Raw genomic sequence first — 55,610 nt, forward strand, 5'->3', positions numbered from 1 at the left:
TTCCGGGCGACGCCGCACAGTCGGTGCGGGCGCTGATGCACCCCGGTGAGGCCGCGGATCTCCTGGCGCAGCTGGCTCCCCGACACGGGGTGCTGCTGCCGCTGCGGGCGCGGGGACGCACAGTGGGGCTGCTGTCGATGTACAGCGGGCCCCATGGCCGGCCCTTCAGTGCCGAGGACCTGGCCACTGCACAGGAGATCGCCGCCCGCGCCGGACTGACCCTGGACAACGGCCGGCTCTTCGGTCAGCAGCGCGACCTCGCCGAGACCCTCCAGCGTTCCCTGCTGACCGCACCGCCGGAGCCCGACCACCTGCAGGTCGTGGTGCGCTACACCCCGGCGGCACGCGCAACGCAGATCGGCGGCGACTGGTACGACGCGTTCCTGCAGCCCGGCGGGGCCACCGTGCTGGTCATCGGTGACGTCGCCGGGCACGACATCGCCGCGGCCGCCCAGATGGGCCAGGTCCGCACCATCGTGCGCACTCTGGGGGCGCAGACCAACCGACGCCCCGCCGCCCTGCTCCGCCAGGCCGACCAGGTGATCCAGACCCTGCAGGTCGACACCCTCGCCACCGCGCTGGTCGCCCGGCTGGAGCAGACCCCCGCCGAACTCCGCCGCGGGGTCACCCGGCTGCGCTGGTCCAACGCCGGACACCCCCCGCCGATGGTGTTGCATCCCGACGGTCGCGTCGCCGTGCTCACCGGCCAGGGCCACGACCTGCTGCTCGGCGTCCAACCAGACACCCCACGGCGCGAAGCCCAGATCACCCTCGAGCGGGAGGTGATCGTGCTCCTCTACACCGACGGCCTGATCGAACGCCGCGACCAATCCCTCGACGAGGGCCTGCAGAGACTTCAGCACACACTCACCGAACTCGCCGGCCGCGAACTCGACGATCTGTGTGATGACCTATTGGCCAGCATGCTGCCCGACCGGCCCCAGGACGACGTCGCCCTCGTCGCCGTCCGCCTCCACCCCCAGGACTCCCCCCGCCCAGCCGAGGCCGGACCCACCCGCATCCCACCCAACGTTCCTGCCCACCCGGCAAGCTGAACGCCGCGGCGGGCACCCGACCCCGCTGAATCCGTCACACCTTCAGGCGCCAGACTCCACGGGGCCGTGGACCAGGACCGGGAGCCGTTCCGGACTTGCCAACCCAGCAGTCCGTTCGATCAGTTCCTGTGGACGAACGGGCCCTGCGCACAGGCCCCGGCGGTCGGAAGCTGCTCGTATTGCCTCAACCATGCTACTCCGTCAGGAACCGCTCCGGACCTGGCGACGGGAAGCCGACCGCGCCCTTGGCACAGAGGGTCACCCGCCCGGATCGGACTGCCTCTCCCCCAACGGGAGCCTCCCGTCCGACCTGTCGAGCGCGGCAACGCCACGGCTCGCCCAGTCCGCACCGAGTCCGCAGAAAGTCCGCAAGACGTCCGTCTCGGCTCGTCGACGACCAACCACGCCAGTCGCCGTTCCTGCAGGTCAGGAGCTGGTCAGCGGCTTTCCGCGCAGGTCAGGCCGTCAGTCCAAATCATGTCGGGGATCACCACGTGCAGCCGGGAGCCGTCGGGCATCGTCGCGTCGACGAACGGCGTGCTCATGTCGATCCGCCGTCCCGACGTCCGGAGCATCCGCTCGACCAGGTCGGCCAGCTCCCCCGGCGCGAGGATCGTCGTCGTCAGCTCACTGCGGCCGCGCTTGGCGACGAACACCCGGCCCGGCTCGTTGACCCAGATCTCCTCGATCTCCGGGTCGTCGAGGTAACGCTGCAGCGGCCCGAAGCCAGCCACCCGGTCCAGCACGTCGCGGACGACGGACTCCGGGTCACCGATCGGCGGCAGCGCCGAGTTCAGCGACCGCTCGGAGTACTCGGCGACGACGTCGCGCACCAGTACCCGCACGGGCGCGGGGTCGGTGAACGGGTCGAGCCCGCGGCGGCGGATGAGCTCACGCACCTCGCCGTCCACGACATCCAGAGCGGTCGGCACGGCACCCCCGTCAAGCCCGGTCGATCAGTCGACAAACAGGCCCGGACTGTAAGGGAACGGATCAGTCCGAAGGGCGCCGATCAGGGGTTCTGTGGACAACGCAACCCTCCGTGACCGCCCTGTCCACCCGACCGGGTGACCACGACCGTCACCTCAGGCCGTCACGTCGACCGCCTCGCCGAGGGGCAGCCAGCGGAGGGTGCGCCGCAACTCCGCCGGCGCACCGGCGAACTCCCGTTCGATCGCCTCCCGCCCCTGCCGGAAGTGGGTCCAGCCCTCGTAGTGCACAGGGATGACCGTCCGCGGGCCGATCAGGCCGCACAGCTCCACGGCCTCGCTCGCCGTCATCGAGTAGCGCAGGGGGCCGGTCACCGAGAACCGGACGCTGCCCAGGTGGATCAGGGCGGTGTCGACCCGGATGCGGTCGGCCACCCCCCGGACTCCGTCGAAGAGCACGGTGTCCCCCGAGATCCAGAGGGCACCGTCCTGCCCGTGCCAGCGCAGGGCGAAGCCGATGACGTCGCCGGCGATGGGCCGGCTCAGCGGCGGACCGTGGCGGGCGGGGGTGGCGGTGACCTCGATCGTCGTCCGTCCCGGTGCCGACAGCTCCGTCGTCCCCCAGGGCCGCAGCCCCCGGGCGCCGCCGCCCAGTCGCGCCGCACCGGAGACCGTGGTGACGACGGTCCCGACCGACGGCAGCAGCGCACGGCCGGCGTCGTCGAGGTTGTCGCCGTGCTGGTCGTGGCTGAGGAGCACGGCGTCGATCGGTCCCAGGTCGGGGACGGTCACCGCCGGGCCGGTCATCTTGTGCGAGCCCGAGCCCCAGCCGAAGGAGTAGTGGCGCCCCGGGGGGTCGAATGTGGGATCGGTCAGCAGCCGCCACCCACCGACCTCGATGAGGACCGTGGGCCCGCCGATGTGGGTCAGCCGCATGCCGTCGGGCTCACTGGGCGCCGCCGACCTCGGCCTTCGCTCCGGTCGCGTGGCTCAGTGCCCAGGACAGGGCGTAGTCGGCGATCTCCTCCCATCCGGGCGCGGACGGCAGCAGGTGCGGGTAGCCCTCGTACACCTTCACCTCGGTCACCGTGGCCGACTTGTAGTGCTTGGCGTTGGAGCGCTGGACGCTCGGCGGCATCAGGTGGTCCTCGCTCCCGGAGATGAACAGCAGCGGAGCGCGGTGGTCGTTGTGGTAGTCGACCGCGGTCTCCTGCGGCCCGGGCTTCACGTTGGCCAGGATGTTGTCCCAGAAGATGCCGCCGGCGGCGGGGATCGCGTAGCGCTCGTAGAGGGCGCGCGACTCCTCCTCGCTGAACGTGTTGGTGAAGGCGTAGTGCCACTGCTCGGCGGTGAACCCGACGGCCTTGTGCCGGTTGGCGGGGTTGCGCAGCACCGCCCAGGTCGACCGGACCTGGGACAGCGGCACGACCGGCACCCCCTCGGTGGGCGCGGAGTTGATGGCCACCCCGACCGCGCCGAAGCCCCGGTCGAGCAGGAGCTGGACGAAGACGCCGCCCGCCGAGTGGCCGATCAGGATCGGGGGCCGGTCGAGCTTCGCGATCACCGATTCCAGGTGCTCGAGGATGGCCGGCACGGTGAGCGCCGCGATGGGTGATGGGTCGGCGTTGAGCGCCTCCACCTCGACCTCGAAGCCCGGGTAGCCGGGCGCGAGGACGCGGAAGCCCTTGGCCTCGTAGTGCTCGATCCATGTCTCCCAGCTGCGCGGGGTCACCCAGAAGCCGTGAATCAGGACGATCGTGTCGGGCTGCGTGCTCATCGGCCGGTCCTTCCGCTGCGGTCGTCGTGGCGTCCACCGTTGCGGTTCCCCGGGTTGCGCGATCGGCCCTGACTGCACGACTCCGGTCCCTGGCCGCACGCCGATGCATTCCGGGAGCCGATCCGCTCTGCGAGAGTGACCGAGAACGGGGAGCGCACCGCCCGGCCGCAGACGGCGGCCCGGCCCGGCTCGGCGGGGAGTCCGATGCTCCTGCTCGACACCGCCGCGGTCCCGTCCGCGGATCACGTGGACGCGTTCCGCGCCGCGATGGGCCAGGCGTCCGTGCCCTGCCGGATCGACCACCTGGAGCCCGACGGCATCCGCGCCCGCATGCACCTGTGGGCCTTCGGGCGCTCCGACCTCTTCACCGCCGACGTCTCCGGATTCCGGCTGACCCGCACACCCCGGCACGTGCGGATGGAGGCCCCGCCCGTCGTGGCCCTCGCCGTCCAGGCGCACGGTCAGGGGCGGTTCACCCAGTTCGGCCGCGACCAGCTCGTCGGGCGCAGCGACCTGATGCTCAGTGACCTCACCGCCCCGTACTCCTTCTCCTGGACCGGCGGCGGCGGTTCGCGCGCCTTCCAGACCACCTACGACCAGCTCGGGCTTCCGGTCGACATCGTGCGCAAGGCGAGCGGGCGGCTGGCCGCCAGCCCGCTTCACGACCTCGTGCAGGGTCACCTGCAACGGCTGTCCCGGACAGCCGGACGGCTCGCCACCGACCCGGGGGCGGCCGCCCTCGGGACGGCGACGACGGAGCTCGTGCGCGCGTTGCTGGCCTCCGCCGCCCAGGACGAGCGGTTCAGCCGCCCTGTCCTGGCCGACACCCTCCTGACCCGGGTCATGGTGCACGTGCGCGAACACCTCTCCGACCCGTCGCTGGGCCCGCAGAGCATCGCCCGCGCGCACAACGTCTCGGTGCGGCAGCTGTACAAGGTGTGCGCCGCCGCAGACCTGAGCCTGGAGCAATGGATCATCGATCAGCGGCTGGAGGTGGCCCGCGCCGCGCTGATCTCATCGGCAGGCCTGCGCCGGTCGATCGCGGCGACGGCGCGCGCCGCCGGTTTCCGGGACGCCAGTCACTTCTCCCGCCGGTTCCGGACGGCCTTCGGGAGGACCCCGCGGGACTGGCAGCAGGACCGCCGCGACTGATCGGTGCGTGCGGGCGCTCAGCAGCCGGCGACGTCGTAGCCCCGCAACGCCGGCCACGCCGAGGGCGGCGTGGTCGGCCAGTCCCAGATCGAGACCCCGATGGCCTGTCGCTCGGTCGCGGCCCGCGCCATCGCCGCGTAGTCCTCGGCGGTCTCCTGGACGTCGTAGCCGCCGATGACCGAGACGGCCGCGCACGGGTCGCCGAGGTGCCGGCGCACCCGTGCGACGTTCTCGCTCACGTACCAGTGCGGGTCGGTGAACCCCTCCTCCGACCGGTTCGACCAATAGGCCATGGGCAGCCAGACGTCGTACAGGTCCGCCAGGTCCCGCCACGGGAACTCCGGCCAGTACGCGGTGTTCAACACGTCGGTGACCACCGGCGGCAGCACGATCGCGCCGAGTTCGACGTCCGGGAGCGCGGCCCGTAGCTGCTCCGACAGTTCGACCAACGCCGCGTTCCGGGGTGCGAGCTCGACCGCATCGGTGAACTCGATGTCGACCGCGATCGCGTCGAACCCCTGCCCGTCGACGCGGAAGGCCGCGATCGCCTGCAGCCGTCGCAGGTCGGCGGCGATGTCGCCGAAGCGCGGCAGGTACCAGGCGACCACCTGCAGGTCGTGCGCATGCGCCCGCACGAGGAACTCGCCGAGCAGATCGGTGGTCAGCAGACCCGGGTACCGGGCGTCGTCCGCGGCCGGCTGCAGGTAGATCGTGCGGATGCCCGCGGCTGCCATCGCATCGACGTCCTCCGGCGTCACCGCCGGTGCGGCACCGCCGAACTCACGGGTGATCCGGTACCGCGAGAGCCACGTCCCGACGCCGGCGTACGGCGAGGTCCGGGCGACCGGCTGCTCCGCCGTCGACGGTTCCGACGGGGCAGCCGTCGAGCGGGCGGCGGGGAGCTCCCGCGCCGAGTCGCCGGCCGGGTGCTGCTCCTGCACGACCACGCTGAGGACGACGACCAGCAGGAGGCCGAGCAGCAGGCCACTTCCGCGATGGTTGGGCCGCTGTCGGTGCGCGCCCCTGACCCGGCCCACCGCCGCATCGTCCCACTGCTGCCCTTGCGCTCCCAGCCGGAGACGACTCCCTCGGGCGGCCGCTCGGGCGTAGCGTCTCGACATCGGTTCGCCCCCCGACGAGGGAGGTCGCCATGGGCGACAAGTCCCCGCACGACGCCCACCACTCCACGAAGTCGGCCAAGTCGATCAAGGAGAGGCGGGCCGAGCGCAAGGCCAAGGAGCAGATGACGCCGTCGCAGATGGCGCGACTGACCACGGAGAAGAAGCACGGCAGCTGACCCGGCGGCTGCGCTTGTCGGCCACTCGCGGCTGCCGTTACGGTCCGCGGCGTGACCGACCCCCAGGACGGCTGGCACCAGCCCCTCCGCCATCTGCGCGCCGCCGACCTCACCGCCGACACCGGCCAGACGCCCGGCATGCGGCGGCTCGAAGCGGTCTCCGCCCGCACGGTCGGGTCGCAGCGCGTCTGGATGGGTCAGACGCAGGTCGGCCCACGGACGGCGTCCGGTGACCACCACCACGGCGACTCCGAGACGGCGATCTACGTCGTCTCCGGTCACCCCGTGTTCGTCTTCGCCGAGGACGGCGAGGAGGTGCGGCTGGAGACCGCGCCGGGGGACTACGTGTTCGTTCCGCCGTTCACCCCGCACCGCGAGGAGAACCCCACCGACGAGGACGCCGTCGTCGTCCTGGCCCGCAGCAGCCAGGAGGCCATCGTCGTCAACCTGCCCGGGCTGGTGAGCCCCGTCGAACCGGCCGGCTGACCCGCGTCACGCCGAGGCGAACTCCGCGATCTGCTCGGCGAACTCCGGGTGCCGGCGCTGCAACAGCGAGGCGTCCCCGCGCTCGAACTCGCCGTCGGCGACCCCGGGCCACGACGTGGTGCCCAGCAGCGCGCACGCCCCGCCGTCCTCCAGCCGGGCGACGTGGAACGTCCCGGCGGGGATGAACAGCTGCGGACGCATGCCGTTGTCGAGCTCGCACCCGACGACGACCGTCCTGGCCGGACCGTCGTCGGGCAGCAGCAGCACCTCCAGAGCGTCGCCCGCGTAGTGGTGATAGATCTGGTCGGACCGGATGCGGTGCAGCTCGACCCCGGCGTCGGGGGTGATCAGGAAGTACAGCGCCTGGCCGATGGTCCGCGGAGCGGCCGAGTCGGGTGCCACCTGCAGTGGGCTGAGGTAGGTCGAGGCCATGTAGCCGCAGGTGCCGCGCGCGAGGTGGAGTTCCTCGATGAGCTGCTCGGGTGTCATCCGGTTCCCCCGGTCGCCGATGGATCCCCGTCCGGCACAGAGTCTGACCAAGACTGTCCGGTCCGAGAAGGTCGAGCGGCATCCCGCGTCATCGTCGGTCAGGACACACGCGCTCTCACACGTCGCCCGCGCAGGGTTCTCCTCGCCGGCCGGAAGTGTCCGGCCCGCGACCGAGGAGGTTGACATGCCGTTCGTGTCGGTGAAGGTGATCGAAGGAGTGTTCGACGAGGCGCGCAAGCGGGAGATCGTCGAGCAGGTGACCGAGGCGATGGTCCGCGTGGAGGGGGAGGCGATGCGTCCCGTGACGTGGGTAGTCGTCGAGGAGGTCCGCAGTGGCGACTGGGGCATGGGCGGCCGCACCCTGACCACGCAGGACGTGCTGGCCCTCGCGGGCTCGGCGCCGGTGGGGTGAACGCGTCGGGGCCGACCTGCGTGCGGCTGTTGGGCCGGCCGCGGCTCGAACGCGCCGGTCAGCCCCTGCCGCCACCGCAGGGGCGCAAGGCATGGGCGCTCCTGGCCCTCCTGGTCCTGTCCCCGGGCGCGCCGAGCCGTCGCCAGGTCGCCGAGCTGCTGTTCGCGGAGGCGCAGGATCCGCTCGCCGCGCTGCGCTGGAGCACGGCGGCTCTGCGCCGTGCCCTGATCGGCGCAGGGTCCGTCGGCGGTGATCCGTTGATGCTCACCTGGGAGGACGGCGTCGAGGTCGACGCCGTCCTCCTTGGCAACGGCACCTGGTGGCCGGGGTTCGACGGCGAGCTCCTCGAGGGGGTCACCCCGGCCGACTGCCCCGGGTTCGAGACGTGGCTGCTCGTCGAGCGTCGGCGACTGTCCGCGGCCGCCGACGCGCAGCTCCGCCAGAGCGCGGTCGCGGCGCTCGCCGACGGCCGGGCCGGTGAGGCCGCAACCCTGGCCGGCAGGCTCGCCGTCCGGGCGCCCTACGAGGAAGAGGCGCAGGCGCTCCTGGCCCGTAGCCTCGTGGCGGCGGGGGACGTCGCCTCCGCGCGCGCACACGTCGCAGCGACCACCGCGCGCTTCCGGCGGGAACTCGGCCGTGCGCCGTCGCCGTCCCTGCTCGCCGCCTCCGAGCTGCCCTCAGGCCATGCACTCCCCCGGCCCGCCCCTGGAGCCGCCGGCGTGCGCGCACTGCTCGAGGCCGGCCGCGCGGCGACCGGCGCGGGCGCCATCGAGGCCGGTCTGGACTGCCTGCGCCGCGCCGGGGAGGACGCCGAGCGGCTGGGCGACAGCGCCCTCCGCGCTGCTGCGTCCCTCGCGCTCGGATCTGCCCTCGTCCACGCGCTCCGGGGCCGGGACGAGGAGGGCTCGGTCGCTCTGCACGCGGCGGTACGGGAGGCCGAGCGGTGCGGGGACGGCGCCATCGCCGCGACCGCCTGCCGCGAGCTCGGCTTCGTCGACGTGCAGGCCGGCCGCCGCGAGACCGCCGCCCACTGGCTCGGCCGCGCCACCGCTCTGGCCGAGGGCGACGACCGTGAGCTGGCGGCGGTGCTCGGCGTCCGCGGCATGGACCTGTCCGACCAGGGCCGCACCGCCGAGGCGCTGCGGGTCCTCGCCGAGTCGGTGGAACTGGCACGCCGTACCGGTCAGCTCCGGCAGGCGGCCTGGTCGCTGTCCATCGCCGGACGCGCGCACCTGCTGCGCGACGAGGACGACGACGCGGAGGTGCTGCTGGACGAGAGCCTCGCGCTGGTCCACGAGGAACGCTGGATGGCGTTCATGCCCTGGCCCCAGACGCTGCGGGCCGAGCTGGACCTCGCGCGTGGCCGGATGGACGCGGCGGCCAGCGGCCTGGAGTCCTCCTTCCAGCTCGCCTGCCAGGTCGGCGACCCCTGTTGGGAGGGCATGGCGGCCCGCGGCCTCGGCGTTCTGGCCGCGAAGGCAGGTGACCGCAGACGGGCCGCGAGCTGGCTCGACGACGCCACCCGCCGGTGCACTCGCTGGCCGGACCGCTATGTCTGGGTGCAAGCACATGTCCTGGACGCTGTCTGCGCGACAGGTCTGCCGGGAGCGCGCACCGCGGTCGCCGAGCTCCTGGACCTCGCCGGCCGGACCGGCCTGCGCGGCTTCCTCGACCGCGCCCACCAGCACGCCGCCCGACTCGGGGTCCCGGGTGCGGCCCAGGCGGGGCGCTACCGGGCCGGCATGCGACTTCCCTGAGAAACGAGGCGCCGGGTCTTCGGCCTTACGCGACTGGCCCTGCCGCGGGGACACGCCGCAACCGGCTCGCCCGGGCGTAGCGTCCGGCCCACGGAGCCGTCCGGGTTCCCGAAGAGGGAGCACACCATGGGTGACAAGTCCCCGAACAAGTCGACGAGCAAAAAGCCCGCGGGCAAGTCGATCAAGGAGAAGCGGCTCGACAAGAAGGCGAAGAACGACCACACGTCACAGATGGAGACCGTGGTCCACGCCAAGAAGCACTGACCACTGATGCGCGGTTCCGGCGCCACCGGAACCGCGCATCGTCACTACCCGGCCAGCACCGCGTCGATCAGGTGCGGCCCGGGCTCGGCCAGTGCGCGCCGCAGCTGATCGGCCAGTTCCTCCGCCGTCGTCGCCCGGGTCGCCGGCACGCCCATGCCGTTGGCGAGCGCGACGAAGTCCAGGCCCGGCCCACCGAGGTCGAGCAGCTGCCCCGCGCGCTTGCCGTCGCTCGCCGCCCCGACCCGCGACAGCTCGTGCTGGAGGATCGCGTACGAGCCGTTGTCGCAGATGATCGTCGTGATGTCCGCCTGCTCCCGCGCGTAGGACCACAGCGCCGAGATCGTGTACATCGCACTGCCGTCGGCCTGGATCCCGATGACGGGCCGGCCGGGGCAGGCGATCGCTGCCCCCAGCGCCATCGGCAGCCCGTCGCCGATCGCGCCGCCGGTGAGGCACAGCCAGTCGTGCCTGGGAGCGCCCGACGTCAGCTCGGTCAGCCCCACCCCCGAGGTGAGCGCCTCGTCCACCAGGATCGCGTCCTCCGGCAGCAGCGCGCCGACGACCGCCGCCATCGCCCGTGGGGTCAGCTCCCCCGTCGGCAGCTCCGGCCGGGATGCCTCGAGCACGTCCGGGGTGGCATCCGGAGCGGCGGCCTGCGCCAGCGCCCGGAGCGCGGCGACGCCGTCCTCCCCCGGAGCGCTGAGCACGTGCACCGCGCAGTCCTCGGGCACCGGGTGCCCGGGCACGTCCGGATAGCCGAAGAAGTGCACCGGCGACGTCGCGCCCGCGAGCACGAGATGCTTCGTGCCGGCGAGCGAGGCGATCGCCATCTCCGGCGGGTAGGGCAGCCGCGGGACGTCGGGGAGGCCGGCGCCGCGCGTCGTCCGGGCGGGGAAGGTCTCCGACATCAGCCGAGCACCGGTGCCCGCGGCCACCTGGGCGGCGGCGAGCTGACCGTCGGCGTCCATCACGTCGCCGCCGAGGAACAGCACGGTCGGTTCCCCGAGGGCGAGCACCGCGGCGACCTCCTCGACCACGGACGGCGCCACGCGCGGGGCGGGCCGCACCGGCAGCGGGCCGGCGACCTCCGCCCCGTCCTCCCACGAGACGTCGGCCGGGAGGATCAGCGTCGAGATGGAGCCGGGCGCCGAGGAGGCCGCGGCGACGGCCTCGACCGCGTCCCCGGCGACGTCCTCGGGCGCCAGCGAGCGCCGCACCCAGCCGGAGAAGGTGCCCGCGACGGAGTCGATGTCGGACTCCAGCGGCGCGTCCAGCCGCTTGTGCGAGCGGGCGTGGTCGCCGACGACGTTGACCATCGGCGTGCGGCCGCGGCGGGCGTTGTGCAGGTTGGCCAGCCCGTTGCCCATGCCCGGGCCGAGGTGCAGCAGCGTCGCAGCGGGGCGGCCGGCCATCCGCGCGTAGCCGTCGGCCGCGCCGGTCGCCACGCCCTCGAAGAGGGTCAGCACCGCGCGCATGTCGGGGACGTCGTCGAGGGCGGCGACGAAGTGCATCTCGGAGGTGCCGGGGTTGGCGAAGCAGACGTCGACGCCGGCGTCGACGAGGGTCCGGATCAGTGCCTGTGCGCCGTTCAACGCCGTCAGCTCGCCTGCTGGACGTCGAAGTGCACGAACGTCACGCCACCGGTGGCGAAGTTGCGGATGTCCTTGCCGGCCGCCCGGCCTTCCGGTGAGGCCATCGACGTGCCCATCGCCTCCTCGGAGTCGAAGTCCAGCTCCGCCACGAGGTAGGGGCCGGGCTGGGCGGGATCCAGGGACTGGGCGTGCCCGAAGGTGAGCCGCACGAGGCCCGGCTGCTGCAGCGCCAGCGGGGTGTGGGTCTCCCGGTAGTAGGCGTCGAAGGCCGACGGATCCGTGGGCTGTCCGTAGCTGACGACGAGCCTGTGCACCATTTCGCTACCTCCGACACGCACGGGCTCCACTGCCCACGACCGTTCCCTGCACCCAACCAGTTGTCCGCCACCGGCCGCGACTTCAGAAGGTCAGCACCAGCCGCCCGCGGACCCCGCCGCCCTCGAGCAGCCGGTGGGCCTCGGCGGCCTCCGACGCCGGGAAGGTCTGCGCCACCCGCAGGGTCAGAACGCCGTCCTCGGCCTGTTGCCGCAGCCGGTCCAGCGCGGCGCGGTCCTGCGCTGCCCGGCGCACCCGCGTGGAGAACACCCGGAGGTCGCGGGAGCCGTCGCCGCGGTACCCCCGGACGGTGGCCACCGCGCCGCCGTCCCTCACCGCGGGCAGCACGAGCGCGTCCTGCACGGAGCCGTCGGCCAGCCCGTCGACGCCCTGGGCGAAGTGCTTGCGGATCCGGTCGGCGACGTCGTCTCCCCGACGGACGACGACGTCGGCGCCGAGGTCGCGCACCAGCGCCTCGTCGGACTCCGATGCATCGGCGACAACGGTCAGCCCGTCGGCCTTCGCCAGCTGGACGACGTAGCCGCCGAACGCGCCGGCGGCGCCGGTGACCGCCAGCACCTGTCCCGGCTGGAGCGCCAGGTGGTCGAGGGCGAGGCGGGCGGTGAGACCGTTCATCGGCAGGGTCGACGCAGCGACGGCGTCGGTGCCCGCGGGCGCAAGGACCACCGAGTCGCCCGGCAGGACGAGGTCCTCCCGGTAGCCGCCGTGGGCACCCGACGGGATGACGATGCCCATCACGGAGTCCCCCGGCGCGACGTGGTCGACGCCCTCGCCCACCTCGACGACGGTGCCTGCGACGTCCATGCCCGGCACCCACGGCGGCTGTTTGACCGGATCGTGCTCGGCGTAGGCGCCGGACCGGGCGTTGGTGTCGGTCGGGTTCACCGTCGCCGCGGCCACCCGCAGCCGGACCTCGCCGGCACCCAACGGCTCGTCCGGGACGTCGACGAGGTGCAGGACCTCGGGCCCACCGAACTCGGTCACTCCGGCTGCGCGCACGTCCCTTGGTAGCACGGCCCCTGCTTACACGTCGTCGCCCGGCCCGGTACTCACAGGCGACACCCAGCCCCTTCCGGGCGGCAGCCCAGCAACGCACCCGATGTTGATCTCCATGTCCGCCCTCCTGTCCGGCGCGCCCGGCCGTGCCGACGCAGCAGGCCCGCGGCTCCCCGTCCTCGACGTCGTCGTCCCCGTGCACAACGAGGAGACCGACCTCGAGCCGTGCCTCCGCCGCCTGCACGCCCACCTCACCGAGCTGCCCTATCCGTTCCGCATCACCGTCGCCGAGAACGCGAGCACAGACGCGACGGTGGAGGTCGCCGCCCGGGTCGCGGCCGAGCTGCCCGGCATCGACGTGCTCGTCCTGCCCGAGCCGGGTCGCGGACGGGCCCTGCGGACGGCGTGGCTGCGCTCCCAGGCCCCCGTCCTCGTCTACATGGACGTCGACCTCTCCACCGACCTCGCCGCCCTCCTGCCGCTGGTCGCCCCGCTCATCAGCGGCCACTCCGACCTGGCGATCGGCACGCGGCTGTCCCGCTCGTCGCGGGTGGTCCGCGGCCTGAAGCGGGAGGTCATCTCGCGCAGCTACAACCTGCTGCTGCGCCGCACGCTGGCCACGTCGCTGTCGGACGCCCAGTGCGGCTTCAAGGCCATCCGGGGGGACGTCGCCCGACGGCTGCTGCCTCTGGTGGAGGACACGGGGTGGTTCTTCGACACCGAACTGCTGGTGCTCGCCGAGCGCGCCGGACTGCGGATCCACGAGGTGCCGGTCGACTGGGTCGACGACCCCGACAGCCGCGTCGACATCGTCTCCACCGCCCGCGCCGACCTGGCCGGGATCGCCCGGATGCTGCGCGCCCTCACGACCGGCCGGCTGCCCGTCGCCGAGCTCCGCGCCCAGATCGGCCGCCAGCCGCTACCCGACCCCGTGCCGGGTGTGCCCGCGGGCCTGCTGACCCAGCTCGTCCGCTTCGCCGTCGTCGGCGTGCTGTCCACGCTCGCCTACCTGGCGATCTTCGTGCTGCTGCGCGGCACGGTCGGCGCGCAGCCGGCCAACCTGGCGGCGCTGCTGCTGACCGCCTTGGCGAACACCGCGACCAACCGGCGGCTGACCTTCGGCATCCGCGGCAGCGCCGGGGCCGTACGGGCCCAGTTCCAGGGGCTCGTCGTGTTCGGCCTCGGGCTGGCGCTGACCAGCGGCGCGCTCTGGGGCCTGCACGCGGTCACCACGCCGTCTCGCACCGCCGAGGTGGCCCTGCTGCTGGGCGCCAACGCCGTGGCCACGCTGCTGCGTTTCGTGCTGTTCCGCGGCTGGGTCTTCCGCCCCCGCACCCCCTCGACGACCACCGACGGGCTGCCCGCCGTCCTGGAGATGGAGACCGCCCGATGTTGAAGGACCTCCCTGCCCCCCACCGCTCGCAAGCTCGCGGCGGGTCCCTGCAGGAAGGCCGGCGGTTGGTCTGCGGCCGCGCGGCCGATGCCTTCTGGGTGCGCCCGGCCCTGCTGGCGCTGCTGGCCGGCACCGGTGTGCTCTACGTGTGGGACCTGGCCGCTTCCGGCTGGGCCAACGCCTTCTACTCGGCGGCGGCGCAGGCCGGCTCGGCGAACTGGGAGGCGTTCTTCTACGGCGCCTCGGACGCCGGCAACTCGATCACCGTCGACAAGCCGCCCGCGTCGCTGTGGGTGATGGCGATGTCGGTGCGGCTCTTCGGGCTGTCGTCGTGGTCGATCCTCGTGCCCCAGGCGCTGATGGGCGTGGCCACCGTCGGCGTGCTCTACCTCGCCGTCCGCCGCGTCGCCGGGCCCGGCGCCGGCCTGCTCGCCGGGCTCGCGATGGCCCTGACGCCGGTCGCCGTCCTGATGTTCCGGTTCAACAACCCCGACGCGCTGCTGGTCCTGCTCCTGACGCTGGCCGCGTACGCCCTCACCCGCGCGGTCGAGAAGGCCGGCTGGCGGTGGCTGGCGCTGGTCGGCGTCCTCGTCGGGTTCGCGTTCCTGACGAAGATGCTGCAGGCGCTGCTCGTCGTCCCGGCGTTCGCGCTCGTGTACCTCGTCGCCGCACCTACGACCCTGCGCCGTCGGCTGCTGCACGTGCTCGGCGCGGGGCTCGCCCTGCTGGTGTCCGGCGGCTGGTGGGTGGCCGTCGTCGAACTCGTGCCCGACTCGTGGCGGCCCTACATCGGGGGCTCGCAGACCGACTCCGTCTGGGAACTGATCTGGGGCTACAACGGGCTGGGCCGGATCACCGGGAACGAGACCGGCAGCGTGGGCGGCGGTGCCGGCGGCGGCTGGGGCGAGACCGGCCTCGGCCGGCTCTTCAGCGCCGACATCGGCGGCCAGGTGGCCTGGCTGCTGCCCGCGGCCCTGGCGCTCGGCGTCGGGGGGCTGGTGGCGGTGGGTCGTGCCCCGCGCACCGATCGACGCCGCGCGGCTCTGCTCCTGTGGGGCGGCTGGCTGGTGGTCACCGCTGCGGTGTTCAGCCTGATGGCCGGCATCTTCCACGCGTACTACACGGTGGCCCTCGCCCCGGCGATCGCGGCGCTGGTGGGCATCGGCGGTGGGTTGCTGTGGCAGCGCCGGGCCTCCGGGTGGGCCCGGATCGTGCTGGCCGCGACGCTGGCCGGCACCGCGCTGTGGGCCTGGGTCCTGCTCGGCCGCTCCAGCGACTACCTCCCGTGGCTGAAGTGGCTGCTGCTGGTCGCCGGTCTCGTGGCGGCCGTCGGACTGCTCGTCGCCGACCGGGTCGGCCGCGCGGTGGCGGCGACGCTGCTCGCGGTCGGTCTCCTGGCCGCGCTCGGCGGGCCGGCCGCCTACGCCCTGGAGACCGCCGGGACGGCGCACAGCGGCTCGATCCCGAGTGCCGGGCCGGGCGTGACCGCGGCCGGGTTCGGCCGCGGCGGGCTGCCCCCGCTCACGATGGTCAACCGCGGCCTGCCGGGCACGACCGGCGGATTCCCCGGTGGGCCGAACGGCGTCGCGGGAGGCGCGCTGCCCGGGATCCCCAGCGGTCGGGCCGGAACGGGCGGCACGGTCGGGGGCGGCGGGACGGGCGGACTGCTCGACGCGGCCGAGGTGAGCGACGACGTCGCCGCCGCACTGGCCGAGGACGCGTCCTCCTACACCTGGGCCGCGGCGGCGGTCGGCTCCAACCGGGCGGCCGGCTACCAGCTTGCGACCGAACTGCCCGTGATGCCGATCGGTGGCTTCAACGGCAGCGACCCCTTCCCCACGCTCGAGCAGTTCCAGCAGTACGTGAGCGACGGTCGGGTGCACTGGTTCATCGGCGGCGGGATCGGCATGCGCAGCGGCACCGGCAGCGACTCCGCCCAGGAGATCGCCGCCTGGGTGGAGGAGAACTTCCAGGCCCAGACCGTCGACGGGGTGACGCTGTACGACCTGAGCGCCGGCGTCGGCTGACCTCGGCGGACTGTCCGCGCCGAAAGTTCTGAGGCTTCTCGGAAGCCTTTCGGCACCCTGCCTTCCGGAGGCGGGGTCTCGGGTGAGACCGTCACCGGACAGCCCCCGTTCCAGCGGCGTGGGCCCGCGCAGACGGAGGCCTCGTGGGCGTCTCGACCTCACCCCGCACCCATGGGCGGGCGATGGTGCCGGTCCTGGCCGGGCTCACCGCGATCGGCCCGGCGACGTCGGACATCTATCTGCCCGCGTTCCCGGAGATGGCCCGCGACCTCGCGGCCAGCGCCAGCGAGATCCAGCTGACGCTGACCGCGAGCTTCGTGGGCCTGGGCGTGGGGCAGCTGCTCGTCGGTCCGCTCAGCGACCGGTACGGGCGCAAGCTGCCGCTGGTCATCGGCATGACCCTGTTCTGCCTGTCCTCGCTGTTGTGCGCGGTCGCTCCGTCCGCGGAGGTACTGCTGGTCTTCCGGGTGATCCAGGGTCTGGCCGGGTCCGCCGGAGTGGTCATCTCGCGGGCCGTCGTGCGCGACCTCTACTCGGGGGTCGCCTTCACCCGGTTCTTCGCCCGGCTCATGCTCGTCTTCGGTGTCGCCCCGATCGTGGCCCCGCTGGTCGGGACGGGGCTGCTCCGGCTGGGCGACTGGCGGATCATCTTCGTCGGGCTCGCCGTCTTCGGCGCACTGCTCCTCCTCTCCGTGCTGTTCTTCTTCCGCGAGACCCTGCCAGCCGAGCGACGCATCCGTGGTGGCCTCGCAGTCACCGGACGGACGATGGGCGCGCTGGTGCGGCAGCGGGACTTCATGGCCTACACCGTCGGCAGCGCGCTGGCCTTCGCGGCGATGTTCAGCTACATCGGCGGCTTCTCGTTCGTGGCCCAGGAGGTGCACGGGACGTCGAGCACCACCTTCGCGATCCTGTTCGGCGTCAACGCCGCCGGTTTCATCGGGGGGAGCCAGCTCGCCGCCCGGCTGGCCGAGCGGATGCCCCAGCGGCGCATCGTCCTGTTCGCCGCGGGCCTGCAGGCGGTCGGCGGTGTGCTCCTGGCCGCCATCGTGCTGCTGGACCCGCCCGGGGGCGCCGGTCTCGGTCTGGCCGGCGTCGAGGTCGCACTCTTCCTCGTGGTCGCCGCGCTCGGCCTGATCGCCCCGTCTGCGACGGCACTCGCACTGGCCGAGCAGCACGCGGTCGCCGGCACTGCCGCCGCCGTCATGGGGACCATCCAGCTGGTCGTCGGCGGCCTCGCCGCACCGCTGGTCGGGCTCGGGGGCAGCGACACCGCCGTCCCCCTCGGCATCGTCATCGCCGTCGTGACCGTCGGTGGGCTGCTGGTGCTGAGCCGGAGCTCGAACGTGGAGGTCGCGACGACACCGGAGGACGAGGTCGTCGTCCCGCCCGCGTGATGGTCGTGGTCCGCGACGGCGCGATGACGTCATATTGCCGTCACTGACACTTGTGTTGACGTCATAGGAGTGCCATGCTGACGTCATGGACCTCTCCCCCTATGTCGACCAGCTGCGGCGGGAGCTCGTGGCCACCGCCGATGTCGGCGGCGACGAGGCACGCGCCCTCGCGGAACGGCTGACCGCGCCGCTCGAGGCATCGCTGCGACTCGCCCTCCTGAGCGCCCTCTCCACGGCCGCCGAGGAGATCACCAGCCAGCTGGCGCCCGGCGCGGTCGACGTCCGCCTGCGCGGCGGTGACATCGGCTTCGTCGTCACCGGCCCGAGGCACGACCTCATCGATGACGACCGGGGCCCGGCCGACGCGCCCGCCCCGGCCACCGGATCCGAGCCCCCGCCCGCTCCCCCGTCGTCCGCACCCGGTCCGGACCCCGACGAGGGCGCCACCGCGCGGATCACCCTGCGCATCCCGGAGCAGCTCAAGTCCCGGGTCGAGGACGCCGCGGCCCGTGAGGGCTTCTCCGTGAACACCTGGCTGACGCGGGCGGTCACCCGAGGACTCGAGCCGGGCGACGCCGGCGGCTCAACCGATCGACGCCGGGGCAAGTGGTCGGGCCAGCACTACTCCGGCTGGGTCCGCTAGCGACTCCGCCCACGTCCCCGGCGACCCGCCCAGGACGCCCTCCACCCGCAGAGGTCCGATCCCATGCCGACGTTCGACACCCCCTTCCCCGTCCAGATCCGCACCGACGTCTCCGGCGGCTCCCTCCGGGTCCGCGCCGCCGACCGCTCCGACACCGTCGTCACGGTGCGCCCCAGCAACGAACGCAGCTCCGCCGACGCCCAGGCCGCCGACCAGACCCGGGTCGAGTACGCCGACGGGAAGCTGGTGGTGACCTCGCCCCGGCGTCCGCGGCTGCTCTTCTTCGGCAACATGCCGTCGGTCGACATCGAGGTCCTCGTCCCCGAGGCGTCGAGCCTCGAAGCGGTGCTGTCCGCCGGCGACGTCGACTGCGAGGGACGGCTCGGCGACGTGCGGATCGACAACCGTTACGGCGACATCCGCATCGACCGCGCCGCGACGCTGCACGCCCGCACGTCGGCCGGCGACATCACCGTGGTGCAGGTCGACGGGGACGGCGAGGCGAGCACCTCCTACGGCGAGATCCGGGTCCGGACCGCCGGCGGAGACCTGCGACTGGACAGTGCCTGTGGCGACATCACCGTCGAGCGTGCACTGGCCTCGGTGGGTGCGACCACCAAGTACGGCCAGGTGAGCGTCCACCAGGCCGCTGCGGGATCCCTGGACCTCGCCACCGCCTACGGCAAGGTCGAGGCCGGCATCACCGAGGGCACCCCCGCGTGGCTGGACCTGGAGTCCTCGTCCGGGAAGGTCCGCAACCAGCTGACGCCCTCCGACGCCCCGAGCGAGTCCGACGAGCCCCTCCGGATCCGGGCCCGCACCTCCTACGGCGACATCGTGGTCCGGCGGGCCTGACCCGCTTCCGCAGTCCTCCCCTCCCTCCGACAGAGAGCTGAGCCATGTCCATGTCCAGTCCCCCGGCGATCTCGATCACCGGGCTCCAGAAGGCCTTCGGTGACCACGTCGTCCTCGACGGCCTCGACCTGACCGTCGCCGAGGGCACCGTCTTCGCACTCCTCGGCCCCAACGGGTCGGGCAAGACGACCACCGTCGACATCCTCTCCACCCTCATCTCCGCCGACGCCGGAACCGTCCGTGTGGGCGGCGCCGACGTGTCCCGCGAGCCGGATGCGGTGCGCGCCGCGATTGCCGTGACCGGCCAGTTCACCGCGGTCGACAACCTGCTCACGGGTGTGGAGAACCTGCGGCTCATGGCCGACCTGCACCACCTGGGACGGCGTGAGGGTCAGCGCCGGGCCGCCGACCTGCTCGAGCGCTTCGACCTGGTCGAGGCGGCCACGACCACGCCCGCCACCTACTCCGGGGGCATGCGGCGCAAGCTCGACCTCGCGATGGGCCTCATGGGCGACCCGCAGATCGTCTTCCTCGACGAGCCGACCACCGGGCTCGACCCGCGCAGCCGCCGGGCGGTGTGGGACGTCGTCCGCGGCCTGGTCGCCGACGGCGTCACGGTCCTGCTCACCACGCAGTACCTGGAGGAGGCCGACCAGCTGGCCGACCGGATCGGCGTCCTGAACGGCGGCCGACTGGTCGCCGAGGGGACCGCCGAGGAGCTCAAGCGGCTGGTCCCCGGCGGGCACGTCCGCCTGCAGTTCGACGGCGCCGATGCCCTCGACCGTGCCGCCCGCGCGCTCGGGGTCGAGACCACCGATCCCGCCGCACTGGACCTGGAAGTGCCCAACGACGGCAGCGTGCAGGCGCTCAAGGCCCTGTTCGCCCGGCTCGACGAGGCCGCGGTCGAGGTGTCCGGGCTGACCGTGCACACCCCTGACCTGGACGACGTCTTCCTGGCCCTCACCGGCCGCCCGACCACCGACGAGAAGGTGCCCGCGCCATGACCACGCTCTCCTACACGCTCACCGACAGCGCGACGATGCTGCGCCGCAACCTCAAGCACGCGGTGCGGTACCCGGTCCTCACGCTGATGGTCGCCGGCATCCCCGTCGTCCTCCTGCTGCTGTTCGTCTTCGTGTTCGGCGGCACCCTCGGGGCGGGACTCGGCGGGGTGTCCGGCGGCCGCGCCGAGTACGCCGACTTCCTCACGCCCGGGATCCTCGTGCTGGCGATCGCCAGCGCCGCCCAGGGAACGGCGATCTCGGTCGCCATGGACATGAACGAGGGCATCATCGCCCGCTTCCGGACGATGTCGATCGCCCGCGCGTCCGTGCTCACCGGGCACGTCGTGGGGGCCGTGGTCCAGACGCTGATCGGCCTCGCGTTCGTCGTGGTGGTCGCCCTGCTGATCGGGTTCCGGCCCGACGCGAACGTCGTGGAGTGGCTCGCCGCGACCGGTCTGCTCGTGCTGGTCAGCTTCGCGCTGTCCTGGCTGTCGGTCGCGATGGGCCTCGCCGCCAAGAGCGTCGAGGGCGCCAGCAACCTGCCGATGCCCCTGATCCTGCTGCCGTTCTTCGGCAGCGGCTTCGTCCCGACCGAGACGATGCCCGCCGGGCTCCGGTGGTTCGCCGAGTACCAGCCCTTCACGCCGATCATCGACACCCTGCGGGGGCTGCTGACCGGCACGGCGATCGGCTCGAGCGCGGCCCTGGCCGTCGGCTGGTGCGTCGCCCTCGCCCTGGTGGGCTACCTCTGGGCGCGCTCCAGCTACGACCGCCGTCCCGCCCGGTAGGCCCGGACATGGAGCGGCCCCTGTCCCTCGCGAGGGACAGGGGCCGTTCCAGTGCCGCTAGCGCTTGAGCGCGTAGGTCTTCAGCAGGCCGCGGCTGATGATCGTCTTCTGGATCTCGCTGGTGCCCTCACCGATGAGCAGGAACGGCGCCTCACGCATGAGCCGCTCGATCTCGTACTCCTTGGAGTAGCCGTAGCCACCGTGGATCCGGAAGGACTGCGTGGTCACCTCGGCGCAGTACTCGCTGGCGATCAGCTTGGCCATGCCGGCCTCGACGTCGTTGCGCGAGCCCGCGTCCTTCAGCCGGGCGGCCCGCACCATCATGGTGTGCGAGGCCTCCACCTTGGTCGCCATCTCGGCGAGCTGGAAGGCGATCGCCTGGTGCTGCGCGATCGGCTTGCCGAAGGTCTCGCGCTGCTGGGCGTACTGGATGGCCAGTTCGAAGGCCCGGATGGAGATGCCGCAGGCGCGGGCGGCCACGTTCACCCGGCCCACCTCGACGCCGTCCATCATCTGGGAGAAGCCGCGGCCCGGCGCCCCGCCGAGGATGTCGTCGGCCTTGGCCGCGAAGCCGTCGAACACCAGCTCGGTGGTGTCGACGCCCTTGTAGCCCATCTTGTCGATCTTGCCGGGGATCGTGAGCCCCGGGAGCACCTCGCCGAAGCCGGCGGGCTTCTCGATGAGGAAGGTCGTGAGGTTCTGGTGGGGCTTCTCGGCGCCCTCGTCGGTGCGCACCAGCGCCGCGACCAGCGTGGAGCTGCCGCCGTTGGTCAGCCACATCTTCTGGCCGTCGATGACGTAGTCGCCGTCGTCGGTCTTCGTGGCCTTGGTGCGGATGCCGGCGACGTCGGACCCCAGACCCGGCTCCGACATCGAGAACGCACCGCGGACCTCACCGGTGGCCATGCGCGGGAGGAAGCGCTCCTTCTGCTCCTGCGTGCCGTGCTGCAGGACCATGTAGGCGACGATGAAGTGGGTGTTGATGACACCCGAGACGCTCATCCAGCCGCGCGCGATCTCCTCGACCACCAGCGCGTAGGTCAGCAGCGACTCCCCCAGACCGCCGAACTCCTCCGGGATCATGAGGCCGAAGATCCCGAGCTCCTTGAGGCCGTCGACGATCTCCTGCGGGTAGATGTCGCCGTGCTCGAGCTCCTGGGCGTTCGGGATGATCTCCCGGTCGACGAAGGTCCTGACCGTGGACAGGATCTCCTGCTGGATGTCGGTCAGGTCCGCGGTCTGCGCGAGGCGGGTCATGGATCTCCTCCGGGACTCCGGTGTCCGTAGTTACTCGTCAGTATGGGGTACCGCGGGTCGGCGTCCCGGGTGTGCCTGCTCACGCCCGGTCGGGGGATCCCCGCGCGCCGGACGCCGTGCCGTCCCCGAGATCGTGGTGGAGTACGCCCTGATCGGCGACCGCTGGACGGGGAGGAACCCATGAGCACGAGCGACGAGAACCTCTACCGCGGCGACCCCCCACCGCCGCCGTCCGTCCCGCCCGCCTACGGCCCGCCACCCGGCCAGCCCCCGGCACCCGGGTACGGCCCGCCCCCCGGCTACGGGCAGCAGCCCTACGGAGCCCCGCCCGGGTACGGCCCGCCGCCGGGCTACCCGATGCCGTACGGGCGGCCGACGAACACGATGGCGATCCTCGCGCTGGTGCTGGCGTTCGTCTTCGCCCCGGCCGGCCTGATCCTCGGCATCGTGGCGCGCAAGCAGATCCGCGAGACCGGTGAGGACGGCGACGGGTTGGCGCTGGCCGGCATGATCGTCGGCGGCATCTTCACCGCGATCTTCGTGCTGGTCATCGTCTTCTGGATCGTCGCGCTCGCCTCGATCGGCAGCGGGTCCTTCGGCCCCTGAAAGGAACCCGACCCACTCACCCTCGCACGCTCGGGGCGAGCCTCCGGACGGGGCCTTCCAGCCCCTGTCCGGGGGCACACCTCAGCCTTCGGGTGGGGTGAAGGACGAGGTGCGGTCCATGCCCGCGGCGCGACCCTTGCCCGCGATGACCAGGGCCATCTTGCGGCTGGCCTCGTCGATCATCTCGTCGCCCAGCATCGCCGAGCCCTTCTTGCCACCGGCCTCCGACGTCGCCCAGTCGTAGGCGTCGAGGATCAGCTCGGCGTGGTCGTAGTCCTCCTGGGACGGCGCGTAGATCTCGTTGGCCGCGTCGATCTGCCCGGGGTGCAGCACCCACTTGCCGTCGAAGCCGAGCATCGCCGACCGCTTGGCGACCTCCTCGAAGGCGGGCACGTCGCGGACCTGCAGGAAGGGGCCGTCGATGGCCTGCACGCCGCGGGCACGGGCGGCCATGAGGATCTGCATGAGGATGTAGTGGAACGGGTCGCCCGGGTAGTCCGGGTGCAGGGCGCCGACCACCAGCGACTTCATGTTGATGCTGGCCATGAAGTCGGCCGGCCCGAAGATGATCGTCTCGATCCGGTCGCTGGCGAACGCGATGTCGTTGACGTTGATCAGGCCCTGGGCCGTCTCGATCTGCGCCTCGATGCCGATGCGGCCGACCTCGAGGCCGTTGGCCTTCTCGATCTGGGTGAGCAGCAGATCCAGCGCCTTGACCTGGGCGGCGTCCTGGACCTTGGGCAGCATGATCGCGTCGAGCTCGGCGCCGGCGCCGCCGACGACCTCGAGCACGTCCTGGAAGGTCCACTCCGTCGTCCAGTCGTTGACCCGGACGGTGCGGATCTTGTCGCCCCAGCCGCCCTCGTTCAGCGCCGCGACGATGTTCTTGCGGGCACCGGGCTTGGCCAGCGGCGCGCAGGCGTCCTCGAGGTCGAGGAACACCTGGTCGGCCGGGAGGCCCTTCGCCTTCTCGAGGAAGCGCGGGTTGCTGCCGGGGACGGCCAGGTTGGAACGACGGGATCGGAGCTCGGCCACGGTGCCTCCGCTGATCGATGGGGTCGGATAGTCGGTTACCGGAGAGTAGCGACGGCGGAATCGCGTCGCGCTCCGGCCGATACCCGCCCCCGCCCGCCGACGGCGCGGTTGTGGTCGATGACACGCACCGACTCGCCGGATCGGGCGACGTCACCTGCACGGTCGGACCTCAGGTGGCGGCTTCCACCAGGGTCGTCGGGCGGCTGGCCCGTACCACCAGCGTCACCCCGACGACCACGGCCACCATGCCGGGCAGCGCCAGCAGTGGCGGTGCCTGGTCCAGCAGCACCAGCGCGACGATCAGCGACCCCGGCACCTCGAGCAGGATCGCGAGGCTGACGATCGTGGGACCGACCGTGGACACGACCAGGTTGAACACCGTGTGGCCGAGCAGCTGGGCGACGAAGGTGATCGCGGCGATCAGCCACCAGTCACGGGCACTGAACCCGGCGAGGGGGACGTCCGCGATCACCGCCGCGACGGCGAGGACGAGCGCGCAGGTCGAGTAGCAGACGACCGCGTAGGCCGACGTCGCCAGCCGTTCCCGCGCCCGGGCACCGGCCAGCACGTATCCCCCGGCGAAGATCGCCCCGAGCAGGGCCAGCCCGTCCCCGGCCACCGCCTCCAGGCTCACCGTGACGTCCACGCCGGCGATCAGTGCGGCGCCCACGACCGCCAGCAGCAGGCCCCACCACACGGCTCTGGGCAGGTGCACGCCGGAGAGGCGGGCGGCCAGCGCCGTCCAGATGGGGGTGGTGGTCACCAGTGCGATCGAGGCCGCGACGGTCGTCATCGACAGGCTCGGCAGCCAGGCGGCGAAGTGCGCGGCGAGGAACAGGCCGGCGATCCCGGAGCTCCGCAGGTCGCGCCACCCCAGGCCCGTCAGCGTCGATCGTTCGCGGGTGATCAGCACCGGCAGCATCGCGACGGCGCCCGCGGCGTTGCGCCAGAACGCGATCGCGAGCACCGGGGCTACGACCAGCGCGGTCAGCGGTCCGGACAGCGAGATGCCGACGACCGCGACGGCCATGAGGGCGATGTCCCGTCCGCCGGGACGGTGCAGCGCCCAGGCGGTGGACGCGGTGCTCTGGGTCGTCACGGAACCCGGATGCGCCCCGCCGCGATCGGCACGACGGTGCCCTGCACGGTCGCCGACCGGGCCTGCCCGCCGGCCGCGGTCACGGTGCAGGTCAGCACGGACGGGCGGCCCAGCTTCTCGCCCTGCCGGATGACGTAGGACGACGTCCCGTCGGCGCCGAGCAGCCCCGTCGCGACCAGCCAGACGCCGGTGCCGAGGGCCGCGGAGCCGGTGGCCGGGTCCTCGTCCCAGTGCAGGTCGCCGGCGAACACGCGCGCGTACGCGGTGGCGGTCGCCGCGTCCCAGGAGAGCACCGAGACGCCCTCGCCGACACCGAGGCCGTCGAGTGCGGCCGTGTCCGGCACTGCCCGGTCGACCGCCCCCGGCGTGACCGCCAGGTAGGTGAACGGCAGCCCGCAACCAGCCATGTGGGCGGGGACACCGGCGACGTCGTCGGCCGACAGCCCCATCGCCGAGGCGAGTGCCTCGGGTGCCCGGGCCTGGCCGAGCATCGGGGTACCGCCGGTGAGCGTGGCGCCGTCGTCGTCGACGTCCAGGTCGAGGACACCGACGCCGCACTCCTGGCGGAGTGTTCCGGCGGACAGTCGGCCGGTGCGCACCAGCGTGTGGGCCGCGCCGACGCTCGGGTGCCCGGCGAAGGGAAGTTCGGTCGACGGGGTGAAGATCCGCACCCGGTAGTCGGCGCCGAGCTCGGTGGGCGCGCAGATGAAGGACGTCTCCGAGAGATGGAACTCGTTGGCCAGCGCCTGGCACTGCTCCGTGGTCAGGTCGTCCGCGTCGAACACCACGGCCAGCGGATTGCCCGCGAAGGCTCGCGGCGCGAACACGTCGACGACCTCGTACTCCAGAGTTTCCTGGCCCGCCACGGGCCCGACGGTAGCCTTCGCGTTCGTGACGACGGTGACCCGGGCTTATGTCTCCAGATTGGCCGGACTGACCGTCTTCGACCCCAACGGCGACCGCGTCGGCAAGGTCCGCGACGTCGTCGTCGCGCTGCGGGTCGACACCGCCGCACCGCGGGTCCTCGGCCTGGTGGTCGAGGTCGTCGCGCGGCGCCGGATCTTCGTGCCCATGGGCCGGGTGACCGCGATCGAGTCGGGGGCGGTGATGCTCGCGTCGGGCACCCTCAACCTCAAGCGCTTCGAGCAGCGGGCCGGGGAGACGCTGGTGCTCGGCGAGCTGCTGGACCGCACGGTGCACATCAAGGAGTCCGACCGCCCGGCGCACGTCGTCGACGCCGGCATGGAGCAGATCCGCACCGGCGACTGGGTGCTCTCTCGGCTCGCCGTCCAGGAGCCGGGCCGGCTGGGCCGGCGCGGACAGCTGCACCAGCTGAGCTGGGACGAGGTCGACGGCCTGGCCCTGCCGCAGTCGGGGCAGGGCACCGAGACGCTGCTCGCCACCTACCGGGAGCTCAACGCCGCCGACCTGGCGCACGCGCTGCAGGAGCTGCCGGCCAAACGCCGGCACGAGGTCGCCGAGGCGCTGGACGACGAGCGGCTGGCCGACGTCCTGGGCGAGCTGCCCGAGGCCGACCAGGTCGTCATCCTCGCCACGCTGGAGGAACGGCGGGCCGCCGACGTCCTCGAGGCGATGGATCCCGACGACGCCGCCGACGTGCTCGCCGAGTTCTCCAACGTCGACCGGAACCGGCTGCTGGAGCTCATGGAGCCCGACGAGGCCGAGCCGGTGCGGCAGCTGCTCAAGTACTCCGAGGACACCGCCGGCGGGATGATGACCAGCGAGCCGGTGATCCTCTCCCCCGACGCCACGGTCGCCGAGGCGCTGGCGCGGGTGCGCGAGCCGGAGCTGACGCCGTCGCTGGCCAGCCAGGTGTACGTGTGCCGGCCGCCGTCGGCCACGCCCACCGGCCGCTACCTCGGCCTGGCGCACATCCAGCGACTGCTCCGCGAGCCACCGTCGAGCCTGGTGAGCGGCATCCTCGACGACCTCGAGCCGCTCCGGCCCGAGGCCCCGCTCGCCGAGGTCACCCGCTACTTCGCCACGTACAACCTGGTCGCCGCCCCCGTCGTCGACGACAAGGGCCGGCTGGTGGGCGCCGTGAGTGTCGACGACGTCCTCGACCACCTGCTGCCCGACGACTGGCGTGAGCGGGCGCGTCGTGGCTGACAGCCAGCGGCTCGACGTCCCCCGGGGCCGGACGCGCAGCCTCGGCAGCTTCCTCCGGCTCAACCCCGACGCCGTCGGCAACTTCGCGGAGGGGATCGCCCGTTTCCTGGGCACCGGCCGCTTTCTCGCCGTCCAGACGATCCTCGTCGTCGTCTGGATCACGCTGAACGTCTTCGCCGTCCGGCTGCGCTGGGACCCCTACCCGTTCATCCTGCTCAACCTGGCCTTCTCCACGCAGGCCGCCTATGCCGCCCCGCTGATCCTGCTGGCCCAGAACCGCCAGGCCGACCGCGACCGCGTGCAGGCCGAGGAGGACCGCGCCCGCGCGGCCTCGATCCGCGCCGACACCGAGTACCTGGCCCGCGAGCTGGCCTCGCTGCGCGTCGCCGTCGGCGAGCTGGCCACTCGCGACTTCATCCGGGGCGAGCTCAGCAGACTCCTCCTCGTCGACGACGACGCCGAGAAGCGTGAGAAGAAGGCGAAGAAGAAGCGCGACACCGGCGCGCTGACGCCGGCCGACCCCACGGCATAAGGCTGTCCACGACCGGGGCCTTGCGCACCGCCCGCCTGGTGCTCGAGCCGTTGCGGATCGACCACGCGGCCGAGGCCGCGCAGGCCTTCGACGACGACCGGCTGCACACGTTCACCGGCGGGAAGCCGGCGACCGAGGCAGAGCTGCGCACCCGGTACTCCCGGCAGGCCGGCGGGCACTCCCCGGACGGCGGCGAGACCTGGCTCAACTGGGTTCTCCGCCGCCGCGACACCGGCGAGCTGATCGGCACGGTCCAGGCGACGGTGACCGAGGCCGGCGCGGAACTCGCCTGGGTCGTCGCCGTGCCGCACCAGGGGTGCGGTTACGCCCGGGAAGCTGCGCTGGCGGTCCAGGGCGATCTCCGGCGCGCGGGCATCTCCCGGTTCAGCGCGTCCATCCACCCCGACCACCGGGCGTCGGCCGGGGTCGCCCGCGCGCTCGGGATGGCTCCCTCCGGCACCGTCGTGGCCGGCGAGATCCGGTGGACCGACGGCTGAGAACTGTCGGCCCCCGGAGCTACGGTCGCTGCGTGAGGACGCTGACGAAGACGCACATCGTGGTGCCGTCGCCGATCGGCCCGCTGACCCTGGTCCGTGAGGACGGCGCGCTGGTCCGGCTGGCCATGGCCCCACCGACGGCGCTCGACCCGGAAGCGCTCGGCGAGCAGTCCGGCGAGGGGTTCGACGACGTCGTCCGGCAGCTGGGCGAGTACTTCGCCGCCGAACGGACGTCGTTCGAGCTGCCGCTGCGGCCCGCCGGCAGTGACTTCGAGCTGGCCGTGTGGGACCAGCTGACCCGCATCCCCTACGGAGAGACGCGGTCCTACGGGCATGTGGCGAGGGCGGTGGGCGAGCCGGGTGGCGCCCAGGCCGTGGGCGCCGCCAACGGGCGCAACCCGATCGCCGTCGTCGTGCCCTGCCACCGGGTCATCGGGGCCGACGGCAGCCTGGTCGGCTTCGGGGGCGGGCTGCCGCGCAAGCGGTTCCTGCTCGACCTCGAACAGCGCGGCGACCGCCTGTTCTGATGCGGCTGTGCCGTCAGGACAGGACGGTGTCGAGCACGTCGAGGGCGTACCCGGCCAGCCAGGCCATCGGCAGGACGAGGACGATCGCCCATGCCCGCGTGCTGCGGTGCCGCGGGAGCAGCACGACGAGCACGAGCGCGACGGCGACGTCCACGACGAGTTGGACGCCTGTCCCGTGCCCCGCCAGCACGATGGCCGCCGCACCCGCGAGCAGCGCACCCGGCAGGATGCCGCTCCGCCGTCCTGCCCACCACACCGCGAGCGCGGTGGCCGGGACGGCGGTCGCCGACAGGAACAGCCAGGCGGTCAGCAACCGGCCGTTCCAGCCGAAGTCCAGGACCACTGCTGCCCACGCGTAGTAGGCGACCGACATGGCGGCGAAGAAGACGGCCGACCGGAGCACCGCGGCGACTCCGGTGGGGGAGAGCCACCCGAGCAGCGCCACCACCAGCACCCAGGCCGCCGGATAGCTGCCCAGGTCGGCCGCCCAGCGCCAGCCGGACTCGTCGGCCGCCTTGGCAGCGACGCCGGCGATCCCTCCGACCAGGGCGAGGCCGCCCACCAGGGGCGCGACTGTGCACGTATCCACGCCTGAACGGGAAAATGACGTGGATACGCGCACAATCACGACCTCTGTCAGCCGAAGAGGACGTGCACGAGCGCCCCGGCGGCGCCGGCCAGCAGGAGCACGACGATGAACGGTGCCCGCAGCGCCAGCGCGAGCGCCGCGACGGCGAGGCCCACCAGGCGGCCGTCGAGGACGAGGTCCTGGCCGCTGGCCGCGGCCTGCACGGCGACGAGGGCACCCAGGAGCGCGGCCGGTACGAAGTCGACGATCCGGGCGACCCAGGGCTGCTCGACCCACGCGGCCGGCACGGACAGCCCGGCGAGCTTGAGCAGGTAGCAGCCCAGCGACGCGGCGAGGACCGCCGCCCAGAGGGAGGTGCCGCTCATGCCTGTTCCTCCGACGGGGCCGGAGTCCCGACGGTGCGGGGGCGCCCGGCCAGCGCGACCGCCACGACCGCGGCGATCACCTGCACCCCGGCGGGCACGAACGGCGTCAGGGCCAGCGCGACGACGGCGCCGCCCACCGCCACCCGCCGTTGCGTCGCGGCCTCGGGGAACGTCCTGCGCAGCCGCGGCCAGAGCAGCGCCAGGAAGGCAGCGGGGACGACGGCGTCGAGGGCCGCCCGCGCGGTCCCGCCCAGGCCGGCGGCGCCCAGCGCACCCACGAGCGTCATGGCGTTCCACATCAGGTAGATCGACGCGCCCGTCACGAGGAACGCAAGTCTGCCCAGCACCGGGTTCGGGGCGGCGAGGGCCATCGCGGTCGTCTCGTCGATGACCCAGTGCGCCGTCCCCACCTTGCGGACGACGCCGCGCGGTCGCAGCAGGGGAACGAGGCGGACGCCGTAGACGGTGTTGCGGGTGCCGAGCAGCAGCGCGCTCCCGACAGCGGCGAGCGCACTCCCGCCCGCGCCCAGGACGCCGACCAGCGCGAACTGCGAGGCGCCGGTGAACATCAGCGCGGACAGGCTCACCGCCTGCCAGACGCTCAGCCCGGCGGCGTCGGCCGCAGCCCCGAAAGCCGCCCCGTACAGGCCTACCGCCAGGCCCAGCCCGAGGGAGTCGCGCACGGTGGCCGAGCGCTCGGGAGAGGACACTCCGGCGAGGTTAACGGCCCTCGCCTGCGCGCCCGATCAGCCGCGGGTCGCCGCGAGCGTCTCCACCAGCTCCGCCCGCAGCCGCTCGGCCGTGACGAGCAGGTCGTCGATCTCCCACAACCCGCCCCGCGCGGCCTCGGCCGCCTCGTCCAGCAGCCGTGCGGCGGAGGCCAGCTCGCGCTGCACGACGATGCCCGGTCCGCCGGTGAGCGCGAACCCGGGGTCCCCGCCGAGAGCGCCGGCCGCTCGGCGGGCCAGCGCGGCCAGGGCCAGCAGCGTCCGGCCCGCGGGCGTTCAGCCGGCGTAACGGTCGGGGGTGTCGTCGGTCCCCACGGAGAGGAGGACGTCGTCCAGGAGGAGCCGGAGGTCGTCGGGAGCGGAGGTGCGCGTGGTGCCGGTGTCGAGCAGCGTCGTCGTCATGTCGGCGACGGTCGTCCTGAGGGGCACCACCGGGCATCGTCCGACCGGGCAGTCCTCAGCCCCCGGCGGCGCCTAAGCGAGGGGGCGCGGATCTGAGGCCCTCAGACGGCGCTGCGCGCCAGATCACCCTCCTCGGAGCGGTGGGGCGGGCCGCCCGCCGTACAGTGGCAGGCGACCCGATCGTGCAGGTCCCGCCGTCCTCAGGCCGACCGCCGTACCAGGGTCCCCCGTCGAAGGAGACACACGCACCGATGACCGACACGCTGACCGGCTCGCCGGCGCTGGACGCCGTCAACGCCGCTCTGGCCACCGTCCAGGACCCGGAGATCAACCGCCCGCTCACCGAGCTGGGCATGGTCAAGGACGTGCAGATCGGCGCCGACGGTTCCGTCCGCGTGGATGTCTACCTGACCGTCGCCGGCTGCCCGATGCGCGAGACCATCACCAACCGGGTGACCACCGCCGTGTCCGCCGTCCCGGGCGTGACGTCGGTACAGGTCGAGCTCGACGTGATGAGCGACGAGCAGCGCTCCGAGCTGCGCAAGACCGTCCGCGGCAGCGACACCGCCGAGCCGGTGATCCCGTTCGCCCAGCCCGGGTCGCTCACCCGCGTCTACGCGGTGGCTTCCGGCAAGGGTGGCGTCGGCAAGTCCAGCGTCACGGTGAACCTCGCGGCCTCGCTGGCCAGGCGCGGGCTGTCGGTAGGTGTCGTCGACGCCGACATCTACGGCCACTCGGTGCCGCGCATGCTGGGTGTCGAGGACAAGCCGACCCAGGTCGACAACATGATCATGCCGCCGCAGGCATACGGCGTGAAGGTCATCTCGATCGGCATGTTCACCCCGGGTAACACGCCGGTCGTGTGGCGTGGGCCGATGCTGCACCGCGCGCTGCAGCAGTTCCTCGCCGACGTGTGGTGGGGCGACCTCGACGTCCTGCTCATGGACCTCCCGCCGGGCACCGGTGACGTCGCGATCTCGGTGGCCCAGCTGGTGCCGAACGCCGAGATCCTCGTCGTGACGACGCCGCAGCTCGCCGCCGCCGAGGTGGCCGAGCGCGCCGGGGCGATCGCCACGCAGACCCACCAGCAGGTGGTCGGCGTGGTCGAGAACATGTCGTGGCTCGAGCTGCCCGACGGCTCGCGCATGGAGGTCTTCGGCTCCGGTGGTGGCGAGGCCGTCTCCGACGCGCTGACCAAGACCCTCGGCGCACGGGTGCCGCTGCTGGGCCAGATCCCGCTCGACACCCGGCTGCGCGAGGCCGGCGACGCCGGTGCCCCGATCGTGCTGGCCCAGCCCGACTCCCCCGCCGCGCAGGCGCTGGAGAAGATCGCCGACACCCTCGCCGTCCGTCAGCGCGGCCTCTCCGGTATGTCGCTCGGCCTCACGCCCGTCCGCCGCTGAGAGAGAACGGCATCGGTCACGGGATGAGCGACCAGGTCAGCGGCAGCATCACGATCGACGCCCCAGCGGCCGTCGTCTTCGCGATCCTGGCCGCCCCGCGCCAGCACTCCCGGATCGACGGCTCCGGATCGGTGGGCTCGATCATCTCGGGGCCCGAACGGATCACCGCGAAGGGCGAGCGCTTCACGGTGCGGATGAAGCTGTTCGGCGTCCCCTACGTGATCGTCAACCGCGTCGTCGAGTTCGAGCAGGACCGGCTCATCGCCTGGCGCCACTTCACCGCCAACCGCTGGCGCTACGAGCTGACGCCCACGCCGGACGGCGGGACGACGGTCACCGAAACCTTCGACACCTCGCGCGCGGACCCGGTGACCGACGCCGTCGTGCGCTGGGCGAAGTTCCCAGAGCGCAACCGTGAGGGCATCGTCGGAACCCTCGAACGGCTCAAGAAGGCGGCGGAGGCGGACGCCACGGCCTGATCCGCGCCCCACACCCGCGCGCTCTTCCCCGGTCTTGCGGCGCTGCAACGGCGCGAAAGCGGGCCGAAGAGCGCAGGAGCAGCGGCCGCTAGGTCGCGTCGGGGTCGAACGGTGGCGGCGTCGCGTGGTCGCGGGGACGGGCTGCCGCAGCGGCCGAGCCGACCACCGCAGACGCCGTGGACCCCGTACTCCGGTGCACGGTCGGCTCGTCGTCGTCGCCGAGCAGCTGGTTCCGGATGAACGTCTTCGGGTGGTACTTGCGCAGGTCGATGTCGCGCAGTTCGGGCAGGTCGTCGCCGAGGGACTCGTTGACCTGCTCCCGGACCCCGGTGATCGCCGCCCGCACCCGCTTCAACCCGGTGGCGGCGTCCTTCGCCAGCGTGGGCAGGCGTTCCGGACCGAAGATGAAGAGAGCAGCGAGGCCCAGGACGATGATCTCGCCCCAACCGATCGAGTCGAACACCGCCGCTCCCGTCCTCCGTGGCCGCACGAGCGCGGCGTCACCAGCGTAGGTCGCGCGCCTGGACGATTGCTGGCGGCTTGCTGAACGGCTTCAGGCAGCGTCGAGCGTGGCTTCGAGCTCGGTCGAACTGCCGCCGCGCACGACCTCGACGGTGATCGTGTCACCGGGATCGTGGGAGTCGACGGCGACGGTGAGTTCTTCGGAGCTGCCCACCGGCTTGCCTTCCACGGCGATCACGACGTCCTCCTCGCGGATGCCCGCCTTGGCCGCCGCACTGCCCGGCTCGACGTTGAGCACCAGGGCGCCGTCGCGGGCGCTGTCGGTGACCGAGCGGGTGGCCACCCCCAGCGAGGCGTGCACGGCGGAGCCGGTGCCGATGAGCTGCTCGGCGATGTCGCGGACGGTGTCGATCGGGATGGCGAAGCCGAGGCCGATGGAGCCGCCGCCGGTGGACGCGATCGCGGTGTTGATCCCGATGACGGCCCCGGTCGCGTCGACCAGGGCACCGCCGGAGTTGCCCGGGTTGATCGGGGCGTCGGTCTGCACGGCGCTGATCACGGCGTTGGTGTCGCTGCCCTCGCCCGCCAGCCGCACCGGCCGGTCGAGGGCGCTGACGATGCCGCTCGTGACGGTGCCAGCCAGGCCGAGCGGCGAACCGATGGCCACGACGGGGTCGCCGACGACGACGTTGTCGGAGCTGCCCAGGGAGGCGGTCACCAGGCCGGGCTTCTCCACCTTGAGGACGGCGATGTCGCTGGCCGGATCCCGACCGACGATGCGGGCGACCGACCCGCTGCCGTCGGAGAAGACGGCCCGGATCTCGGCACCCTCGACGCCGTCCGCGCCGGAGACGACGTGGTTGTTGGTGACGATGTAGCCGTCCTCGCCCTCGATGACCACGCCGGAGCCCGTCGCGCCGGCCTGGCCGACCCGCACCTCGATGGAGACGACGGCGGGCGTGACGCTCTCGGCGATGGCGGAGATCGAGCCGGGTTCGCGGGTCACGCCGGGGTCGACATTGGACAGCTGGGTGCCGGGGGACAGCAGCGGCGTCTCGCCGTTGGTCCGGGTCAGGTACCAGCCCAGGCCCCCGCCGATGGCGCCCACCAAGAGGACGGCGAGCAGCGCGAGCACCGAGAGCCGGATCGAGAGGTCACGCAGCCGGACCTTCTTGCGGCCCTTCGCGTCCACGACGATCGGCCCCGGCTGGGTGGCCTCGTCGTAGACCGCGGGGGCGCCGAGTCCGGCGGGGGCGTAGGGATCGCGCCACGGATCGCTGCGGGCGTCGGGCTTCCACCACGGCCCGGTGGCGGTGCGGCGGCGTCCCGGCCGGCCGGCGGGCGGGTCCTGCAGGCCGCGCTGGCCGGTCGAGGGCGGGCCGAACGCGCGGAGCAGCGCCTCGGCCGGCGGGGGCGGCAGCCGCCGCGCGGGCGGGGTCGGCCGGTTGTCGGCGAAACTACCGTCGACCGCCTCCGGGCGACCGAAGGCGGCCTCCTGCCCGGGGGTGGGACGCGGCCCGGCGACCGCGCGGGGGGCCAGCCGATCCGGGGCGTCGCCGAAGGAACCGTCCGCGGCCGCCGGTCGGGCGAAGACCGCGGCACCGTCGGGAGCTGAGGCGTCAGCTGCCGAGTGCTTCCCCGGGGAGTCGTCGGACGGACGGTCGTCGGGGGTGCTCAGGGGGTTCCACCCGGTTGCGACAGGACCGTGTTCGTGCCGACCGTGAGGGTGCGCACGACCGGCGGCACGACCTCGGTGTGCTCCTCCGGCGACGACGGGCCGGCGACCGGGCTCTCGCGCTGCGGGACGGGGGCGGCACCCGGCAGGTTGAGCGCCAGCGCCGTGACCCCGACGCCGAGCCCGACGAGCGTGCCGGCCAGCCCGCGGCGCAGCCACCGCGCGGTGTGGTCGGAGGTCTCCCGGAGACGCGGCTTCAGGTCGACCGACCAGGCACCAGAGGCGCCGGTGACGGTCAGCTCTCCCGGGCCGGCGGTCATGATCCCGGTGCCGCCGCCCGAGCCGGGGACGTCGGTGGTGAAGGGGATGGCGCACAGCCGGGACATCAGGTCACCGGGGACGGCGACGTCGGCGCTGTCGTGCAGCGCCTCCTTCGCCTCCCGCTGCGCCTCGACGGCCAGCCGGCACTGCATGCAGCCGCCGAGGTGGCGGGCCGCGCGGTTGGCCGGGCCGGCGGTGAGCTCACCGTCGACGAGCGCTGCGATGGCCTCCTGGGCGAGATGGCTCTCCGTGATGCTCACGAGTCCTCCTCGCTGGCGCTCGTCGGGCGCGTTCGCAGAGCTGCTCCGTCACTGCGTGAGCTCGCAAGCTCGCTCACGAGATCACCGGCGCCCGGGGAGCGAGGTGGGCCAGGGCCTGCCGCAGCTGCACCCGGCCGCGGTGGATACGGCTGCGCACCGTGCCGAGCTTGATGCCGAGGGTCGCCGAAATCTCCTCGTAGGTCAGACCCTCGATGTCGCAGAGGACGACGGCGACGCGGAACTCCGGGGAGAGCGCGTCGAGCGCGGCCTGGATCTGCGGGTCGAGGTGGGTGTCGGCGTAGACCTGCTCGGGGCTGGGGGCCGTGCCGGGCAGCCGCTCGGTGTCCTCGGGCAGCGCGTCGAAGCGGATCCGCTGGCGCCTGCGGACCATGTCGAGGAACAGGTTCGTGGTGATCCGGTGCAGCCAGCCCTCGAAGGTGCCGGGCGAGAAGTCGGCCAGCGAGCGGAACACCCGGACGAACGTCTCCTGGGTGAGGTCCTCGGCGTCCTGCGCGTTGCCGGACAGGCGGTAGGCCAGCCGGTACACGCGAGCGGAGTGGTCGCGCACGACCTGCTCCCAGGACGGCGCCACCCAGCCCTCGACCTCGGGGCGTGCGGCGGGATCGGACACGCCACCAGGATCGCAGACGGGGGCGGCCGAAACCTCCCCGGCGTCAGCGGGGCGGGCAGACGCGTCTCGCTTCAGGCGCACGCACTGGTCAACGGACGGCGACCGGGCCCGTGTTCCCGCGTGGGCCGCTTCGCAGGAAACTCTCAGGTTCCGGCGACGGCGCGCGATCCTGCGGCCGCCGCCGGCCGTCCGTAGGGCACTGCCACCACTACCCTCGGCCGGTGATGAGCGCCGTGGGATCGCCGCCGGGAGGGGGCACAGCCGAGGGCGCCGCGTACGCCGACCGGTTCGCCGTCGAGACGCCGGAGATGGCGGCCGCCCGGGAGCGCGCGGTCCACCTGCCCGGCCCCCCGCCGGTCGAGCCTGCGGTCGGCGCGACGCTCGCGGTGCTGGCCAGCAGCGTCGACGCACGGTCGGTGGTGTCGATCGGCAGCGGCGGCGGGCTGGCCGGTCTGTGGCTGATGCGCGGGATGCGCGCCGACGGCGTCCTCACGGCTCTGGACGGCGACCCCGAGCAGCTGCGCGCCACCCGCGCGGCCTTCGCCGAGGCCGGCATCCCCGCCGGCCGTGCCCGGATGATCTTCGGGACCCCCGCCGAGGTGCTTCCCCGGCTGTCGTCCGCCGCCTACGACATGGTCGTGTGCGCCGGGCCACCCCGCGAGTACTCGGAACATCTCGCCGCCCTGCTCGGCCTCGTCCGGGTCGGCGGCACGCTCACCTGTCACGGCCTGCTCGAGGGCAGCCGCGTCGCCGACCGCACCGCGCGCGATCCGCACACGGTCGCCTGGCGGGAGATCACGCGCACGATCCGCGAGGACGAGACGCTGCTGTCCGCCGTCCTCCCCATCGGCAACGGACTCCTGGTCGCGACCAAGCGCGGCTGAGCGTTCAGATGAGCGCGCGGGCGGACTTGCCGAGCACGGTCACGCCGCCCTCGCTCACGTGGTACCGCTGCTTGTCGGCCGCGATGTCGACGCCGAGGCGCGCCCACGGGGGGACGACGACGTTCTTGTCGAGGATCGCCCGGCGGACGTACGCGCCCTCACCGATGTGGACGCCGTCCATCAGCACGCTGTCCTCGACCCGGGCGCCGCGCTCGACGCGGACCCCGGGTGAGACGACGCAGTTGTGCACCGAGCCGCCACCGATGATCGCGCCGGCACTGACCATCGACTCCTCCGCGCGCCCGCCGAGCACGAACTTCGCCGGGGGCAGCTGCGGCGGGAGCGTGAAGATCGGCCATCGCTCGTTGTAGAGGTTGAAGACCGGGGTGACCGACACGAGGTCCATGTGCGCGTCGAAGTAGGCGTCGATCGTCCCGACGTCACGCCAGTAGCCGTGGTCACGCTCCGTCGCGCCCGGGACGATGTTGGTGGAGAAGTCGTAGACCCACGCCTCCCCCGCGTCGGCGAGCATCGGCATGATCGAGCCGCCCATGTCGTGCACCGACGACTCGTCCTCGGCGTCGGTGCGCAGCGCCTCGAGCAGGGCGTCGGTGGTGAACACGTAGTTGCCCATGGAGGCGAAGCTCTCCTCCGGGGAGTCCGGCAAACCTGGTGGCTCCGCTGGTTTTTCCAAGAACCCGCGCACCTTGCCCTCGGCGTCGGCGTCGATGACCCCGAACTCGGTCGCCTCGCGCCGCGGCACGCGGAGCCCGGCGATCGTGACGCCCGCGCCGGTCTGCAGGTGCTGGTCGACCATCTGCCCGACGTCCATGCGGTAGACGTGGTCGGCACCGAAGACGACCACGATCTCCGGCCGCTCGTCGTAGATCAGGTTGAGGCTCTGGAAGATCGCGTCCGCGCTGCCGGTGTACCAGCGGGGGCCGAGCCGCTGCTGGGCCGGCACGGGGGTGATGTAGTTCCCCAGCAGCTGCGACATCCGCCAGGTCTGCGTGATGTGCCGGTCCAGGCTGTGGCTCTTGTACTGCGTCAGGACGGCGATCTGCCGGATCTCGGCGTTGACGAGGTTCGACAGCACGAAGTCGATGAGCCGGTAGTTGCCGCCGAACGGCACCGCCGGCTTGGCCCGGTCGTCGGTGAGGGGAGCAAGCCGCTTCCCCGCACCGCCGGCCAGGACGATGCCGAGAACCCGAGGACCGCCGCGCATGTCACGCAACGTAGCTGTTACGCAGGCGGTCCGCCCCACCTGAGCACCTGGTTCCGCCCCTAGGGTGACCGTCGTGCGTATCGGGATCGTGACGCGGGAGTGGCCACCGGACGTCTACGGCGGCGCGGGAGTTCACGTCGAGCACCTCGTGGCGGCTCTGCGGTCGCTCCCGGCGGGCCCGGAGATCGACGTGCACTGCTTCGGCGGGCCCCGGCCCGACGCGGTCGGCCATGCCGTCCCGGCGAACCTTCGGGGTGCCAACGGTGCACTGCAGGCGGTCGGCGTGGACGTCGAGATCGCCGCCGCCCTGGCCGACGTCGACCTCGTGCACTCCCACACCTGGTACGCCAACGCCGCCGGGCTGCTCGCCTCGCTGGTGCACGGCGTCCCGCACGTCGTCACGGCGCACTCCCTCGAGCCGCGCCGTCCGTGGAAGGCCGACCAGCTGGGCGGTGGGTACCGGCTGTCCTCCTGGGTCGAGCGGACGGCGTACCTGGCCGCGGACGCCGTGGTCGCGGTGAGCAACGGCATGCGCCTCGACGTCCTCGACGCCTATCCGGAACTGGACCCGGCCACGGTGCACGTCGTCGGCAACGGCGTCGACGCCGAGGCCTACCGGCCGATCGAGGACCCCGACGTGGTGCGCGGCCTCGGGGTGGACCCCGATCGCCCGTACGCGCTGTTCGTCGGCCGGATCACCCGGCAGAAGGGCGTCATGCACCTCCTGCGGGCCACCGAGAAGCTGCCGGAGGACGTCGGACTCGTGCTCTGCGCCGGCGCTCCCGACACCCCCGCCGAGCGGCAGCAGGTCGCCGACGCGGTCGAAGAGCTGCAGTCCCGGCGCAGCGGCGTCGTCTGGATCGAGGAGATGCTGCCGCGCGAGAAGCTGGTGCCGCTCATCACCGGGGCGACCGTCTTCGTCGTCCCCTCGGTCTACGAGCCGCTCGGCATCGTCAACCTCGAGGCCGCGGCCTGCGCGACGGCGGTCGTGGCCAGCGACGTGGGCGGCATCCCCGAGGTCGTCGACGACGGCCGCACCGGGCTGCTCGTCCACTACGACCCCGACGAGCCGGCGGCCTTCGAGGCGGGGCTCGCCGACCGGATCGCCGACCTGGTCGCCGACCCGGCGCGGGCCACCGCGATGGGGGCGGCCGGCCGGGAGCGGGTGCTCGCGGAGTTCGGCTGGCCGGCGATCGCCCAGCAGACCGTCGAGGTCTACTCCGCCGTCCTCGACGCCCGCGCCTGACCGGCCGTCCGGCTCCCCTGGTACTTTCCTCGCGCCGGCCCCCGGGGCCGGTGACGGAGCGGCAGCGAAGTCCGGTACGAATCCGGCGCTGTCCCGCAACTGTGACGGCCACCTTGTCTCGTCGGGCTGGTGGCCTGAGCCAGATCGCCTGCCCTGCGTCATGTCACCGACCCTCGCGGTAAGGGTTGCGCATGGAGTGGTGCCTTCTCGTACCAGCTCAGTGGGCGATGTCTGCCGCCTCTTTCTGGAGGCTCCCGTGCCCCGCTCCACCCGATCCCCGCGGCCACTCCTGGTCGCACTGCTGCTCGCGATCCTCATGGCCCTGACGGCCTGCGGCGGCTCGTCCTCCGGCGACACCGCCGACGCGGCGAGCTCGGACGACAGCGCATGGCCGGTCACCGTCACCGGCGACGACGGCGAGCTCACCATCGACGAGCAGCCCGAGACCATCGTCTCGATGTCCGCCACGGCGACCGAGATGCTCTTCGCCATCGGCGCCGACGACCAGGTCGAGGCCGTCGACAGCACCTCGAACTACCCCGAGGGCGTGCCGACCACCGACCTCTCCTCGTTCACCCCGAACGCCGAGGCCATCGCCGCGTACGGCCCGGACCTGGTCGTGCTCAGCGACGACCTGAACGGCATCGTCGACGCGCTCGACGCGCTCGAGGTGCCCACCCTGCTCCTGGGCGCCGCGCAGGACATCGACGACAGCTACACCCAGCTGGAGACCCTGGGCGATGCGACCGGCCACGCCGACGAGGCCACCGACGTCATCGCCGACATGCAGGACCGGATCAAGGCAGCCGTCGCCTCCGTGCCCCAGGACGTCGAGGGGATGCGCGTCTACCACGAGCTCGACCCGAGCTTCTACTCCGCGGCCAGCAGCACGTTCATCGGTGGCATCTACTCGCTCTTCGGCCTGGAGAACATCGCCGACGGTGCCGCCGACGCCGCCGGCGGCTACCCGCAGCTGTCCGCCGAGTACGTCGTCGGCCAGGCGCCGGACCTGATCGTGCTCGCCGACACCGTCTGCTGCGACCAGTCGGCGGAGGCGTTGACCCAGCGCCCGGCGTTCGACACGGTGCCCGCCGTCCAGGAGGGCCGGGTGCTCGCCGCGAACGACGACATCGCCTCCCGCTGGGGACCGCGGGTGGCCGACTTCACCGAGCAGCTCGCCGACGTGCTGCAGGGCTGAGGACACATCTCATGACGGCGACGGCGGGGCGCACCCGCTCCGATCCCGAACAGCAGACGCCTCGACGGCGCCGGCCCGGCCTGGTTCTCGCCGGGGCCGGGGTCGCGCTGGTCGCGGCGCTGCTGGCCGGTGTCTGGGTGGGTGCGCTCCCGCTGCCGCCGGCGGCCGTCGTCGTCACCCTGCTCGACCGGCTGCTGCAACCGTTCGGGGTGGACCTGTCCGGCGGCCTGACCGGCACGCAGGAAGCGGTCCTGCTGCAGCTCCGGCTGCCCCGGGTGGTGCTCGCCTCCCTGGTCGGCGCCGGGCTGGCCGTCTCCGGCGCGGCCTACCAGGGCGTCTTCCGCAACCCGCTGGCCGACCCCTACCTGCTCGGCGCGGCCGCCGGCGCGGGGCTCGGCGCAACGCTGGTCATCGCCTACTCCCCCGCCCAGTCACTGGGCCCGTTCGGCGTCGTGCCGCTGGCCGCCTTCGTCGGTGCCCTGGTCGGCGTCGGCTGCGCGCTCGCCCTGGGCACCGCCGCGGGCGGCTCGCACAGCGCGACGCTGCTGCTGGCCGGCGTCGCGGTCGCCGCGTTCCTGGCCGCCGCCCAGACGCTGGTCCAGCAGCAGAACACCGAGGACCTCCGCGAGGTCTACGGCTGGCTGCTCGGCCAGCTCGGCCGCGCGCAGTGGTCCGACGTCCTGCTCGTGCTGCCCTACCTCGTCCCCGCCTGCCTCGTGCTGCTGTTCTGCGGCCGCGCCCTGGACGTGCTCGCCGTGGGGGATGACGAGGCGAGCGCGCTGGGCGTCCATCCCGGCCGGCTGCGGCTGCTGGTCATCCTCGCCGCCTCCATGGCCACCGCGGCGGCCGTGGCGGTCAGCGGCCTCATCGGCTTCGTGGGCCTCGTGGTCCCGCACATCGCCCGCCGGCTGGTCGGCGGCTCGCACGCCCGGATCCTGCCGGTCTCGCTGCTGGTGGGCGGCGGCTTCCTGGTGCTCGCCGACCTGATCGCCCGCGTCGTCCTGGCCCCCGCGGAGCTCCCGATCGGTGTGGTGACCGCGTTCGTCGGGGCTCCCTTCTTCGCCGGGCTGCTGTGGGTGGGGGCGCGCCGCCGATGAGCGAGGCAGGAGCGCTGGTCGAGGTCGTCGGGCTGTCGGCGGGCTACGGCCGCACCCGGGTGCTGGAGTCGATCCGGCTGACCGTGGAGCCCGGCGGCTGGCTGGCGATCATCGGCCCCAACGGCTCGGGGAAGTCGACGCTGCTGCGGTCGATCCTCGGGTTCCACCCGCACCAGGGACTCGTCCGGGTCGACGGGCTGCCGACGACCGGCATGGCCCGCCGCGACCGCGCCCGGTGCCTGGCCTACGCGCCCCAGACCCCCGTCCTCCCCGACGGCGTGACGACCCGCGACTACGTGGCGCTCGGCCGCACCCCCCACCGGCCACTGCTGGCGGCACCCCGCGGCGTGGACCGGCAGGTCGTCGCCGACGTCATGGAGCGCCTGGAACTGGACCGGCTGGCCGAGCGGCCCCTCGCCACGCTCTCCGGCGGCGAGCAGCAGCGGGCGGTGCTGGCGCGGGCCCTGGCCCAGCAGCCGCGCGTGCTGCTGCTCGACGAGCCGACGGCGTCCCTGGACCTCGGGCACGCCCAGCAGGTGCTCGACCTGGTCGACCGGCTCCGCCGCCAGGACGGGCTCACCGTGCTGAGCACGCTGCACGACCTCACGCTGGCCGGTCAGTACGCCGACCGGTTGGCGCTGCTGTCGGAGGGCCGGGTCGTCGCCGAGGGGCGGCCCGCCGAGGTGCTCACCCCGGCGGCGCTGCACACCCACTACGGCGCGCGGGCCGAGGTCGTCGTGGGCCCGAACGGCCCGGCCGTACTGCCGGTGCGGTGACGCTGCGATCCTCCGGACCGCGCCGCGGCCACGTGGCTACCCCGGCTGCGTCGAGCCACGACGTCGTCCCTGCGCGGACCCCTTCGGGGCCTACTCGGGACGACCGTGCTCAGGCGCGGAAGCGGACGACGTCGCCGGGCCGCAGTTGGGCGGCGGCCGGCAGGTCCGCCGTCGTCACGACGGCCAGGACCGGGTAGCCGCCGGTGACGGGGTGATCGGCCAGGAACAGCACCGGAGCGCCGTCGGACGGCACCTGCACTGCCCCCGGCACCAGCCCCTCGCTCGGCAGCTCGTCCGTGCGCGCCCGGGTCAGCTCAGGGCCGGCCAGCCGGAGCCCGACCCGGTTGCTGTCCGCGGTGACCGTCCACTCCTTCGTCGTCAGCGCCGTCCAGGCGGCCGGGTCCAGCCAGTCCCGGCGGGGTCCCGGCAGCACGTGCAGAACCGGCGCGGACGCCGGCGGCCGGACGGGTGCGACGTCGACGAACGGCTCCTCCGCGTGCAGGGTGCCGACCGGCAGCCGGTCGCCCGGTGCCAGCGGAGCAGGCCCGAGCCCGGACAGGGTGTCGGTGCTGCGTGAGCCGAGGACCGGAGGGACGTCGATGCCGCCCCGCACCGCGAGGTAGGTGCGCAGTCCCACCGGGGGCACGCCGACGGCCAGCTCCGCTCCGGGGCGCAGCGTGAAGGGCGCGCCGAACGGTGCGGCCCGTCCGTCCACGGTCACCGGCGCCGGGGCTCCCGTGACGGCGACGAGCACGGTCCGCCCGGCGCGGACGCGCAGGCCACCGGCCGTGACCTCGAGAACGGCCGCCGCCATTTCGTTGCCCACCAGCCGGTTCGCCAGGCCGGCCGCCGCGGCATCGGCCACGCCCGACCGGGGCACCCCGATGGCTGCGTAGCCGCCGCGCCCGACGTCCTGGACGGTGGCCAGCGGCCCGGTCGCGACGACGGTGAGCATCAGCCCACCTCCCGCAGGCGCACCGACGTGCCCGGTGCGAGCAGGGCCGGCGGGTCGCGGTCGACGTCGAACAGGACCGCCTCGGTCCGGCCGACGAGCTGCCAGCCGCCCGGCGAGGCCTGCGGGTACACGCCGGCGAACGGACCGGCCAGGGCCACCGACCCGGCCGGCACCCGGGTGCGCGGGGTCGCCCGTCGCGGGACGTGCAGGTCCTCGGGCAGGCCGCTGAGGTAGCTGAAGCCGGGCGCGAACCCGCCGAAGGCGACCGTGAACTCGACGGCGGTCAGTGCCGAGACGACGGCCGGGACGCTGCGGCCGGTCAGCTCGGCGACATCGGCGAGGTCGGCGCCGTCGAAGACCACCGGGAGGTCCACCGGGTCGCCGGCGCGTGCGGTCTCCGGTGTCTCCAGGGAGAGCCGCCGCAGCGACACGACGTCGAGGTCCGACGGCGCCCGGTCCAGGACGACGAGCACGGTGCGGGCGGCCGGCACGAGATCACGCTGACCCGGCAGCGGTGAGCGCGCCAACGCCGACCGGAGGGCGGCGACGGCGGGCAGGCCGGCCACCTCGACCAGGAGGGCGCGATCCCCGTACGGCAGCACCCGAAGCTCCCCTGCCGAGTCCCGCTCCACTCCCCCATGATCGGCGCCCGCCCGCCGTGTCGACCAGCGGGCCCCGGCGAGCGGCCGGATCATGAGGTGTGACCATCGCCGAGCGCTTCGGGGCAGAGCTGGAGGGGACCGCTGATCCCGACCTCGCGGGCCCCGAGTTGCTGCCCGTCCGGCTGGCCCGGGCGTGCGCCCGGACACTGGCCGTGGACGGCGCCGGGCTGAGCCTCGTCGACGCCTCGCAGCAGCGGATCCCGCTGGGCGCCAGCTCCGAGGTCGCCGAGGTCGCCGAACGGCTGCAGTTCACCGTCGGCGCCGGCCCGTGCATGACCGCACAGGAGACCCGGCAGCCGGTGTTCGCCGTCGAGGAGGACCTGCGGCGGCGCTGGCCGGTCTTCACCGAGCTGCTCGTCGGGGCCACCCCGTTCCGAGCCGTGGTCGCCCTGCCGCTGCAGCCCGCCCTGGCCGGTGCCGGCGCGATCGACCTCTACTTCCGCGACTCGGCCGACGTGCTCGACCTCGACGTGTTCGAGGCCCTGGCGGTGGGCGAGCTCGTGACGTCCCTGCTCAGTGAGGCCGCCGTCTGGTCGGAGTGGTCCCCGGCCCAGGGCCCCGAGTGGCTGCAGGGGCCGGCGCCCCAGCGGCGGGCCGCCGTGTGGGAGGCAATGGGCAAGCTCAGCGTCGATCTGGAAGTGAGCGCCGCGGAGGCGCTCACCCTGCTCCGGGCCCACGCCTACGGGGCCGGCCTCACGGTGGACGACGTCGCCGGGGAGCTGCTCGCCGGGCACCTGCGCGCGGCGGACCTGCAGACCCCCACCTGACCGGTCAGAGCACGAACGGCGCCGGCGTGAGACCCGCGGCCTCCAGTGCGGCCCGCACGGCCCGCGCCAGCTCGACCGCGCCCGGGGTGTCGCCGTGCACGCAGACCGACTCGACCTGCACCCGCACCACGGTGCCGTCCACCGCGACGACCTCGCCGTCCGCGGCCATCCGCACGGCCCGTTCGGCGACCGTGGCCGGGTCGTGCACCAGAGCGCCGGGCTCCCGGCGCGAGACGAGCGTGCCGGCCGGTGTGTAGCCGCGGTCGGCGAACCCCTCCCGGACCGTGCGCAGGCCCGCCGCCTCCGCCGTCCTCAGCAGCGCCGAACCGGGGAGCCCGAGGACCGGGAGCCGGTCGTCGAAGGCCGTGACCGCCCGCACCACGGCCGCGGCCTGCGCGTCGTGGTCCACGACCGCGTTGTAGAGCGCGCCGTGCGGCTTCACGTAGGCCATCCGGCTGCCGCTGGCGCGGGCGATCCCGTCAAGGGCGGCGAGCTGGTACAGGACGTCGTCGGTCAGCTCGCCCGGTTCGACGTCGATGAACCGGCGGCCGAACCCGGGCAGATCGCGGTAGGACACCTGGGCGCCGACGGTCACACCGGCAGCGGCCGCCCCCTCGCAGACCCGCCGCATGGTCGACGGGTCGCCCGCGTGGAACCCGCACGCCACGTTCGCGCTGGTCACGAGCCCGAGCAGGGCGTCGTCGTCCCCCAGCTGCCAGACGCCGAACCCCTCCCCGAGGTCGGCGTTGAGGTCGACGAGACGGGCCTCCGGAGTGGTCACCGGCGCAGTCTGGCACCGGTGCCGCGCGGCGGCCCGCGCCTGGGGTCGATGTGTGGTCATGGCGACATGTCGACAATCAGTGGTCGATTGTCCACTGTGCGTATGCAATCCTGTACGTACAGGATTCAGTTCGTCCGCCGAGGGAGGTGACGACCCCGTGCCCACCTCCGGGATCGCTGCTCCTGCCCTCCTGGAGGCGCTGCCCGACGTGATCCTCGTGGCCGACGCCGCGGGCAACGTCGTCTACGCCAATCCGGCCGTCCGGTCGCTGCTGGGCCACGAGCCCGCCGACCTCCGGGGTCGCTCGCTGGACGTGCTCATGCCTGAGCGGTTCCGTACGGCCCACAACCGCGGGTACTCACGGTTCCTGGCCACCGGGGTCGGCACGCTGGTCGGGGCGACGACGCAGGTCCCGGCCCTCCATGCGAACGGGTCCGAGGTCGCCGTCGAGCTCACCCTCTCCCGGCTCGACGGCGGACGTGAGGGAGCCCTGCCGGCCGGTGACGTCGAGGGCGCTCCCGCGGGTGGTGTCGTGGTCGCTGCCCTACGGGACGCGAGCACGACCATCCGCCTCGAGCGGCAGATCGAGGTCGCCCGCTACCTGACGGCCACTCTCCGGGTGACCGCCGCGCTCACCGAGGCGGCCGACGCCGACGTCGCGTTCGAGCAGCTCCTCCCCACCCTGTGCGCCGAGCTCGACTGGGACGCCGCCACGCTCTGGCAGCCGGAGGGCTGCGGCGGCCGACTCATCCATGCCGGGACATGGAGCGCTCCCGACGCCCCCGTGCCGGCGCTGGAGGCCGGCATCCGAGGTCGCGCGTTCAGCCGCGGCGAGGGCCTGCCGGGCCTCGCCTGGCAGCGGCGGGAACCGGTGGTCATCGAGGACCTCGGGAGCGACCCACGCTTCCTGCGCGGCGACGCCGCCCGGAGCGACGACCTGCGCACGGCCGTGGCCTTCCCGGTGCTGCGCGGCGACGACCTGCTGGCGGTCTGCGAGTTGTTCTCCCGCGAGCAGCGACCGGTGCCGCCCGAGTTGGTCGACGTGCTGGCCAGCGCGGGACGGCAGATCGGGCAGTTCCTGGCCCGGCTCCGCGCGGAGTCGGAGGTGCGGGGCCTGGCCGACACCCTGCAGCGCAGCCTTCTTCCCTCGCACCTGCCCGCCATTCCCGGGATCCAGCTCGCGGCGCGCTACCGGGCCGGCGCGGAGGGCGTCTTCGTCGGTGGCGACACCTACGACGTCATGCCGCTCCCGGACGGGCGGTGGATGGTGCTCATCGCCGACGTCTGCGGAACGGGCGCGGAGGCCGCCGCGATGACGGCCCTCACCCGTCACACGGCACGGGCCGCCTCGTCCACGGGCAACCCCGCCGAGGTGCTCTGCGCGGTGAACACCGCCCTGCTGCACGAGCAGGGTTCGGGGCCGCTGCGGTTCGTCACCGCGTGCTGCCTGGTGCTGCAGCCGGGGCCCGGCGGGACGACGGCCCGGGTGGCCCTGGCCGGCCATCCACCACCCCTGCGCCGGGACACCGCGGGGGCGGTCACCGAGGTCGGTCTCGTGGGGCGTCCCCTGGGGATCGACCCGGACGTCGTGTACGAGCAGGTCGACGTCGCACTTCCCCACGGCACGACCATGGTGCTGTACACCGACGGCGTCACCGAGGCCCGGGACGACGCCGGCGTCCAGTTCGGCGAGGCCGGGCTGATCGACGTCCTCCGGAGGACCGCGGCACTCCCGGCGGACGCGACGGTCGAGGCCGTCTCCGCGGCCGTGGAGCGGCAGGTCAGCGGATCGAGGTACGCCGCCGACGACCAGGCGGTGCTGGCCATCGGCTGCTGAGCCGGTGCGCCCGGATCAGCCCGTCTGACCCGTCACCGCGTGCGGCGCACCCACCGGCTTGGACTCCGGTGAGCCCCGCTGGCGGAGGTAGACGGTGAAGATCGCCATCGAGCCGACGGCGAGCATCTCCGACTGCCAGTTCTGCAGGGTCCGGTTCCAGAAGTCCGCGTGGCCGAGATAGCCCAGCCAGGTCACCGGGTCCTCGTGGCTGCCGAGCTGGTCGGAGTTGAAGGCCGCCCAGCCGGCCACCGAGGACGACGCCCAGGTCAGCAGGAACAGCGTGCCCATGAGCAGACCGAGGGAGCGGGAGAAGACGGCGGTCCGCCACCCGCCGGCCTTCACTGCCGGCGGGGAGTCCCGCTTCGCGTGGGCGCCGACGCGCTGCTTCTCGTCGGACTCGGTGCCGGCCTCCTCGAGCTTCTTCGACTCCGCGGAACCGCGCTGGATCAGCCACACGGTCGCGAAGATGTAGAGGAAGAACTGCAGGTACTCCGACTGCCAGTTCTCCATGACGTCGACCGCGAAGGACGACGACGTGAGGAAGCGACCGAGAGTGATCGGGTCCAGCCCGTCGGACACGCGCTGGTCGTTGAGGTCGGCGACGCCGGCGAACGCCTGGCCGACGAGGCTGAGCAGGAACAGCGCACCGAAGCCGAGGCTCAGGCTGTTCTCGCGGAGGAAGCGACGCACGCCGCTCACCGCCCCAGCCAGCCGAGCGTCGTGAAGTAGACGATGCCGAGGAACAGGACCACGAGGTAGAGCACGTAGACCGCGCGGACGCCCTTCACGAGCCCTCGACCTGGCACGTGTAGGGGAGGCCCGCGCCCTGCGACCGGCAGGCGGCCGCGGTGACCTTCCACCCGTCCGCCGTCCGGGTCAGGAAGACGGTGTCGTCGGTGAGGCGGGCCTGCGCCTCCTCACCCCACACCTCCACGGCGGTGACGTCGCCGCTGCCGACGGGAAGGTCGGCGATCGCGTCCTCGCAGGATGCACCCTCGCCCTCGACCAGCGCCTCGACGACATTGGCGGCGAGCAGCTGGCAGCGGGCCGCCGGGTCGTCCTCCGCACCGGCGAACGTCGCGGCCACGCTCTCCACCTCGTCGGCTCCCAGACTGCCGCAGCCGCTCACCAGCAACGCCGCGGCGCCGGTGAGGGCGACCGCCCAGCGTCTTTTCCGCGTGGCCATCTGGCAGCTCCTGTCGACGTGGATCCCGTCAGGCCTACCCGACGCGATCCCGCACGCAAACGATCTTCACCCGGTCGGGCTGCTCGGACGGTTGTCCGCCGCGTGCGGGACTGCCAGGGTCGCCGGGTGCGCATCGATCCGCCTGACTCAGGCCCCGAGCTCGACCAGCTGACCAGCTTCCTGGACCTGCAGCGGGCGACGGTGCTGTGGAAGACCGAGGGCCTCACCCGCGAGCAGCTGGCCCAGCCGCATCCGCCGTCGACGCTCACCCTCGGCGGGCTGCTCAATCACCTGGCCCTGGTCGAGGACTCGTGGTTCCGGGTGCGGTTCGTGGGGCTGCCGGACGACGAACTGTGGGCGGGCATCGACTGGGACGCCGACCCGGACTTCGAGTTCCGCACCGCGGCCGAGGTCGAGCCGGAGGAGCTGCGGCGCCGCTACGAGGAGGCGTGCGCCCGGAGCCGGGAGGTGGTGGCCGGGGCGGACAGCCTCGACCAGCTGTCGGTGGAGAGGCGGCGCACAGGGCAGCAGTTCGACCTGCGCTGGATGCTGCTGCACATGATCGAGGAGACCGCCCGGCACGCCGGGCACGCCGACCTCCTCCGGGAAGCCATCGACGGCGCGACCGGACAGTGACCCGTTCTCAGTCGAGCACGGACTCCGGCGGGTCGATCGGCGCCCCGGCCTCGAGCCAGCGCAGCAGTGTGCGCGCGCCGAACCCGGTGCCGCCCTTGACCAGCTCGGCGTCGTCGGAACCGGCGCGGGCCGGACCGGCGACGTCCAGGTGCGCCCACGGCAGGTTCCCGGCGAACGGCTGCAGGAAGAGCGCGGCCGTCGTCCCGCCCGGATTGCCCGGTGCGTTGTTGGCGTCGGCGACCGGGCTGTCCAGCAGGTCGCGGTGCTCCTCGAACAACGGCATCCGCCAGAGCGGCTCCCCGGCCCGGACGGCGGCGGTGCGCAGCGCGTCGGCCAGGCCGTCGGTGGTCGCGAACAGGCCCGCCGTCCTCGTGCCGAGCGCGACCTTCATCGCGCCGGTCAGCGTGGCGACGTCGACCAGCGCCGTCGCGCCGAGCTCGAGCCGGGCGTAGGCCAGCGCGTCGGCGAGCACCATGCGGCCCTCGGCGTCGGTGTTGAGCACCTCCGTCGTCCGTCCGCCCACGTGCCGGACGACGTCGGCGGGCCGGTAGGAGGAGCCGGACACCGCGTTCTCGGCGGCGGGCACCACCACGGTCACGGCGACCGGCAGCTGGAGCCGGGCGACGGCGTCGAGGGTGGCGAGCACCGCGGCTCCCCCGGCCATGTCGGTCTTCATCTCCCGCATGCCCGCATTGGGCTTGATCGAGATGCCGCCGGTGTCGAACGTGATGCCCTTCCCGACCAGCACCGGGTGCGCGGGGCCGGCCGACGGGTGCCGGTAGGCGGCGACGACGACGCGGGGCGGGGACGCCGACCCGCCGCCCACCGCGAGCACTCCGCCGAAGCCGCCGTCGCGCAGCTCGTCGGGGCCGAGCACGGTGACGCTGACGTGGGCCAGCCCCGAGAGCCGGTCGAGGGCCTGGTCGGCGAGCCAGGCCGGGTTCTTCACGTTGCTCGGGGTGTTGATCAGGTCGCGGGCCCAGGCGACGGCGGAGGCGGTGACCCGACCGGCGTCGGCGGCGGCGGTGACCGCGGCGTCCTGGGCGTCGGCCGCGACGACGGTCACGCTGACCAGGCGTGGGGGGTGCGGTGTGGACAGCTCACGGAAGCGGTATCCGGCCAGCAGCGCGGCCTCGACGGCGGCGCGCACCTCGTCGGCACCGGCGGGTGCCACCGGGCTGTCCAGCGCCAGCACCAGCCGCGTCGCGCCGAACTCGGCCAGCTGCTGACCCCGTCGCACGGCGGTGCCCACGTAGCCCCGCACGTCCGGCAGCGTCGCGTCCCCGATCCCCACGGCGACCACGCTGCGCGGGCGCCGTCCGGGGATGGGCACGTTGGTCACGGTGCCGGGCTTGCCCCGGTTGCCGGTGTCGGCCATCGCGCCGGCCAGCAGCTCGGGGCTCACCGGCGGCGCGGGGCCGTCGGTCAGCCAGCCGGGGAGCGTGCCACCGGCACCGACCGGGACGGCGAGGACGTCGTCGGCCCCCAGCACCGGGACGTCCGGCACGACCTCGACCCGCGGCAACGGCGCGGCCCCGGTCGCCGGCTGAGCGCCGGCGGCCGGGGCCGTGTCGTCGTGCGCGGGGCTGCCCGAAGGCAGGCTCGCGGGGGTGTTCAGCTGGTCGCGCCCTTCAGTGCCTCCGACAGCGCTGCCGCCTCGTCGGGCGAGAGCTCGACGACCAGGCGACCGCCTCCCTCGAGCGGTACGCGCATGACCAGGCCTCGCCCCTCCTTGGTGACCTCGAGGGGACCTTCACCCGTGCGCGGCTTCATGGCCGCCATGCGTGCCTCCTTCGCCGGCCGCACCACACCTGCCGGGGCAGGAAGGCGATGCGGCGTCCGTCGATGCTGTGCTCTGGGGCAATGATCCCGTATGACCGGCTCAGGGCCAACATCAGCCCCTTGCAGGCTCGGAACGTGCCTGTGCTCGGAAGCAGTCGGCGACGTGGTCGTCGACCATTCCGGTGGCCTGCATGAGCGCATAGGCCGTGGTCGGGCCGACGAAGGCGAAGCCACGCCGCTTGAGCTCCTTGGCCATCGCCACCGACTCCGGACTGGTCGCGGGGACGTCACCGAGCGTTGCCGGCCGCGCGCGGTCCTCCGACGGCGCGAAGCTCCACAACAGCGTCGAGAGGCCCTCGGGCAGCGCCTGCGCCGCCTGGGCATTGTTGACCGCGGCCGCGATCTTGGCCCGGTTGCGGACGATGCCGGCATCGGCCATCAGCCGCGCCTCGTCGTCGGGGGTGAAGGCCGCGACCGCGTCGATCGCGAACCCCGCGAACGCCGCCCGGAAGGCCGGCCGCTTGCGCAGGATCGTGATCCACGACAGCCCGGACTGGAACGCCTCCAGGCACAGCCGCTCGAAGAGGGCGTCGTCGCCGTGCAGCGGCGTCCCCCACTCCTCGTCGTGGTAGCGGACGTACTCGGGTGCGCTGTTCGCCCACGCGCACCGGGGCAGGTCGGGTTCCACGCCGGCGACGCTACCGCCGCCCACCGACACCGACCCTCAGCCCAGCGGGGAGCTCACGATGCCGCTGACCAGGTCCTTGACGTAGAGATCGCGCAGCCGGTTCGTGTCCGCAGAGACCAGCGCCTGCGACGTGGTGACGACGACCCGGTCACCGCTGAGGGCGATCAGCCGCCCGTACTCGGCGGAGGTGATCGATCCGATCGGCCCCGCGGTGGCTCGGCCGTCGGCGTCGGCGGTCACCAGGACCAGCGGCCCGACCGTGCCGCCCGCCAGGTCGCGGCGGTAGTGGTCGGTGTGGCCGTTCGTGTCGCCCGCGAGCTCGGCGGCACTGGTGGCGAAGAAGGCGTACCGCCCCGTGGGGTCGAGCTCCACCTGGTGCTCCCACACCGTCTGCTGGCCGTCGCCCAGGGCGAGCACGCCGCCGGTCGCGAGGTCCATGCGATAGGCCAGCCCGGTGCTCCCGTTGGCCGTGGGCGTGGCGGTGGTGATGCGGGCGGCCGTCACCAGCGCCACGTAGCGGCCGTCGTCGCTGATGTCGACGTCCCCGAGGTCGCGGAAGACGGCGAACTGCGTCGCGTTGCCGGCCACCGTCACCGAGGACACGACGACGAGGTCTCCGGCGCCGGCGCCGGAGAGGGTCTTCCGGTAGAGCAGCGCCGCGCCGCTGGCGGAGGCGGCCGGGAACAATGCGAACCGACCGTCCGGTGTCAGCGCCAGCGCGGGACCGGTCGCCGCGCCGCCGAGGTTCCCTCCGGCCGTCGTCGTGGACACCCGCGTGACCACCCCGGTGGAGATGCGCTTGGCGAACAGGTCGACGACGCCGTTCGTGTCGCCGGCGACGAGATCGGTGCGCGCGGAGTAGAAGAGGACGAGGTCGCCGTCGGCGGACATGACGACCGGCGGACTCGTCGCGTAGACCGACGAGCCGGTGTGCAGGACCGCCCCGGCGGTCGACCCGTTCACCGCACCGCCCGCGGGCACGCTGACGAGCGACCACGTGCCCGTCGCGGTGTCGCGCCGGTAGACGTCGGGAAGTCCGTTGGTGTCGCCGGCCACCAGCGACGCGGTCGTGGTCAGGACGATCGAGCTGCCGTCGGCGCTGATCACCGGCGCCGCGGTGTTCGTGGAGTCGGCGGCACCGGTCGCGCCGGCGGACAGCGGCGCGATGCGCGTGGCGGTCCCTGCGGTCCGGTCGAGGACGTACAGCTCGTAGGCCGTATTGGTGTCGGCAGGCACGAGCCGCGCCCGGGTCCCGACGACGACGTACCGGCCGTCGCTGCTGATCGTGAGCCCCCCGGCCTCTCCCGCGCCCAGAGCGGGCACGGCTGGCGAGACGGGGGTGATCGCGGCAGTGAGGGCCGACGGCGCCGAGACGCGACCGCCGGCGTCCACGGCGGCCACCATGAACCGGTAGGACGTCCCGTTCGTCAGCCCGCTGACCGCGGCCTGCGTGGTGGGTGCCGCCGCCGTGGCGAGCACCGTGCTGCCGTCGTCGGCGAGCACGCGGTAGCTGACGACGTCGGCATCGGCGGGCGCGGTCCAGCTGACCACGGCCCGGCGGTCCCCGGGCGATGCGGTGACACCCGTCGGCGGGGCGGGCGCGGCGTCCACCGGTGTCCCGGGCACCGGCGCCGACTCCGCCGACCGGTTGCCGGATGTGTCCACCGCGGCCAGCGTGTAGGTGTACGTGATCCCGTTCGTACGGCCGGTGTCGAGGTAGGTCGTCCCGGTCACGGTGACGATCTCCACGCCGTCCCGCAGCACCCGGTAGCTCGCGAGGTCGGGCTCGCCGTTCGCGTTCCAGGCCAGGCTCACCTGGCCTTCGCCCGGCGCGGCCGCGAGGCCGGAGGGCACCGCCGGCGGGGTGACGTCGGCCGGCGTCACCGTCGACGCGACCGACGCCGACGACCGGTTGCCGTGGGTGTCGACCGCCACGATCGCGTACGTGAAGGTCGTCCCGTCGGGCCGGCCGTTGTCCGAGTAGGTCGTGCCGGTAACGGTGGCGATCTCCACGCCGTCGCGCAGCACCCGATAGGTCGCCAGGTCCGGCTCGCTGTTCGCGGTCCAGGTGAGGTCGATCCTGCCGCTCCCTCGGATCCCGACCAGGCCGGTCGGTGCGGCCGGAGGGGTGAGGTCGGTGGGGGTCGCCGAGGCGGGCGACGACGCGGCGGAGCGGTTGCCGGCGTTGTCGACAGCGACGATCGCGTACGAGTACGACGTGTCGTTCGTCCGGCCGGCGTCGAGGTACGACGTGCCCGGGACGGTGGCGATCTCCACGCCGTCCCGGAGGACCCGGTAGCTCGCGAGGTCGGGCTCGGCGTTCGCCGTCCACGACAGGCTGACCTGTCCCTCGCCCCGCGTCGCCACGACCCCCGTCGGGGCGGCCGGGGCCGTTCCGTCGGCCGGAGTAGCCGTGGCCGGCCCCGACGCCGGGGACCGGTTGCCATGGCTGTCCACGGCGACCAGTCGGTAGGTGGAGGAGGTGCCGTTCGTCCGGCCGGTGTCGAGGTAGGAGGTGCCCGTGACCGCGACGATCTCCACGCCGTCGCGCAGCACCCGATAGGTCGCCAGGTCCGGCTCGGCGTTCGCCGTCCACGACAGGCTCACCTGCTGGTCACCGGAGCCGGCGGACAGCCCCGTCGGCGCGGCCGGCGCGGTCAGGTCCGTGGGCGTAGCGGTGACCGGCAGCGACGCCGCCGACCGGTTGCCGTGGGTGTCGACCGCGGCGAGCGTGTAGCTGTAGGTCGTGTCGTTGGTCAGACCCGTGTCGAGGTAGCTGGTGCCGCTCAGGCCGACGATCTCCACCCCGTTCCGCAGCACCCGGTACGTCGACAGGTCGGTCTCGACGTTCGCCGTCCACGACAGGCCGACCTGTCCGTCGCCGGGGGTGGCGACCACTCCGGTCGGCGTCGCCGGCGCGCCCAGGTCCGTGGGGGTGGCGGTGTCCGGGGAGGACGACACCGACCGGTTCCCGTGGGTGTCGACGGCCACGACCGTGTAGGTGTAGGCGGTGTCGTTGGCCAGCCCCACGTCGACGTGGCCGGTGCCGCCGGTCACGGTGGCGATCTCCACCAGGTTCCGGACCACGCGGTAGCTAGCCAGGTCCGGCTCGACGTTCGGGTTCCACGACAACGTCACCTGGCCGTCGCCCCGCGAGGCCACCAGCCCGGTCGGCGGATCGGGTGGCGTCAGGTCGGTCGGGGTCACGAGAACGGCGGCGGTCGGGGCGGACCGGTTGCCGTGGGAGTCGACGGCGACGAGCGTGTAGCTATAGGTCGTGTCGTTGGTCCGCCCGAGATCCATGTAGGTCGTGGCGGTGACGGTCGCGATCTGGACCCCGTCGCGCAGCACCGCATAGCCCGCCAGGTCGGGCTCGGCGTTCGGGTCCCAGGCCAGCCCGGCGCGCCCGTCGCCCCGCCCGCCGACGAACCCCGTCGGGGTCGCGGGGGCGGTCAGGTCGGTCGGCGTGGCCGATACGGCGGGCGAGGAGGTCGGTGACCGGTTGCCGTGGCCGTCGACCGCCGCGATCGAGTACGCGTAGGTGACGTCGTTGGTCCGGCCCGGGTCGACGTAGGACGTCCCGACGACCGTGGCGAACTCCACGCCGTCACGCAGCAGCCGGTAGGTCGCCAGGTCCACCTCGGGGTTGGCCGCCCACGTGAGGCTCACCTGCCCGTCGCCCCGGGTCGCGAGGAGGCCGGTGGGTGTCGCCGGCGCCGTCAGGTCGGTCGGTGTCGCGCTCACCAACGGGGTGGAGGACGACGACCAGTTACCGGAGGTGTCGTGCGTCTGGACGGCGTAGCCGTACGCGACGTCGTTGGTGACCGTCGTGTCGAGGTAGCCGCTCGTGCCCGAACCGTTGAGGAGGCCGGTGAGGGGAAGCCCGTCGCGCACTACCCGGTAGCCGTCCGCGTCGTAGTCGGCGGAGTTCGTGACCCAGGAGAGAGTGACCCGGCCGTCGCCCCTGACGGCGGCCACCCCGGTCGGCGACGCCGGGACCACGGAGTCCTTCGGCGTTCCGGTGACCGCCGAGCTCGGCGTCGTCCCCACGTAGGTGGTGCCGAGGAAGAACGTCACCGTGGTGACGGTGACGACGTAACCGCGGCCGTTGACCAGGCCGGTGACGGTGGCCGAGGTCCCGGTGGGGCTGGCGACGAGGGTGCCGTCGAGGAAGACGCGATAGCCGCTGATGAAGGTCTCGGCCGGTGCAGTCCAGGAGATGTTCAGTGCCCGGTCGATGGGC

60 protein-coding genes and 1 riboswitch (2 of these 61 cut by a window edge) are annotated in these 55,610 nt (G+C 73.3%); of the genes, 29 read left to right on the forward strand and 31 right to left on the reverse strand.

What is annotated here, in order from left to right:
- Positions 1–1,055: the 3' portion of a SpoIIE family protein phosphatase gene (locus tag E4P38_RS05590; RefSeq protein ID WP_245160816.1), read on the forward strand. The gene continues 784 nt to the left of window position 1, outside the view; 1,055 of the gene's 1,839 nt are visible here — the last part of the coding sequence; its start codon lies off the left edge, out of view; it ends in the stop codon at positions 1,053–1,055.
- Between the two features lie 437 nt (positions 1,056–1,492).
- Here E4P38_RS05590 and E4P38_RS05595 read toward each other — a convergent pair whose 3' ends face one another.
- The 3 genes from E4P38_RS05595 to E4P38_RS05605 form a co-directional block, all read right to left on the reverse strand.
- Positions 1,493–1,987 (reverse strand): ATPase, T2SS/T4P/T4SS family, encoded by a 495-nt coding sequence (locus E4P38_RS05595; protein ID WP_245160817.1) that lies wholly within the window; start codon positions 1,985–1,987, stop codon positions 1,493–1,495.
- A gap of 153 nt (positions 1,988–2,140) precedes the next feature.
- Positions 2,141–2,920 (reverse strand): MBL fold metallo-hydrolase, encoded by a 780-nt coding sequence (locus tag E4P38_RS05600; RefSeq protein ID WP_135130785.1) that lies wholly within the window; start codon positions 2,918–2,920, stop codon positions 2,141–2,143.
- Positions 2,921–2,930: 10 nt separating this feature from the next.
- Positions 2,931–3,761 (reverse strand): alpha/beta hydrolase, encoded by an 831-nt coding sequence (locus E4P38_RS05605; RefSeq protein ID WP_135130786.1) that lies wholly within the window; start codon positions 3,759–3,761, stop codon positions 2,931–2,933.
- A gap of 135 nt (positions 3,762–3,896) precedes the next feature.
- Between E4P38_RS05605 and E4P38_RS05610 the strand changes: the two genes are divergently transcribed.
- Positions 3,897–4,913, forward strand: a complete 1,017-nt coding sequence (locus tag E4P38_RS05610; protein ID WP_209308951.1) for a helix-turn-helix domain-containing protein — start codon at positions 3,897–3,899, stop codon at positions 4,911–4,913.
- 17 nt (positions 4,914–4,930) lie between these two features.
- On the opposite strand, the gene E4P38_RS05615 is transcribed toward E4P38_RS05610, so the two are convergent.
- Positions 4,931–5,950 carry a hypothetical protein gene (locus E4P38_RS05615; protein ID WP_135130787.1) on the reverse strand — a complete coding sequence of 340 codons (1,020 nt, stop codon included), beginning with the start codon at positions 5,948–5,950 and terminating at the stop codon, positions 4,931–4,933.
- A gap of 113 nt (positions 5,951–6,063) precedes the next feature.
- On the opposite strand from E4P38_RS05615, the gene E4P38_RS22815 reads away from it, so the two are divergent.
- Both E4P38_RS22815 and E4P38_RS05620 read left to right on the forward strand, forming a co-directional pair.
- Positions 6,064–6,210 carry a hypothetical protein gene (locus E4P38_RS22815; RefSeq protein WP_167760456.1) on the forward strand — a complete coding sequence of 49 codons (147 nt, stop codon included), beginning with the start codon at positions 6,064–6,066 and terminating at the stop codon, positions 6,208–6,210.
- 51 nt (positions 6,211–6,261) lie between these two features.
- A complete protein-coding gene (locus E4P38_RS05620; RefSeq protein ID WP_135130788.1) occupies positions 6,262–6,696 on the forward strand; it encodes a cupin domain-containing protein in 435 nt (144 codons plus the stop codon).
- Positions 6,697–6,702: 6 nt separating this feature from the next.
- Here the strand turns inward: E4P38_RS05620 and E4P38_RS05625 are convergent, their stop codons facing one another.
- Entirely contained in the window at positions 6,703–7,185 is a 483-nt protein-coding gene (locus E4P38_RS05625; protein WP_167760457.1) for a cupin domain-containing protein, read from the reverse strand.
- 184 nt (positions 7,186–7,369) lie between these two features.
- Between E4P38_RS05625 and E4P38_RS05630 the strand changes: the two genes are divergently transcribed.
- From E4P38_RS05630 to E4P38_RS22820, 3 genes are all read left to right on the forward strand, one after another.
- Positions 7,370–7,597, forward strand: coding sequence for a 4-oxalocrotonate tautomerase family protein (locus tag E4P38_RS05630; protein WP_135130790.1), 228 nt, complete (start codon positions 7,370–7,372; stop codon positions 7,595–7,597).
- Between the two features lie 20 nt (positions 7,598–7,617).
- The gene (locus E4P38_RS05635; RefSeq protein ID WP_135130791.1) at positions 7,618–9,354 is read left to right on the forward strand and encodes a BTAD domain-containing putative transcriptional regulator; all 1,737 of its coding nucleotides are present in this window, start codon (positions 7,618–7,620) and stop codon (positions 9,352–9,354) included.
- Positions 9,355–9,480: 126 nt separating this feature from the next.
- Entirely contained in the window at positions 9,481–9,618 is a 138-nt protein-coding gene (locus tag E4P38_RS22820) for a hypothetical protein (RefSeq protein WP_167760458.1), read from the forward strand.
- 44 nt (positions 9,619–9,662) lie between these two features.
- Here E4P38_RS22820 and E4P38_RS05640 read toward each other — a convergent pair whose 3' ends face one another.
- The 3 genes from E4P38_RS05640 to E4P38_RS05650 form a co-directional block, all read right to left on the reverse strand.
- Entirely contained in the window at positions 9,663–11,210 is a 1,548-nt protein-coding gene (locus E4P38_RS05640) for an acetolactate synthase large subunit (protein ID WP_135130792.1), read from the reverse strand.
- Positions 11,211–11,215: 5 nt separating this feature from the next.
- The gene (locus E4P38_RS05645) at positions 11,216–11,527 is read right to left on the reverse strand and encodes an EthD family reductase (protein WP_135130793.1); all 312 of its coding nucleotides are present in this window, start codon (positions 11,525–11,527) and stop codon (positions 11,216–11,218) included.
- 82 nt (positions 11,528–11,609) lie between these two features.
- Positions 11,610–12,530 (reverse strand): NADP-dependent oxidoreductase, encoded by a 921-nt coding sequence (locus E4P38_RS05650; protein WP_245160818.1) that lies wholly within the window; start codon positions 12,528–12,530, stop codon positions 11,610–11,612.
- A gap of 127 nt (positions 12,531–12,657) precedes the next feature.
- Here E4P38_RS05650 and E4P38_RS05655 point away from each other — a divergent pair, with 127 nt between their 5' ends.
- The 7 genes from E4P38_RS05655 (at position 12,658) to E4P38_RS05685 (ending at position 20,649) form a co-directional block, all read left to right on the forward strand.
- On the forward strand, positions 12,658–13,938 hold the full coding sequence (locus E4P38_RS05655; RefSeq protein WP_135130795.1) for a bifunctional glycosyltransferase family 2/GtrA family protein: 1,281 nt from the start codon (positions 12,658–12,660) through the stop codon (positions 13,936–13,938).
- Positions 13,932–15,962, forward strand: coding sequence for a glycosyltransferase family 39 protein (locus E4P38_RS05660; RefSeq protein ID WP_135130796.1), 2,031 nt, complete (start codon positions 13,932–13,934; stop codon positions 15,960–15,962). Before E4P38_RS05655 ends, E4P38_RS05660 begins: the two co-directional genes overlap by 7 nt.
- Before the next feature lie 143 nt (positions 15,963–16,105).
- Positions 16,106–17,359: a multidrug effflux MFS transporter gene (locus E4P38_RS05665; protein WP_135130797.1), complete on the forward strand. Its 1,254-nt coding sequence runs from the start codon at positions 16,106–16,108 to the stop codon at positions 17,357–17,359.
- 85 nt (positions 17,360–17,444) lie between these two features.
- A complete protein-coding gene (locus E4P38_RS05670; RefSeq protein WP_135130798.1) occupies positions 17,445–18,002 on the forward strand; it encodes a toxin-antitoxin system HicB family antitoxin in 558 nt (185 codons plus the stop codon).
- Positions 18,003–18,065: 63 nt separating this feature from the next.
- On the forward strand, positions 18,066–18,857 hold the full coding sequence (locus E4P38_RS05675; RefSeq protein ID WP_135130799.1) for a DUF4097 family beta strand repeat-containing protein: 792 nt from the start codon (positions 18,066–18,068) through the stop codon (positions 18,855–18,857).
- Positions 18,858–18,907: 50 nt separating this feature from the next.
- Complete coding sequence (locus E4P38_RS05680; protein WP_135130800.1) at positions 18,908–19,861, forward strand: ATP-binding cassette domain-containing protein; 954 nt, start codon at positions 18,908–18,910, stop codon at positions 19,859–19,861.
- Positions 19,858–20,649 (forward strand): ABC transporter permease, encoded by a 792-nt coding sequence (locus E4P38_RS05685; RefSeq protein WP_135130801.1) that lies wholly within the window; start codon positions 19,858–19,860, stop codon positions 20,647–20,649. The genes E4P38_RS05680 and E4P38_RS05685 overlap by 4 nt, the downstream gene beginning before the upstream one ends.
- A 57-nt stretch (positions 20,650–20,706) precedes the next feature.
- Here E4P38_RS05685 and E4P38_RS05690 read toward each other — a convergent pair whose 3' ends face one another.
- Positions 20,707–21,906: an acyl-CoA dehydrogenase family protein gene (locus E4P38_RS05690; RefSeq protein ID WP_135130802.1), complete on the reverse strand. Its 1,200-nt coding sequence runs from the start codon at positions 21,904–21,906 to the stop codon at positions 20,707–20,709.
- Between the two features lie 180 nt (positions 21,907–22,086).
- Between E4P38_RS05690 and E4P38_RS05695 the strand changes: the two genes are divergently transcribed.
- Complete coding sequence (locus E4P38_RS05695) at positions 22,087–22,512, forward strand: DUF4190 domain-containing protein (protein WP_135130803.1); 426 nt, start codon at positions 22,087–22,089, stop codon at positions 22,510–22,512.
- A gap of 81 nt (positions 22,513–22,593) precedes the next feature.
- Here the strand turns inward: E4P38_RS05695 and E4P38_RS05700 are convergent, their stop codons facing one another.
- From E4P38_RS05700 to E4P38_RS05710, 3 genes are all read right to left on the reverse strand, one after another.
- The gene (locus E4P38_RS05700) at positions 22,594–23,547 is read right to left on the reverse strand and encodes a CoA ester lyase (protein ID WP_135130804.1); all 954 of its coding nucleotides are present in this window, start codon (positions 23,545–23,547) and stop codon (positions 22,594–22,596) included.
- A gap of 169 nt (positions 23,548–23,716) precedes the next feature.
- A complete protein-coding gene (locus E4P38_RS05705; RefSeq protein WP_245160819.1) occupies positions 23,717–24,646 on the reverse strand; it encodes a DMT family transporter in 930 nt (309 codons plus the stop codon).
- Positions 24,643–25,512, reverse strand: a complete 870-nt coding sequence (locus tag E4P38_RS05710; protein WP_209308952.1) for a PhzF family phenazine biosynthesis protein — start codon at positions 25,510–25,512, stop codon at positions 24,643–24,645. The genes E4P38_RS05705 and E4P38_RS05710 overlap by 4 nt, the downstream gene beginning before the upstream one ends.
- 25 nt (positions 25,513–25,537) lie before the next feature.
- Here E4P38_RS05710 and E4P38_RS05715 point away from each other — a divergent pair, with 25 nt between their 5' ends.
- From E4P38_RS05715 to E4P38_RS05730, 4 genes are read left to right on the forward strand one after another with little or no spacing between them, the layout of a single operon-like run.
- Entirely contained in the window at positions 25,538–26,776 is a 1,239-nt protein-coding gene (locus tag E4P38_RS05715; protein WP_135130805.1) for a CBS domain-containing protein, read from the forward strand.
- Complete coding sequence (locus tag E4P38_RS05720; RefSeq protein ID WP_135130806.1) at positions 26,769–27,308, forward strand: DUF1003 domain-containing protein; 540 nt, start codon at positions 26,769–26,771, stop codon at positions 27,306–27,308. Before E4P38_RS05715 ends, E4P38_RS05720 begins: the two co-directional genes overlap by 8 nt.
- A 20-nt stretch (positions 27,309–27,328) precedes the next feature.
- Positions 27,329–27,805, forward strand: a complete 477-nt coding sequence (locus E4P38_RS05725) for a GNAT family N-acetyltransferase (protein WP_135130807.1) — start codon at positions 27,329–27,331, stop codon at positions 27,803–27,805.
- Positions 27,806–27,837: 32 nt separating this feature from the next.
- On the forward strand, positions 27,838–28,332 hold the full coding sequence (locus E4P38_RS05730) for a methylated-DNA--[protein]-cysteine S-methyltransferase (protein WP_280791050.1): 495 nt from the start codon (positions 27,838–27,840) through the stop codon (positions 28,330–28,332).
- 13 nt (positions 28,333–28,345) lie between these two features.
- Here the strand turns inward: E4P38_RS05730 and E4P38_RS05735 are convergent, their stop codons facing one another.
- The 5 genes from E4P38_RS05735 to E4P38_RS22830 all read right to left on the reverse strand — a co-directional run bounded on the left by E4P38_RS05735 (position 28,346) and on the right by E4P38_RS22830 (position 30,443).
- Positions 28,346–28,921, reverse strand: a complete 576-nt coding sequence (locus E4P38_RS05735) for a hypothetical protein (RefSeq protein WP_135130808.1) — start codon at positions 28,919–28,921, stop codon at positions 28,346–28,348.
- A 47-nt stretch (positions 28,922–28,968) separates the two neighbouring features.
- Positions 28,969–29,286: an AzlD domain-containing protein gene (locus E4P38_RS05740; protein WP_135130809.1), complete on the reverse strand. Its 318-nt coding sequence runs from the start codon at positions 29,284–29,286 to the stop codon at positions 28,969–28,971.
- Positions 29,283–29,996 (reverse strand): AzlC family ABC transporter permease, encoded by a 714-nt coding sequence (locus E4P38_RS05745; RefSeq protein WP_135130810.1) that lies wholly within the window; start codon positions 29,994–29,996, stop codon positions 29,283–29,285. The genes E4P38_RS05740 and E4P38_RS05745 overlap by 4 nt, the downstream gene beginning before the upstream one ends.
- Positions 29,997–30,032: 36 nt before the next feature.
- Complete coding sequence (locus E4P38_RS22825) at positions 30,033–30,182, reverse strand: hypothetical protein (protein ID WP_167760459.1); 150 nt, start codon at positions 30,180–30,182, stop codon at positions 30,033–30,035.
- A 108-nt stretch (positions 30,183–30,290) separates the two neighbouring features.
- The gene (locus E4P38_RS22830; RefSeq protein ID WP_167760460.1) at positions 30,291–30,443 is read right to left on the reverse strand and encodes a hypothetical protein; all 153 of its coding nucleotides are present in this window, start codon (positions 30,441–30,443) and stop codon (positions 30,291–30,293) included.
- Positions 30,444–30,667: 224 nt separating this feature from the next.
- Between E4P38_RS22830 and E4P38_RS05750 the strand changes: the two genes are divergently transcribed.
- A complete protein-coding gene (locus E4P38_RS05750; protein WP_135130811.1) occupies positions 30,668–31,819 on the forward strand; it encodes an Mrp/NBP35 family ATP-binding protein in 1,152 nt (383 codons plus the stop codon).
- 23 nt (positions 31,820–31,842) lie between these two features.
- Positions 31,843–32,298 carry an SRPBCC family protein gene (locus tag E4P38_RS05755; RefSeq protein WP_135130812.1) on the forward strand — a complete coding sequence of 152 codons (456 nt, stop codon included), beginning with the start codon at positions 31,843–31,845 and terminating at the stop codon, positions 32,296–32,298.
- Positions 32,299–32,386: 88 nt separating this feature from the next.
- Here the strand turns inward: E4P38_RS05755 and E4P38_RS05760 are convergent, their stop codons facing one another.
- The 4 genes from E4P38_RS05760 to sigE all read right to left on the reverse strand — a co-directional run bounded on the left by E4P38_RS05760 (position 32,387) and on the right by sigE (position 35,647).
- Positions 32,387–32,761 carry a twin-arginine translocase TatA/TatE family subunit gene (locus tag E4P38_RS05760; RefSeq protein ID WP_135130813.1) on the reverse strand — a complete coding sequence of 125 codons (375 nt, stop codon included), beginning with the start codon at positions 32,759–32,761 and terminating at the stop codon, positions 32,387–32,389.
- A 90-nt stretch (positions 32,762–32,851) separates the two neighbouring features.
- Positions 32,852–33,952 carry a trypsin-like peptidase domain-containing protein gene (locus tag E4P38_RS05765; protein WP_245160820.1) on the reverse strand — a complete coding sequence of 367 codons (1,101 nt, stop codon included), beginning with the start codon at positions 33,950–33,952 and terminating at the stop codon, positions 32,852–32,854.
- Positions 33,953–34,434: 482 nt separating this feature from the next.
- Complete coding sequence (locus E4P38_RS23150) at positions 34,435–35,016, reverse strand: hypothetical protein (protein WP_209308953.1); 582 nt, start codon at positions 35,014–35,016, stop codon at positions 34,435–34,437.
- 73 nt (positions 35,017–35,089) lie between these two features.
- Positions 35,090–35,647: an RNA polymerase sigma factor SigE gene (gene sigE / locus E4P38_RS05775; protein WP_135130814.1), complete on the reverse strand. Its 558-nt coding sequence runs from the start codon at positions 35,645–35,647 to the stop codon at positions 35,090–35,092.
- A gap of 224 nt (positions 35,648–35,871) precedes the next feature.
- Between sigE and E4P38_RS05780 the strand changes: the two genes are divergently transcribed.
- A complete protein-coding gene (locus tag E4P38_RS05780; RefSeq protein ID WP_135130815.1) occupies positions 35,872–36,531 on the forward strand; it encodes a class I SAM-dependent methyltransferase in 660 nt (219 codons plus the stop codon).
- Positions 36,532–36,535: 4 nt separating this feature from the next.
- On the opposite strand, the gene glgC is transcribed toward E4P38_RS05780, so the two are convergent.
- Entirely contained in the window at positions 36,536–37,756 is a 1,221-nt protein-coding gene (gene glgC / locus E4P38_RS05785; protein WP_135130816.1) for a glucose-1-phosphate adenylyltransferase, read from the reverse strand.
- Between the two features lie 73 nt (positions 37,757–37,829).
- Between glgC and glgA the strand changes: the two genes are divergently transcribed.
- The 4 genes from glgA (at position 37,830) to E4P38_RS05805 (ending at position 42,073) form a co-directional block, all read left to right on the forward strand.
- Positions 37,830–39,002: a glycogen synthase gene (gene glgA / locus E4P38_RS05790; protein ID WP_135130817.1), complete on the forward strand. Its 1,173-nt coding sequence runs from the start codon at positions 37,830–37,832 to the stop codon at positions 39,000–39,002.
- An 18-nt stretch (positions 39,003–39,020) separates the two neighbouring features.
- Positions 39,021–39,169: riboswitch (cobalamin riboswitch) on the forward strand.
- Between the two features lie 89 nt (positions 39,170–39,258).
- A complete protein-coding gene (locus E4P38_RS05795; protein ID WP_245160821.1) occupies positions 39,259–40,200 on the forward strand; it encodes an ABC transporter substrate-binding protein in 942 nt (313 codons plus the stop codon).
- Between the two features lie 11 nt (positions 40,201–40,211).
- Complete coding sequence (locus tag E4P38_RS05800) at positions 40,212–41,297, forward strand: iron ABC transporter permease (RefSeq protein WP_135130819.1); 1,086 nt, start codon at positions 40,212–40,214, stop codon at positions 41,295–41,297.
- Positions 41,294–42,073, forward strand: a complete 780-nt coding sequence (locus tag E4P38_RS05805) for an ABC transporter ATP-binding protein (RefSeq protein WP_135130820.1) — start codon at positions 41,294–41,296, stop codon at positions 42,071–42,073. Before E4P38_RS05800 ends, E4P38_RS05805 begins: the two co-directional genes overlap by 4 nt.
- A 109-nt stretch (positions 42,074–42,182) precedes the next feature.
- On the opposite strand, the gene E4P38_RS05810 is transcribed toward E4P38_RS05805, so the two are convergent.
- Together E4P38_RS05810 and E4P38_RS05815 are read right to left on the reverse strand one after the other, a co-directional pair.
- Positions 42,183–43,028: a biotin-dependent carboxyltransferase family protein gene (locus E4P38_RS05810; protein ID WP_135130821.1), complete on the reverse strand. Its 846-nt coding sequence runs from the start codon at positions 43,026–43,028 to the stop codon at positions 42,183–42,185.
- The gene (locus E4P38_RS05815) at positions 43,028–43,723 is read right to left on the reverse strand and encodes an allophanate hydrolase subunit 1 (RefSeq protein ID WP_135130822.1); all 696 of its coding nucleotides are present in this window, start codon (positions 43,721–43,723) and stop codon (positions 43,028–43,030) included. The genes E4P38_RS05810 and E4P38_RS05815 overlap by 1 nt, the downstream gene beginning before the upstream one ends.
- Before the next feature lie 5 nt (positions 43,724–43,728).
- On the opposite strand from E4P38_RS05815, the gene E4P38_RS05820 reads away from it, so the two are divergent.
- Complete coding sequence (locus tag E4P38_RS05820) at positions 43,729–44,457, forward strand: GAF domain-containing protein (RefSeq protein ID WP_245160822.1); 729 nt, start codon at positions 43,729–43,731, stop codon at positions 44,455–44,457.
- Positions 44,458–44,461: 4 nt separating this feature from the next.
- Here the strand turns inward: E4P38_RS05820 and E4P38_RS05825 are convergent, their stop codons facing one another.
- Positions 44,462–45,238 (reverse strand): 5-oxoprolinase subunit PxpA, encoded by a 777-nt coding sequence (locus tag E4P38_RS05825; RefSeq protein ID WP_245160823.1) that lies wholly within the window; start codon positions 45,236–45,238, stop codon positions 44,462–44,464.
- Positions 45,239–45,395: 157 nt separating this feature from the next.
- On the opposite strand from E4P38_RS05825, the gene E4P38_RS05830 reads away from it, so the two are divergent.
- Positions 45,396–47,075: a SpoIIE family protein phosphatase gene (locus E4P38_RS05830; RefSeq protein ID WP_245160824.1), complete on the forward strand. Its 1,680-nt coding sequence runs from the start codon at positions 45,396–45,398 to the stop codon at positions 47,073–47,075.
- Positions 47,076–47,090: 15 nt separating this feature from the next.
- Here the strand turns inward: E4P38_RS05830 and E4P38_RS05835 are convergent, their stop codons facing one another.
- Both E4P38_RS05835 and E4P38_RS05840 read right to left on the reverse strand, forming a co-directional pair.
- Complete coding sequence (locus E4P38_RS05835) at positions 47,091–47,765, reverse strand: DUF6766 family protein (RefSeq protein WP_135130932.1); 675 nt, start codon at positions 47,763–47,765, stop codon at positions 47,091–47,093.
- Between the two features lie 94 nt (positions 47,766–47,859).
- Positions 47,860–48,261: a hypothetical protein gene (locus tag E4P38_RS05840; RefSeq protein ID WP_135130825.1), complete on the reverse strand. Its 402-nt coding sequence runs from the start codon at positions 48,259–48,261 to the stop codon at positions 47,860–47,862.
- Between the two features lie 126 nt (positions 48,262–48,387).
- Here E4P38_RS05840 and E4P38_RS05845 point away from each other — a divergent pair, with 126 nt between their 5' ends.
- Positions 48,388–48,897 carry a DinB family protein gene (locus tag E4P38_RS05845; RefSeq protein WP_135130826.1) on the forward strand — a complete coding sequence of 170 codons (510 nt, stop codon included), beginning with the start codon at positions 48,388–48,390 and terminating at the stop codon, positions 48,895–48,897.
- A gap of 7 nt (positions 48,898–48,904) precedes the next feature.
- Here E4P38_RS05845 and E4P38_RS05850 read toward each other — a convergent pair whose 3' ends face one another.
- The 4 genes from E4P38_RS05850 to E4P38_RS05865 form a co-directional block, all read right to left on the reverse strand.
- Positions 48,905–50,404, reverse strand: coding sequence for a leucyl aminopeptidase (locus E4P38_RS05850; protein ID WP_245160825.1), 1,500 nt, complete (start codon positions 50,402–50,404; stop codon positions 48,905–48,907).
- 107 nt (positions 50,405–50,511) lie between these two features.
- Positions 50,512–50,679, reverse strand: a complete 168-nt coding sequence (locus tag E4P38_RS05855; RefSeq protein WP_012947303.1) for a DUF3117 domain-containing protein — start codon at positions 50,677–50,679, stop codon at positions 50,512–50,514.
- A 112-nt stretch (positions 50,680–50,791) separates the two neighbouring features.
- Positions 50,792–51,367, reverse strand: a complete 576-nt coding sequence (locus E4P38_RS05860) for a DNA-3-methyladenine glycosylase I (RefSeq protein ID WP_209308954.1) — start codon at positions 51,365–51,367, stop codon at positions 50,792–50,794.
- A gap of 36 nt (positions 51,368–51,403) precedes the next feature.
- Positions 51,404–55,610, reverse strand: partial view of a fibronectin type III domain-containing protein gene (locus tag E4P38_RS05865; RefSeq protein ID WP_135130829.1) — the 3' portion only. The gene runs 191 nt beyond the window's last position; only the last 4,207 of its 4,398 coding nucleotides appear in the window; its start codon lies beyond the right edge, outside the window; it ends in the stop codon at positions 51,404–51,406.

It is taken from the genome of Blastococcus sp. CT_GayMR16 (assembly GCF_004570875.1).
GTDB lineage: Bacteria > Actinomycetota > Actinomycetes > Mycobacteriales > Geodermatophilaceae > Blastococcus_B.

Excerpts from the sequence above, each read along its gene's own strand:
- E4P38_RS05600 (WP_135130785.1), bottom strand. The coding sequence starts at position 2,920 with ATGCGGCTGACCCACATCGGCGGGCCCACGGTCCTCATCGAGGTCGGT.
- E4P38_RS05605 (WP_135130786.1), bottom strand. The coding sequence starts at position 3,761 with ATGAGCACGCAGCCCGACACGATCGTCCTGATTCACGGCTTCTGGGTG.
- E4P38_RS22815 (WP_167760456.1), top strand. The coding sequence starts at position 6,064 with ATGGGCGACAAGTCCCCGCACGACGCCCACCACTCCACGAAGTCGGCC.
- E4P38_RS05625 (WP_167760457.1), bottom strand. The coding sequence starts at position 7,185 with ATGACACCCGAGCAGCTCATCGAGGAACTCCACCTCGCGCGCGGCACC.
- E4P38_RS05630 (WP_135130790.1), top strand. The coding sequence starts at position 7,370 with ATGCCGTTCGTGTCGGTGAAGGTGATCGAAGGAGTGTTCGACGAGGCG.
- E4P38_RS22820 (WP_167760458.1), top strand. The coding sequence starts at position 9,481 with ATGGGTGACAAGTCCCCGAACAAGTCGACGAGCAAAAAGCCCGCGGGC.
- E4P38_RS05645 (WP_135130793.1), bottom strand. The coding sequence starts at position 11,527 with ATGGTGCACAGGCTCGTCGTCAGCTACGGACAGCCCACGGATCCGTCG.
- E4P38_RS05655 (WP_135130795.1), top strand. The coding sequence starts at position 12,658 with ATGTCCGCCCTCCTGTCCGGCGCGCCCGGCCGTGCCGACGCAGCAGGC.
- E4P38_RS05660 (WP_135130796.1), top strand. The coding sequence starts at position 13,932 with ATGTTGAAGGACCTCCCTGCCCCCCACCGCTCGCAAGCTCGCGGCGGG.
- E4P38_RS05670 (WP_135130798.1), top strand. The coding sequence starts at position 17,445 with ATGGACCTCTCCCCCTATGTCGACCAGCTGCGGCGGGAGCTCGTGGCC.
- E4P38_RS05675 (WP_135130799.1), top strand. The coding sequence starts at position 18,066 with ATGCCGACGTTCGACACCCCCTTCCCCGTCCAGATCCGCACCGACGTC.
- E4P38_RS05680 (WP_135130800.1), top strand. The coding sequence starts at position 18,908 with ATGTCCAGTCCCCCGGCGATCTCGATCACCGGGCTCCAGAAGGCCTTC.
- E4P38_RS05685 (WP_135130801.1), top strand. The coding sequence starts at position 19,858 with ATGACCACGCTCTCCTACACGCTCACCGACAGCGCGACGATGCTGCGC.
- E4P38_RS05690 (WP_135130802.1), bottom strand. The coding sequence starts at position 21,906 with ATGACCCGCCTCGCGCAGACCGCGGACCTGACCGACATCCAGCAGGAG.
- E4P38_RS05695 (WP_135130803.1), top strand. The coding sequence starts at position 22,087 with ATGAGCACGAGCGACGAGAACCTCTACCGCGGCGACCCCCCACCGCCG.
- E4P38_RS05740 (WP_135130809.1), bottom strand. The coding sequence starts at position 29,286 with ATGAGCGGCACCTCCCTCTGGGCGGCGGTCCTCGCCGCGTCGCTGGGC.
- E4P38_RS05750 (WP_135130811.1), top strand. The coding sequence starts at position 30,668 with ATGACCGACACGCTGACCGGCTCGCCGGCGCTGGACGCCGTCAACGCC.
- E4P38_RS05755 (WP_135130812.1), top strand. The coding sequence starts at position 31,843 with ATGAGCGACCAGGTCAGCGGCAGCATCACGATCGACGCCCCAGCGGCC.
- E4P38_RS05780 (WP_135130815.1), top strand. The coding sequence starts at position 35,872 with ATGAGCGCCGTGGGATCGCCGCCGGGAGGGGGCACAGCCGAGGGCGCC.
- glgC (WP_135130816.1), bottom strand. The coding sequence starts at position 37,756 with ATGCGCGGCGGTCCTCGGGTTCTCGGCATCGTCCTGGCCGGCGGTGCG.
- E4P38_RS05800 (WP_135130819.1), top strand. The coding sequence starts at position 40,212 with ATGACGGCGACGGCGGGGCGCACCCGCTCCGATCCCGAACAGCAGACG.
- E4P38_RS05805 (WP_135130820.1), top strand. The coding sequence starts at position 41,294 with ATGAGCGAGGCAGGAGCGCTGGTCGAGGTCGTCGGGCTGTCGGCGGGC.
- E4P38_RS05810 (WP_135130821.1), bottom strand. The coding sequence starts at position 43,028 with ATGCTCACCGTCGTCGCGACCGGGCCGCTGGCCACCGTCCAGGACGTC.
- E4P38_RS05815 (WP_135130822.1), bottom strand. The coding sequence starts at position 43,723 with ATGATCCGGCCGCTCGCCGGGGCCCGCTGGTCGACACGGCGGGCGGGC.
- E4P38_RS05840 (WP_135130825.1), bottom strand. The coding sequence starts at position 48,261 with ATGGCCACGCGGAAAAGACGCTGGGCGGTCGCCCTCACCGGCGCCGCG.
- E4P38_RS05855 (WP_012947303.1), bottom strand. The coding sequence starts at position 50,679 with ATGGCGGCCATGAAGCCGCGCACGGGTGAAGGTCCCCTCGAGGTCACC.